We start from the raw sequence: 56,948 nt of genomic DNA on the forward strand, positions 1-56,948 counted from the left end.
GGAGCGGGTGGGTGTCCGGACGTAAAGCGAAGCAGTCCGGACACCCACCCGCGGAGGCCCGTCACCGCACCCCGACAGCCCCGCGCAGCGGACCCGCCCCGCGCAGCGGACCCCGCCCGCCGCCAGGCACAACGGCGAGAAAGCCAAAACGGCGCGGAGGCAAAGCGCAGCGGAACGGCCCGCCGCCAGGCGAAACGGCGAGCAACCCCCACGGCGGGAAAGCCAAAAACGTGGGGCGGAGGCAAAGCGCAGCGGACCGGTTAACTGGCCGTCATCTGGACGGCTGCCGCCTCGACGGTCTGAGTGAGCAGGGTGGCGATGGTCATCGGGCCGACGCCGCCGGGGACGGGGGTGATCAGGGAGGCGCGGGTGCGCGCCGAGTCGAAGTCCACGTCACCGACGTTGCCGGGGTTGGAGCCGGCGTCGATCACGACGGCCCCGGGCTTGAGGTGTTCGCCGCGCAGGAATTGGGGTCGCCCCACGGCGGCGACCAGCACGTCGGCGTCCTGGGTGATCGACGCGAGGTCGGTGGTGCGGGAGTGGCAATAGGTGACCGTGGCGTTGCGGGCGAGCAGCAGCATGCCGACGGGCTTGCCGAGGATCGCACTGCGCCCGACCACGACGGCATGCTTGCCGGCCAGGTCGACGTCGTAGTGGTCCAGGAGGCGGAGGATGCCGCCGGGCGTGCAGGAGACGAAGCCGTCCAGGCCGAAGCTCATCGCGGCGAAGGAGTGGCAGGTGACGCCGTCGACGTCCTTCTCGGGGGCGATGGCCTCGAAGGCGGCGCGCTCGTCGATGTGCGGCCCGGCCGGGTGCTGGAGCAGGATGCCGTGGACATCGGGGTCGTTCGACAGTGCGGTGATCGTCCCGACCAGCTCGGCGGTCGTGGTGGCGGCGGGGAGCGCGACGTGCCGGGAGCGGATCCCGGCCTTCTCGCAACGGGCGCGCTTCATGCGGACGTACGTCACCGAGGCGGGGTCGTCGCCCACCAGTACGGTGGCCAGACACGGGGACGTGCCGGTCTGCCGGGTGAGGTCCGCCGCACGTTCCGCGGCCTGTTCGACGATACGGCGGGCCAGTGCGCTGCCGTCCATGAGGCGGGCGGTGGGGGTCATCGGTACTCCTGAGCGTCGTGTCGGATCGCCCAGGCGCGCGGCACCGGCCAGGAGTGGCCGAGCCGCTCCCCGGTGGTACTCCACCCAAGCGCCAGTCACGGCCCGGCGCCCACTCTAATCGACGCCCGGGCGCCGGACCGCGGGGAGACCGGCCCGTCACACACCTCCTTGGCCAGGGGCGGACAGCGGCGGCGTGGGGGAGGTGGTGGCTTCCCACTGGCTGAGGATGCCGTCCCAGTCGTGCTGGGCGGCGGTGATGGCGTTGGCGTCCCAGGTGGGAGGGGAGGCCTGTTGATACTGCTGATGCGGTGAGTGTTGCTGTTGCAGATGCGGTGAGTGTTGTTGGTTCTGCTGTAGCTGTTGCTGGTGCTGGTGGTTCGTCAGGTGTTGCGGGTGCTGCTGTACGTGTTGCGGGTGGTGCTGTGGATGCTCCTCGTGCACCCGGTACTCCTGGTAGTCCTGGTACTCCTGCTGGTCCCGGTAGTTCTGGTACGGCTGTTGCTTCCAGGACTCCTGCTCGTAGGGCTCGCGCGGGGATTGCGGTGGTCGCTCGCGCCAGGTCGACGAAGTGCTCTCGTGCTGCTGGGCGGGCGGGAGATGGGCCAGCCGGCGGTGCCGGCCCAAGCGGTCCGGCGGCGGGGTCTGCACCGGACGGCTCTCGGCGGCGAGCTGTTGTGCGCGTGCCACAAGGAGCCGGACATCGAGCCCGAGTTCGGTGGCGAGGGCGGTGAGGTCAACTCCGCTGTGCCAGCTGCTCATCAGGACCGCGTCCAGGGCCGGCGCCCAGGCCGGCTCGTGGGGCTGGGGGGCAGGGGAAGCGTGGGGGGCGGCAGCGGGCGGTGTCGTTGCCGGGCCCACGGGCTGCGCCGCAGGGGGCGTCGCGGACTGTGCCGTGGGGGGTGTCGCGAGAGGCGTGGCAGGAGGCGTGGCGGTCTGCTGGGCGGGGGGCTGCTCGCGTGTGGTCTGGGCGAGCAGGCTCTTGGCGACCGCTCGGGCGTCCTCCTTGCCCACCGTACGGCGGGCCAGGCGTACTTCGCGCTCGTCCAGGCCGAGCAGCTCCGCCACCACCGCGTCGCTGCCCACGGTCACGGCGAAGGCGGCCAGGGTCCGCGACCGGCGGGCCTCGGCCTCGTCGAGGAGTCCCTGCGTACGGCGGACCTCGTCATCGCTGCTGCAAAACGCCTGTGCGAGTACGGCATGGCGCTCCCACAACTCCCTCGGTTCCATGACTGCGACAACGTTTCCTCGCCCGGATTGGACTGCTTCCCGGCTATAGATCACTGCATAAGGTGATATTCGAGAGAGATACGCCCTTGTCGTCACGCCCGACGCACGGGCCGCGGTAAAAATACGCAGTGACCCCAGGGCGGAAGAATCGTTTCTACGGCCATGAGCGACCCCTCTTCCGGCACCGTCGCAGGCGGCACCGTCGCAGGCCATGGACGAACCCCCCTCCCCCGCACCGGGCAGATGCCGCGGTGGATCACCGCGGACATCCTCCGGCAGACACCGGTGTACGCAGGGCTGGTGAAGCAGTGGACGGACCGCGCCGCCACCGTGCCCGGGGTTGCCGATCCGGAGTGGCAGCGGCTGGTCTCCTACCGCGCGCTGATGGAGGAGACCGAGACCGCCCTCACGGCGCTGCGGCCCCATCGCGCGCCCGATGTGCTGCCGTCGCGGAAGCAGGTCCCCGCGGCCCGTTCCGCCCGCCTCGACGCCTGAATCAGGCGTCCGCCGGCGGCCCCGGCAGTGCGGCCGCGAGCGCCGCCCCGGCCGGAGTACCGTTGAGTTGTCGAGGATTTCCCGCTGCCGGGATGTTCCCCCGGCAGCGGCTTTGACCAGCGACGGAGCCCGGGTGAGCGCAACGGATGACACGGACTTCAGCCCGATCGGTGTGATCGGGCGGGTGACCGTATCCATCCCGGCCGACGGCCCCGGCGAGGTGCTGCTGCCCGTACGCGGCGGAACCGAGGCCTTCGCCGCCTGGTCCCGCGAGCCCATCGCCCGTCATACCCAGGTCATCGTGGTGGACCACACCTCGGCGCGGTCGGTGATCGTCGCGCCGCTGCCCGGGTGACCGGGCCGTCCCGAAGGGCGCGGCCGGCCGCACGAGCACTCCCTTCCCGTGGCCGCCCCCGCACACCGGCCGGGGCCGGTCGCAACGGACCAGGAGCCTTCCGATGTTGTTCTGGCATGTTCCTGCGCCGAACGAGGCGCTGTTGATCTCCGGCTCGAAGCGCCGGACCGGGGACGCCCAATTCCGTATCGTCACGGGCCACGGCTGCTGGGTCATGCCCGTCAAGCAGAAGGCGAGCGTGCTGGCGCTGTCGCTGCGGGAGGCGGAGATCTCCGAGGACTGCGTCACCCAGCAGGGCATCCGGATCGGGGTCCGGGCGGTCGCCGTCTTCAAGGTCGGTGACGACCAGACGTCGATCGCCAACGCCGCGCGCCGCTTCCTGGACGAGCAGGCCACCATGGAAGAGCTGGTGGGCCGGATCTTCGCCGGTCACCTGCGCTCGATCGTCGGCGGGCTGACCGTCGAACAGATCATCCGGGAACGGGACCGGGTCGCCCAGGAGGTCAAGGACGGCAGCCATTCCGAGATGGAGAAGCTGGGCATCGTCGTCGACGCCCTGCAGATCCAGGAGATCGCCGACACCTCCGGCTACATCACCAATCTCGCCGCCCCGCACGCCGCGGCGGTCGCCAGCGCGGCCAGGATCGCGCAGGCCAAGGCCGACCAGGAAGCCACCGAGCGGGAGCAGCAGGCGGCGGCCCTGAAGGCGGAGTACGAGCGGGACACCGCGATCAAGCGGGCCGGCTTCCTCGCCGAGACCGAGCAGTCCAACGCCCGCGCCGCACAGGCGGGCCCGCTCTCGCAGGCCAGGGCCTCGCAGGAGGTCATCGAGGAGCAGACCGCGCTGGCCCAGCGGGAGGCCTCGCTCGCCGCCCAGCGGCTGGAGGCCCAGGTGCGCCGCCCGGCGGACGCCGAGGCCTACCGGCTGCGCACCCTGGCCGAGGCGCAGCGTGACCAGGTCCGCTTCGAGGCGGACGCCCGCGCCTACAGCGAGCGGGCGGTCGCCCAGGCCCGGGCCGACGCGAACACGGCCCTCGCCGGATCGCTGCGGGACGGCAACCAGGAGCTGATCGCCGCCAATCGCACCATCGAGAACCTTCCCGCCCTCGCCAAGGCGGCGGCCGAGGGCCTGTCCGGTTCCCGGCTCACCGTCCTCAACGGCACCGACGGGATCAATGAGATCGCCTCCGGCATCGTCGGCGAGGGGCTGGCCATTCTCGACAGCCTGAAGAACGGGACCACCGCGCCAGGCACGGCTCCCCCGCTCGCCCACGGTGCGGGGCGGCTGCCGCAGAAGGTGACGAATCTGAAGCGGGACGGTGCCGGGCCCGGCTCCGGTTCCGGCTCTGGCTCCAGTTCCAGTTCCAGTTCCGGCTCCGGTTCCGGTTCCGGTTCCGGTTCCGGTTCCGGCTGAGCTTCCCGTAATCCCGTCTGCCGTACGGCGGATGGGGCCGGGCCCGCGGGCGGTGCGGGCTGCCGGATACGGAGGGTGTCCGGCGGCCCGTCGGCTCCCGTCGGCCTTGCCGCGCCCGTCGGCCTTGCCGCGCCCGGGCGGCGCGGCGCCGGGCGTCGGTGAACGGCGGCTCGGGTCAGGCCCCGGACTTCTCGGACGTACCGCGCCACCGGGTCAGGACGAGGTGGGCGATGACCCCGAAGAGCAGTCCCCAGAAGGCGGAGCCGATGCCGAAGAGGGTGACGCCGGAGGCGGTGGCGAGGAAGGTGATCAGGGCCGCTTCGCGGTCCTTCTCCTCCTTCACCGCACCGGTCAGGCCGCCGGCCAGGGCGCCGAGCAGCGCGACTCCGGCGACCGCCGCGACCAGTTCCTTGGGCAGTCCCGCGAAGAGCACCACCAGCGTCGAGCCGAACGCCCCGATGAGGAGGTAGAACGCTCCGCAGGAGACTCCGGCCACGTAGCGGCGCCGGGGGTCGCGGTGGGACTCGGGGCCGGTGCAGATCGCGGCCGTGATCGCCGCGAGGTTGATGGCGTGCGAGCCGAAGGGTGCCAGCAGCGTGGAGACCAGGCCCGTCGAACCGATCAGGAGACGGTCCTTGGGCCGGTAGCCGGACGCGGTGAGTACCGCCATGCCCGGTGCGTTCTGCGAGGCGAGCGTCGCCAGGATCATCGGCACCGCGATGCCGATGAGGGAGGCGAGCGAGAAGTCCGGGGTCGTCAAAACCGGCTTGGCCAGCTCGATCCGGTCCAGGTGGATGTCCAGCCGGGAGCTTGCCGCACTGGCGAGGACACCCGCCGCCAGGGCGACGAGTACGGCGTACCGGGGCAGCCACCGCTTCGCCAGGAGATAGGCGAGCAGGACGGAACCGGCTATGAGGGGCGCGGTCTTGAGGGAGGTGAAGACGCCGGTGCCGAACGAGAACAGGATGCCGGCGAGCATGGCGGAGACGACGGCGGTGGGCACCTGCCGCATCAGCCACCCGAACACGCCGGTCAGGCCGACCAGGGTGATCACCAGGCCGGTGACCAGGAAGGCCCCGATGGCTTCCGCGTAGGAGTAGGCCCCCAGGCTGGTGACCAGCAGGGCCGCGCCCGGTGTCGACCATGCGGTGATCACCGGCATCTTGGTGCGCAGGCTCAGCGCGATGCAGGTCAGGCCGCTGCCGATGGAGATGGCCCATACCCAGGAGCTGGTCTGGGCGGTGTCGAGATGCCCGGCGGAGGCCGCCGCGAGCACGATGACGAGCGGGCCCGAGTACGACACGACGACGGCGACGAAGCCTGCCAGTACGGCGGACAGCGAGGCGTCACGCAAGAAGCCGGGGCGGCGGTCCGGCGCGGCGGCCGTGGGTGCGTCGGTACCTTCCGGTCCCGGGGCGCCGGTCTGTGAGGAGGAGTCCGGCGGTGCGGCCTCGGGGTGGGGGGTGGGCGTCCTGGAACTCAACGATTGTCCTTAGCGGCCTTTTCACGGGCCTGTTCGAGGTCGGCAACGAGGTCTGCGGGGCTCTCCAGGTCGTTCAACGACGTTTCCCGGCAGAGGAGTTACGGATCTCGCCCGGGAATGCGGGCAGGGCAATGATCCGGGAGTCCGGTTTTTTTGCGGGAAGTCGGGGATGCGGCTGTCGGGAATGATGAAACCTTTGGATTCCTGTGCCTGACCTGGTAGGCGCCGCGCACCTTTCCGGGAACGCCTCCCCCGTCGGCACAGAGACCTGACGGGCCGTTTCTCCGGCGACCGTCCCGAAGTTGAGCATAAGACAGACTCCCCCCTCTCAGACAGGTTCCTGAGATGCCTTGTGCCGGGGCGTTCCGGCCCGGCTTCAGTCCCCGTGCATCCCGATGGACCAGAATCCAAACCATGGAAAATGGGCAGCACAAAGCAAGCGCACTCGCAGTGGCGAGTTACCCATGGGCTTGTTGGCCTGCGCACGGTGCAGGTGCGCTCTCCGCAGAAGGGGCCGTTCCTCCCCCGTCCGCGCTGGTCGCAAATCCCCCATTCGCGATGTGACAGCGCAATCCTGCCACTCCGCACGCCCGGTGACAACGATTCACCGAAATCCGAAAACGTTGAACGCTGAAATGTGGCGGTGCGGCCGGACGGAATGCATTCCTCCCCATTGACCGGGCGCTCCCGCCGGGTCATATACCCGCCGCACCCGACGACGCCTCAGTCCCGCCCACGCCACGGAGACCGGCGGAAAACGGCATGTGACGCGGCATGTGAGACGGCATGCGGAGGGCCCGGGATCACGATCCCGGGCCCTCCGCTCGATCAGCCGGTGACTTCTAGAGGAGGCCGAGCAGGCCGAGGCCGAGCAGCCCGCCCTTGCCCAGACCGTCCCTGCCCGCGCCCGATCCGTCACGCCCGTTGTCGTCACGTCCGACTCCGTCGCGCTCATAGCCGCTGTCACGGCCGAAGCCGTCGTCACGGGCGCCGACCTGGCCGTAGCCGTCGTAGCCGTCATGGCCACCGTGACCGAAGCGGCCGTGGCCGCGACCGTGGCCGTGGTGACGGTTGTGGTGCCGGTTGTGGTGCCGGTCGCCGTAGTGGCCCCTGTCGCAGTGGTGCGAGAAGCACTTGGCGCTCTGTGAGCTGCTGGGGACCGGGGTTGCGGCGGTGGCAGCGCCTGCCGTCGGCACCACCAGGGCAGCCGCGGCCAGGCCGGCCACGGCGAGGCCGCGAGGGATCGAAGGGTGCATCTTTCCACCTTCACTCGACTCTGCAGAAAAAGAATATTCTCTGCAAAAGTGACAATAAGGGTAGCCCTGCCCTTCGACCCGCGACCCGCCGCAGCATCACTGGAACGCAGCACGCACCGGAACGCGGCACGCACCCCAACAGCCCACGCCGCGGCCCTCTTGATTCACTCCGGAATCCGGCCGCTCTCCCCGGCCACCGCTCCGTCGGTCTGCGGCAGGCTCTCCAACAGGCCGCCCAGGGCGCCCACCACGAGCCGGCACACCGTGTCGGGATCGGCGCTCGCCAGCGGCTCCTTGCCGACCACCACACGCATCAGGCCAATTCCCAGCAGCCAGGACAGCGCCAGATCGCCCCGCAAGGTCCCGGTATCGGACTCGGAGAGCGTGGCGAGCACCGCCGCGTACTCCTCACCCAGCCCCCGCAACGCCTCCGCGATCTCGTCGCTGCCGCCGATGGAGCGCAGACACACCTCCAGCGAGCGGTCGGCGCCCTCCTCTCGGCCGCCGGCCAGCATGCCGCGCAGGGCGACCTCGAACAGCCGCTCGGCGGGGGTGGTGCGCAGCTGCTCATGGCCGCCACGTGCCATGACTTCGCCGAACAGAGCCCGCTTCGAGCCGAAGTAGCGGAACAGCAGGGCCTGATTGGCCCCGGCGCGGGACGCGATGTCGCGCACCGTCGCCCGTTCGTAGCCGCGCTCGGCGAACAGCTCCGACGCGGCGTCGAGCAACCGCAGCCGGGTGCCCTCTGCGCTACGGCGGTATGCGCTCTCCGCGCCGTGCTGCGGGGACTTGGCCATCGCCACGCTCCTCTCCGTTGGCCCGTCAGAATGACGGCCACAATCGATCGTTGACCGGCCCGAGGGGGGCGTCCTACCTTATGTAAGCAGGTGCTTACACAAGGGAGGTCACCTTGACCACAGCCGACACAGCACCCCTCTCCTACCCCTTCAATGTCTCCGAGAGCCTTGAGCTTTCCGAGGAGTACGAGCACGCCCGCAACCGTCCGGGGCTGCTGAAAGTCCGGATGACGTACGGCGAGCCGGCCTGGCTCGTGACGCGGTACGCCGAGGCCCGGTTCGTCCTCGGCGATCAGCGTTTCAGCCGTGCCGAGGCCGTTCGGCACGACGAGCCCCGGCAGTCCGAAGGGCGCCGCGACAGCGGCATCCTGGGCATGGACCCGCCCGACCACACCCGGCTGCGCACCCTGGTGGCCAAGGCCTTCACCGTCCGGCAGGTCGAAAAGCTCAGGCCGCAGGTCAAGCAGCTGGCGCACGAACTGCTCGACGAGCTCGCGGCGGCCGGGCCGCCCGCCGACCTGGTGGACCGTTACGCGCTGCCCATCCCCGTCGCGGTGATCTGCCGCCTGCTCGGTGTCCCGGCCGAGGACCGGCCGCGGTTCCGGGTCTGGAGTGACGCCGCCCCGTCGACAAGTTCCCTCACCTCGGCGGAATTCGACGCCAATCAAGAAGAACTCCGCGCCTACATGCGGCAGTTGATCGAGCAGCACCGGCGCGCGCCGCAGGACGATCTGATGACGGCGCTCATCGACGCCCGGGACGTCAACGACCGGCTGTCCGAACTCGAACTCGTCGACCTCTGCGTCGGCATCCTGGTCGCCGGGCACGAGACCACCGCCACTCAGATTCCCAACTTCGTGCTGGCACTGCTGGACCACCCGGGCCAGCTCGCCCTGCTGCGCGAAAAGCCGGAGCTGATCGGCCGGGCCGTGGAGGAACTCCTGCGTTTCGTACCGCTCGGCAGCGGTGCGAGCCAGCCCCGTTACGCGACGGAGGACGTCGAGGTCGGCGGGACGCTGGTGCGGGCCGGTACCCCGGTCCTGGTGGCGGTGGGCGCGGCCAACCGGGATGCCCTGCGTTTCGACTCACCGGGGACGCTGGACATCTCGCGGGCCGGGACCCAGCACCTCGGGTTCGGTCACGGGGTCCATCACTGTCTGGGCGCGCCGCTGGCCCGGCTGGAGCTCCAGGAGGCGCTGATCGCGCTGATCACCCGCTTCCCTGATCTGCGGCTGGCGGGCGATGTGGTGTGGAAGAGCGAAATGCTGGTGCGCGGCCCGCGGGTCATGCCGGTGGGGTGGTGAAACGAATGACCTGGAAGCTGGAGATCGACCCCGGGCAGTGCATGGCCTCGGGGTCGTGCGCCGCCATCGCGCCGGACCTCTTCGCCCTGGACGGCGAGCATGCCCGTCCGCTCAAGGAGCGCATCGACGAGGACGAACGTGCGCTGGACGCCGCCGATGTCTGTCCGGCCGTCGCGATCACCGTACGGGACGGGGAAAGGGTCGTCGGGCCCCGGCCGTAGGGAGAGGTAAGTGCCGTCCACCTCCTGGGGCCGGCGACCGGGCTCCTCCGGGATGCGGGTGCGCTGCATCCCGGAGCGGCCCACTGCCGGCGGGCGCATGGGGGCGCTGTCGGCGACCGCCCCCGTCTCCCGTCGGCCTAAAGCCGGTCCCCGCCGCTGATCCAGTCCCGGTAGCGGGTGGGAGCGATATGGGCGTCGTCCTTGGCGAGGAGGGCGCCGCCGGGGACGGCCGCGAACATTCCGGCGCTGTTGTCCGTGGTGACGGTACGCCGGTCGCCACGGACGGCGAGGGTGAGCCTGCCGAGTTCGTCCAGCGAGAAGACGTCGGCACCGGCGACGCTGTGGATACCGCGGAGGGGGCCGCCGACGGCCACGTCGGCTACGGCACGGGCGACGTCCGCCGAGGCGATCGGCTGCACGGGGGTGGCGGGCAGCCGGACCGTCTCCTCGTCGGCGGTCCAGGTCAGGACCGCGTCCATGAACTCGAAGAACTGGGTGGCGCGGACGATCGAGTACGGGACGGGCCCGGCCTTGAGGATGTTCTCCTGGAGCACCTTGGCGCGGTAGTAGTCGAGGTCGGGCACCTGGTCCACGCCGACGATGGACAGGATGACGACGTGGCCGACATCTGCCTGCTCGGCGGCCGTGAGGAGATGGTCCATCGTCTTCTGGAAGAAGGCGAGTGAGGCGTGGTCAAAGGTGGGTGAGTTCGTCAGGTTGACGACCACGTCGGCCCCCGTCAGCGCCTGGGGCAGCCCCTCGCCCGTGAGCAAGTCGACTCCGGTGGACTGCGAGTGCGGTACCGCCTCGTGCCCGGCCGTCGTCAGGATCTTCACGACCTGCGAGCCGATGAGCCCGGTTCCACCGATCACTGCGATCTTCATGTCGTACCTTTCGTGTCTGCCGTGTCTGCCGTGTCTGCCGTGTCTGCCGTGTCCGCCGCGCCTGTGCTGCCTGTCCTGTCTGATGGGAACGGGGTGTGCTTTGCCAGGTTTACCCCGACTTCCTCGCCCGGACTTCGTGATTGCCGGGGACACGGACACGAATTCCTCGGCCGGCAGGCAGGTGCACGTCGGGGCCCCTCTCGCTCCGCCGCGGGGCAGGGGTGCGACGATGGGCCTGTCATGGATGCGGGGCAGGTTCTCAGGGGGCTACGCGCCGCGGTGTTCGCGGTGGTGTGTGTGCTGCTCGCCGCGCTGGGGCACATGGTGATGTCGGATGCCGTGGTACCCGCGTGGATGCTGCTCGTCGCCGGGGTGGGGACCGCGGCCGGCGCCTGGTGCTGCGCGGGCCGGGAACGCGGGCCGCTGCTCGTGGCGTTGCTGACCGTCGGCACCCAGGCGGCCTTGCACAGCGCCTTCTCGTTGGGCCAGGCGGTCGCCCGTTCCGGTGGGGGTGAGAGCTCACTCGCGCGCCGGTGGACGGAGACCTGGCTGTGCGGGGCGGAGGGGACGCGACTCTCCGGGCACGGCAGCGCCCGGTTGATCCAGCTGATGCAGCAGCAGATGGCGGCCCTGCCCTCGACGGACCGCGCGAGCCGGCTGCGGGACATGGCCGGCATGGGGCATACGGAGCACATGGGCCACATGGGCTCCATGAGCGACGGCATGGACGCCATGAGCGGCATGAGCGGCATGGCTCACGCGGATCAGATGCCGGGGATGCACGGCAGTGCCACCGGCATGCTGGCGGCCCACCTGCTGGTCGCCCTGCTCAGCGCGGGGTGGCTGTGGGGTGGCGAGCGGGCGGCGTTCCAGCTCGTACGGAGCCTGTCGGCCTGGTTGTTCGCGCCGTTGGTGCTCGTCCTGCGGATCCTGCTGCCCGATCCGCGGCCCGCTGTCCGCGCCGCCTGCCAGGAACCGCGGCGTGCGGTGCGGCAGTTGCTGCTGGCGTATACGAGGTCGTTGCGGGGTCCCCCGCAGGAGCCGGCTGTCGGCTGACAGCACGGACGAACTCCAGAGCCGGCGGACGGCCGGGTGCCGAGCGCACCCCGACGACGTCCCGGCTCCGACTTCACCGGTCCCTGCCGCGCGCGGTGACCGGATCATGCGAAGGACTCCAGATGATGATTCCTGTCCGGATGCCGGTGGCACTGCCGCCCGCGTCCCTTCCCGGCGCGCCGGCCGACGAAGGCGGGTGCCCGCCGGTCACCGCGTCAACCGGCGGGTGTACCGCCGGCGTCCGCCGTCCCGGTACCCGCCGTACCAGCGTCTCCCCTCCCGGTGTCCGCCATGCCGGAGATCTCCGGTCCCGCGGAGACCACACGCAGCCGGGCGAGCAGCGACGCGGCGGCCGCCGGGTCGTCCGCCGGGTGCGTGGCGGCGCGGTCGAGGCCGGCCGTCAGAGCCCTTGCCCGTGCGTCCCACCGTCGGCAGTCCCCGCAGCCGGCCAGATGGTCGTCGAGCCGGCCGGGGGTGAGCCCGGGAGGCAGTTCCTCGCCGTCGAGGCGGGCGGAGAGTGCCGTACGGATGCGCGAGCAGAGCATGCGTCCATCCTCCCCGAAGCACGGCGGCGCGGCGAGGGGCGGTCGCGGCATGCGGGATGACGAGGCGGTGACGGGCTGGGCGCTGGCCGCGCGTACCGGGAACGAGAGGGCCGTCGAGCAGTTCGTGCGGGCCACGCAGCTCGATGTCCGGCGCTATGTGACGCATCTGAGCGGGGATCCGCAGGCGACCGACGACCTGATGCAGGACACCTACGTCCGGGCGCTGCGCAGTCTGCCGCGGTTCGAGGGCCGGTCGTCGGCGCGTACCTGGCTGCTGACCATTGCCCGGCGGGTCGTGGCGGACCGCATCCGGTCCGTCGCGGTGCGGCCCCGGCTGGCCGCGACGGACGACTGGCAGACGGCCGCGGAGCGGGTGCAGCCGCGGGGTGTGCCGGGATTCGACGAGGGCATCGCGCTGGCCGAGCTGCTGGCGGCGCTGGCGCCCCAGCGGCGGGAGGCTTTTGTGCTCACGCAGTTGCTGGGGCTGCCGTACGCGGCGGCGGCCGGGGTGATGGGCTGCCCCGTGGGGACCGTACGGTCCCGGGTGGCGCGCGCCCGGGAGACGCTGGTCGGGTTGCTGACGGATGCGGAGCGCCCGGAAGGGGAACTCCTGGAAGGCGAACGTCCGGAAGGGAAGCGCCCTGAGCGGGCCCACGGGCCGCGGGTTTACGCGGACGCCGTGGCCTGACACCTGGCACGGGGCGCGGAGCACACTGTTGAGCGACGGGGCTCATGGACGGGCGAAGGGCCGGTCCATGAGCCCCGTGACGTGTGGGCCCCGTGACGTGTGGGGCCGTGACGTGTCGGCCCCGTGCAGCAGCCCCTGGCGGTGCGGCCCATGGCGTGCGGCCCATGGCGTAGGGCCCGCCGTCCGGTTCAACTGCCGGGACGTACCGCCCGTGCCCGTACCCGCTGTGGCGGGCTGTGGCGGAAGTGCAGCGTGAAGGTGAGCCGGTCGCCGGGCGCGAGCCGTGGCGGCGGGCTGACCATGACGTCCAGGGTGGTCGGCGTCATGGTCAGCGCGCCGCCCGCCGGGACGGTGGCGCCGCTGACCATCGCCATGCTCCGGGCGTTGTGCCCGATGTCGACGGTGCGGCTGAGCATCGCGCGATGGCCGGTGGGGCCGGTGACGCCGGTCAGGACGTCATCGGCGCCGCCGGTGTTGCGGAGGGTGAAGAACGCCGCGGTCGCCTCGGCCCCCGAGGGGATCAGCACCCGGCCCTCGGGGATCGTCAGCTGCGCGGGCCTGCCCGCGTTGCCGCCGGCGGTCCACGCGGTGAGCGCGCCGAGGGTCACCAGACAGGTGAGCAGCGGCACGGCGACGGCCGAGAGCGGCGGGAGGGAGGCGAAGGAGGGGAGGGACGGCCGTTTCATGAGGTCTCCGCACGGGGTTGGGGCCGTCGTCCGTGGGGGCGGCGGGCCGGCCTGCCGGGCCGCCAGGCGCGCAGCCGGAGGCTGTTGCCCACGACGAGCAGTGAACTGGCGGACATGGCGGCGGCCGCCGGCATCGGACTGAGCAGGCCGACGGCGGCGAGCGGCAGGGTGACGAGGTTGTAGCCGAAGGCCCAGACGAGATTGGCGCGGATGGTACCCAGGGTGCGCCGGGCCAGGCGTACCGCGTCGGGGATGGCCTGCAGGTCCTCGCGTACGAGGGTGACATCCGCGGCACCGATCGCCGCATCGGTGCCACTGCCCATCGCGATGCCGAGGTCGGCGAGGGCGAGGGCCGCCGCGTCGTTGACGCCGTCGCCGACGACGGCGACCCGGCCGCCCTGCTCCTTGAGGGTGGTGACGAGGGCGGCCTTGTCCTCGGGGCGGGCCCCGGCGTGGATTTCGGTGATGGCGAGATGACCTGCCACGGCTCGGGCGGTGGCGTCCCGGTCGCCGGTGGCCAGGACCGGCCGCAGCCCCAGACGGCGCAGATGGTCGACGGCGCGGTAGCTGTCGGGGCGGAGGGCGTCGCCGACCGCGATGACGGCCTCCGGGGTGCCGTCGACGGTGACCAGGACGGCGGTGTGGCCGGCCGCCTCCGCGGAGTGCACCGCGTCCGGCAGCGGTGCGGGCAGGCCGGTGAGGTCGCCGGGCCGGGTGACCTCCACCCGGCGCCGGCCGGCCGTGCCGTGGACGCCGTATCCGGGGGTGGCACCGAAGTCCTTCACCGGCGGCAGAGGTTGTCCCGGGGGCGGTAGGTGTCCCGGGGGCAGTGGTGGTGCCGACGACAGCGGGTGTCCCGACGGCAGCGGTTCTCCCTGCAGCCGGGCGTCGGCGGCCGCGCCGATCGCGCGGGCCAGCGGATGTTCGGAGCCCTGCTCGACGATGGCGGCCAGCCGAAGCGCCTCCGGGGCGTCCAAACCGCCGGTGCGCGCGGTGAGGGCGGTGACGCTCATCCGGCCCGTGGTGAGGGTGCCGGTCTTGTCGAGGACGACGGTGTCGATGCGGCGCAGTCGCTCCAGCGCCTCCGGGCCGCGGACCAGGATCCCGAGCTGGGCACCGCGGCCGGTGGCGGCCAGCAGCGCGGTCGGGGTGGCCAGCCCCAGCGCACAGGGGCAGGCGACGACGAGGACGGCCACCGCCGCGGTGATCGCGGACTGCGGGTCGGCTCCGGCACCGAGCCAGAAGCCCAGGACGGTGACCGAAACGGACAGGACGGCGGGGACGAAAACGGCCGCCACCGCGTCGGCGAGCCGCTGGACCTTGGTCTTGCCGGTCTGGGCGTCCTCCACGAGGCGGGTGATCCGGGCGAGTTGGGTATCGGCGCCCACCGCGTCGGCCCGTACCTCCAGCAGACCGCCGGAGTTGACCGCGCCGCCCACGACCGCCGCTCCCGGACCGACCTCGACGGGGCGGCTCTCCCCGCTGATCAGGGACAGGTCCAGGGCGGAGTTGCCGTCGACGACGGTGCCGTCGGTGGCGACCCGTTCCCCGGGCCGGACCAGGAAATGGTCACCGGCCCGCAGCCGGTCCACGGGGATGCGCCTCCCCCACTCCCGGTGCTGTCCGCCCGGGGGAAGCTCCCCGTCGTCGGCCGTGCGTACCTCGACGTCCTTGGCGGCGAGTTCGGCCAGCGCGCGCAACGCGGCTCCGGTGCCGCGCCGGGCCCTGGCCTCCATCCGCCGGCCGGCGAGCACGAACAGCGGTACGCCGACGGCGGCTTCCAGGTAGAGGTGCGCGGCCCCGTCACCGGCCGCGGGCAGCAGGCTGAACGGCATCGTCATGCCGGGCACACCGGCCCCGCCGAGGAACAGCGCATACGCGGACCAGCTGAAGGAGGCGGCAACGCCCAGCGAGACCAGGGTGTCCATGGTGGCGGCACCGTGCCGCAGACCGCGCAGCGCACGGGCGTGGAAGGGAGCGGCGCCCCACACGGCGACGGGCGCGGCGAGCACGAAGCACAGCCACTGCCAGTTCCGGAACTGCCAGCCGGGCACCATCGACAGCACCAGGACGGGGAGCGAGAGCGCCGCGGTCAGCAGCAGCCGGTGCCGCTCGGCGCGGCCGCCGTCGTCCCCGCCGTCCGGGCGGACCTCGGACGACGGCGACTCGCCCGGACGGACGTCGGACGACGGCGGGTCGTCCGCGTCCGGTGCCGGGGCGGGCTCGTGGGGCCGGGCTGTGAATCCGGCCGCCTCGACGGTGGTGACGAGGTCGGTGACGGACACCGCCGCCGGGTGGCTGACCGTGGCCCGGCCGGTGGCGAGGTTCACCGAGGCGGCGACGCCGTCGAGCCGGCCGAGCTTCCGCTCGACCCGGCCCACACAGGCGGCACAGGTCATCCCGCCGATGGTGAGGGTGGTGGTGTGGGGCGGGTCCGATGCCGCGTCGGGCGGCGACGAAGGGCCGGGCGCGGGCTGCGGCGTCATTGCGGTACTCCCCCCGGCACGGGGCGGGAGGCCGTGCCGCCCATGCCCTGCATTCCGCCCATACCGCGCATCCCGCCCATGTCCCCGTCACCGGCGGGCGTGCCGCCTCCCGTACGGGTGCCGCCGGCCGGCTGCAGATCCGGGGCCACCGGACCGGCGGCGGCACCGGCCGCGTACGACAGGGTGCCGAGCAGCGCCAGCAGCAGGAGGAAACCGAGGACCGGTCGGGCGGGCAGCAACCGTGCGACGGCCTGGCGGAGAGGGGGCCGACTGCGGTCGGCCGAAGAGCGTGGCATCGCGTCATGGTGGCAGGTGGAGACGGTGCCGAGCGGCGGATCGGGGGCTCGTCGGGGGGTGAGGTTCATCCCGTTCCCGCGCCGGAACTCACCGGCGTCCGGGCCCGACTAACTGGGTTTGGACGGCGCGTCCTCCGGCCTCGGCAGGCCGCCTCTCTGCCGAAATCCGCAGCGCCCGGCGGGAACTCGGCGTACCCCGCGCACGACCTCCTCAACGCCGCGCCGTGCAGGCGCGGTTCGTCATGACCCGACGCCTCATCAGGAGGACGCCCATGTCCACATCGCCCGATCCCGTCCGCCCCACCGCCCCCCTTGCTCCCCTCGACCCCGTAGAGCTGTACGGACCGGAGTACACCCGCGATCCCTATCCCCTGTACGCCGAGCTGCGCGCCCGCGGCCCGGTCCACCGCGTGCGCTTCCCCAGCGGCGTGTGCGCCTGGCTCGTCACCGGCTACGAAGCCGCCCACCAGGCGCTGACCGACGTCCGGCTGGGCAAACACCATTCACGGGGCAACGCGGCCTGGCGGGCCCGCGCCTCGATCATGCCCGAGCCCCAGCACTCCCAGCTCCAGGTGCATCTGCTCCACCAGGACCCGCCGCGGCACACCGAGCTGCGCCGGCTGATCACCGACGCCTTCGCTCCGCAGCGCGTCGAAGGGCTCCGCCCCCGGTTCCAGGAGATGGCCGATGCCCTGCTCGACGGCCTCCCGGACGCCGGCGAGGCCGATCTGGTCGAGGTGTTCGCCGGGCGCTTCCCGTTCCGGGTGCTTGCCGAAGTCATCGGACTGCCACCGGAGTTCGAGGAGCGCTTCGACCGGGACTGGGGCAAGGTGGTCCAGCCCGTCGGCCCGTCGGATCCGGGCCGTCCGGCGTACGAGGCACGGCTGCGTGCGCTGCAGCAGTACATCGCCGATCTGGTCGTCCACAAGCGAGCCGAGCAGGGCGAGGATCTGCTCTCCCGGCTGGTGGCCGCCCGCGACGACGGCCGGCTCGGGCAGGAGGAGCTGGATTCGATGATTTTCCAACTGCTGGTCGCCGGGCAGGAACCGGTGACGAACCAGATCACCACCGCCCTGGTGACCCTGCTGCGCCACCCCGCCCACCTGGCGGAGCTGGCCGGCCGGCCGGAGCTGCTGCCGCGCGCCGTCGAAGAACTCCTCCGTTATGACAGCGCCTTCGAGCTGACCACCTGGCGGTTCTTCACGGAGGACGCCGACCTGCACGGGACCCGGATTCCGGCGGGCGACTCCGTCATCGTGTCGCTGTGTGCGGCGAACCGCGACGGTCGCCGGTTTCCCGACGCGGACGCCCTGCACTTCGACCGCACCCCCAACCCGCATCTCGCCTTCGGCCACGGCATCCACTTCTGCCCCGGCGCCACACTCGCCCGTATCGAACTCCAGATCGCCCTGGGCACCCTGCTGAGACGGCTGCCCGAGCTGCGGCTCGCCGTCCCGGACGGCGAGCTGGGCTGGATCCCGGCGGTACTGGCGCGCGGGGTCGACCGGCTGCCGGTGACTTACGGCGCGCAAGCCACCTGTCCGGTCACGGGCGGGCCGGATACGCCCCGTCCGGTCGCCGCTGGACCGAACGCCACCTGTCCGGTCACGAACGGGCCGGATGCCGCGTGCTGACCAGCCCGCCCCGACCGCTTCCCGGTATGCCCGCCGGCCACCCGGCAGGCTGCGCGGCGGTGCTCGCCGAGCTGCTGCCCTACCGCCGCACCCTCGACTCCGGCCACGGGGACGGGGACGGAGACGGAGACGGGAACGGGAACGGGAACAGGAACGGGGACATGGAAACCCCCGACGCCTACCCCGCCCAACTGCAACAGCTCGCCGGTCCGGTGGCGGCGGGCGCGCCCCTCGTCTTCACCCTTCCGGGATTCCCCTGTAAGTCACCCCATCCGGCCAAGGTGCTCGGCCCCCTCCCCGACGAGGGCGAACGGCTGGCGCTGCGCTTCCTGGACACCCTGTGCGCCCGGATCGAGGCCGTCCACCCGCCCGGGGCGCGGGTGGTCATCTGCTCGGACGGGCATGTCTTCAGCGATCTCATCCACGTGCCGGACCGGGACATCGATGCCTATGCCGACGCCCTGCGTGCACTGATCCACGACGAGGGCCTGACCCGGCTGGACGTCTTCGACCTGCGCCAGGTCTACGGGCGGCGGCTGTCACACGACGCCAAACGGGCCCTGGTCCACGACCGCTACGCCCCGGCCCTGGAGGACCTGCGGTCCCTGACACGCAGCGACGAACCCACGCGCCGCCTGTACCAGGGCATCACCCGCTTCCTCGCCGAGGACTCGGTCTCGTTCACCGGTACCCGTTCGGCGTGGCAGCGCGACTGCCGCCGCCGTGCCTACGGCGTGATGCAGCGCAGCCGCGCCTGGGGCGAGCTGATCGGCGAGCACCACCCGGGCGCCATCCGGCTCTCCATTCATCCGCAGCCGCGGGGTTCGGCCAAGTTCGGGATACGGCTGCTCGACGCGCCCGATGTGTGGATGACGCCCTGGCACTCCTGTGTGCTCGAACACCGCGACGGGCGACGGGAGTTGCTGCACCGGGCGGATGCCGAGCGGCTTGGCCGACTGGTGTTCCGCCACGGCCGGCCGAGCCACTTCGTGGCCGGGTGAGGGACGGGGGGCGACCGCCGGTCGCCCGCCCCCGGGGCCCCGCCGCACGGTGGCCGAAGCCGCCCGCCGGGCGACGAGCCCGCTCTGGCGCCCGAGCGAGGGGTGCGCCGGGGGGCGGGCAGTCGCCGGCCAGGAAGGCGTAGGCGTCGTTGTCCCAGACGACCCGGCCGTCCGCGTCCCTGACCACACAGGGGTCGAGACGGGCGAGGAAGCCGCGGTCGGCGTCGGCGAGGTCCTGTGCGTCGTCCCAGGCGAGCGGCTGGTCGGTCCGGTCGGTCGGCTCGCTGTTGTCCGCAGTGCTCATGGGGGCCGATTGTGGTGCGGCCCGGGACGCGGGGGCATGGTGAGGGGGCACAGTGTCGGCAGTCATCCGTCACAAGCCGGTGGCCTCACAAGCCGGTGACCTCGCGTCGGTCGGCGGTCGTGCCGGTCACCGGTCGCGGCCGTCAGGGGTCGCTTCGGTAAGCGGTCGCGCCGTCACGCATCCAGGCCGCTGCCCTGGGGCCCGTACAGGTCCAGCAGCCGGACCCGGGTGCCGCGCAGCCGGTCGGCCACCGTTTCGGCAACGTAGCGGTACACCGCCCGGCCGAGGACGGGGTCGGATTCGCACAGGGCGCGGACCACCTTGGCGTCGAACTCCACGGCCTCGACCGGGCCCACGGTCTGGGCTCCGAAGTGCCACAGGTAGGGCGGGAACAGCCAGGACCAGCCGAGCAGTTCGTCCCGGCCGAGCGTTTCGACGACCGCGGCGCGGCGCCCGGGGACCCGCTGGTCGAGCACCACCTGTCCGCTGCGGATGATCCAGAAGTGGTCCGCCCGCCGGCCCTCCTCGAAGAGGCGGGTGGCGCGCGGCAGCGACACCTCGACGGCGATATCGGTCAGCCGCCGGCGCCGGTCGGGCGGCATCCCGTGGAACAGGTCCCTGCTGCTGGCCATCGCATCCTCCGCTCGCTCCCTGCACGATATGGGGTGCTTTGCCGGTATGCCGGGAAGGCTCGGCCGGGCGGAGCGGCGGCGGGATCCCACCGGGGCGGGTCAGGTCAGCCGGCGCCGGACGGGTCAGGTCAGCTGGCGCCGTACGAGATCGTGCAGTGCACCGCCGGTGTCGGCCAGCAGCTCGGCCGGGGCTCCCTGCTCGACGACCCGGCCGTCGGCCATGACGATCACGCGGTCGGCGTCCATGACCGTGGACAGCCGGTGGGCGATGACCAGACGGCTGGCACTCAGCTTGCGGGTGCTGTCGATGACGATGCGCTGGGTCTCGTTGTCCAGGGCGCTGGTGGCCTCGTCGAAGAACAGGATCCGCGGGCGGCGGACCAGCGCCTGGGCGATCATCAGCCGCTGGCGCTGGCCGCCGGAGATGGCGCCGCCGCCGGAGATCATGGTGTGCAGGCCCATCGGCATCCGCTTGATGTCCTCGGCCAGACCCGCCATCTCGGCGGCCGCCCAGGCCTCTTCCTGGGTGAAGGACTCGGCGCCGCAGATGCAGTCCAGGATCGAGCCGGTGAGGGGCTGGGCGTTCTGCAGGACGACGCCGCACTGGCGGCGCACCGCCGCCTGGTCCAGGGCGGTCAGGTCCTGCCCGTCGTAGAGCACATGGCCCGAGGTCGGCTTGTCGAAGCCGATGAGCAGCCGGAGCAGGGTCGACTTGCCGCAGCCGCTGGGGCCGACGACGGCCACGAACTCGCCGGGCTGGATGCGCAGCGAGACATCGTCGAGGACCAGCGGGCCGTCGTCGCTGTAGCGGAAGGACAGCTTCTTGGCCTCGATGCCGCCGGCCAGGGTGCCGGGCTGGGCGCTGGCGCCGCGTACTTCGGGCTTCTCGTCCAGGACCGGCTTGATCTGCTCGAACATCGGCATCGCGGCGGCGGCCGAGATGAAGGCGCCGGTGATCTGGGTGACCGAGGTCAGCAGCATGGTCACCGAGGTGTTGAAGGTGAGGAACGAGCCGGCCGACATGCTGCCGCGGGCCGGTCCGGCCAGCAGCATGAACATGGTGAGCGAACAGAGCGGCAGGTAGACGGCGTTGAGGACGGTGGTCAGGTTCTTGATCCGGCCGGCCTTCTGCTGGAGTTCGCGGGAGCGGGCGAACTCCCGGGCCCAGGCCGCGTACGCGAAGCTCTCGGCCGCGGCGACGCGCAGCTTGGGCAGGCCGCGCAGGGTCTGGAACGCCTGGTTGTTGAGCTTGTTGCCGAGGGTGACCAGCCGGCGCTGCCAGCGCAGCTCCCACAGGCCCATGGCGAGGAACACGGCACCGATGACGAGCAGCATGGCGAGCGCCGCCAGCGCCAGCGGCACGCTGTACAGGAGCAGCATCACCAGGTTCATCGCGCCGACCGTCGTGGCCTGCACGGCGATCGGGCCGAGTCCGGACAGCACCCGCCGGATGGCGCTGATGCCCATCGCGGCGCTGGCCAGCTCCCCGGTGGAGCGTTCGGTGAAGAACTTCGTCGGCAGCCGCAGCAGCCGGTCCCACACCGCCGGCTGCAGCGCGCTCTCGATCCGGCCCTCCATCCGCAGCACGGTGAGGTTCTGCAGCAGCATGAAGGCGGCGGAGACGACGCTGGTGATGATGACGGCCAGCGAGACCTGGACGATCAGGCTCTTGTCGGCGCTCGGGACGTACTCCCCGAGCACCTTGCCGGTCGCGAGGGGGACCAGGGCGCCGAGACCCACCGTCACCAGCCCGGCGAGGGCCAGGTTCCGCAGGTCCAGCCGGGAGCCGCGCAGGCTGAAGAGCATCAGCCGCCACAGGCTCATGGGCCGCTCCGGCAGCGGGCGGTAGAACATAACGGCGCGCGGCTCGAAGGCGTCGGCGTTGTCCTTGTCGATGCGCATCCGCAGCCCGGAGGCCGGGTTGACCGCCTCGTAGCGGCCCCGGCGCCACAGCAGCGCCACGGGGGCCCCGGACTTGGCGCGGTGGCCCACCAGGGGGCCGGTGTCGGTCCGCCACCAGCGGCCCTGGAGGCGGACCGCGCGGGTGCGGATCCGCGAGCTGACGGCGATGCGTTCGACGGGGGTGATGCGGTCGTTGGCGGCGGCGCCCTTCGGGGGCTCGGTGAGCGTGATCCCGGCCGCCTCGGCGACCGTGCGGCAGACCGCGAAGGTGGCGTCGTCACCGGCCCGGCCCGTCTCGGCGCTGCCCCGTCCGGACCGGTCCTGGCGGCCGATGGACGCGATCAGCGCCTGGTCGGCCCGCTCGCGGACGGCCTCGCCCGCCTTGATGCCGGCTGCCGTGCGGTCCTCGTGGGCGCGCTCCAGCTGCTCGATCCAGCGGTCGACGGCGGACAGCAGCCGGTATTGCTGATTGACCATCTGCTGCCACAGCTCGGGGTCCACCAGCAGATCGCCGGCCGCCTCCGCGCTGTAGGAGGCGCCGTACTGCACGCTGCCGGGCGGGACCGGCATCCACAGGATGTCGTCGTCGGCCACCGCTTCATCGGCGGGCCGGCCGTCGAGCGGTGCCTCGAACAGCACGCCCAGGCTGCGGGCGGTGCCCAGCGCGAAGGCGTGTTCCAGCGCGGAGAGCGCCTCGCCCTGGCCGTCGTGGGCGGTGTCGTAGCCGTAGCCGTCCTGCGTGCCGTACTGCGGGATGGAACCGGTGTCGCCGTACTCGCCGTAGTCGTACCGGGGCAGTTCGCGCAGCTCGATCCGGCGCAGCAGGCAGTCCTGGGAGGGCCGGCCGAGCAGGGTGTGGTGCGGTCCTGCGACCGGTCCGAGCAGGAGGGTGCCCGCTTCGAGACGGCCGAGGAAGTGCCAGTGCCCTTCCTCGACGGCGTCGACCGCGAAGAGGTCGAGCGATCCGCCGGTGACGAGCCACAGCACATGCGGGCCCTCCAGGGGAACGCTGCGCAGACCGGTGCAGTCGACGGGCGTGCCGAGGCCGCCCAGCGCCTGGGTCACCGCGTCGGTGTCGCCCGGTCCCACGACCGCGGGCGGGGGCATGGATGACACGTCAGTGCTCCTTGACCAGCTCGGCGTACGGGCCCCCGGCGGCGACCAGGTTCTCGTGCCGGCCACGTTCGACGACCACGCCGTGGTCGAGGACCACGATCTCGTCGCTGTCGCGGACCGTGCTCAGCCGGTGGGCGATGACGACGCAGGCACAGCCGCGCCGCCGCAGGTTGTCCATGATGGTCTGCTCGGTCTGCGCGTCCAGGGCGCTGGTGACCTCGTCGAGGACCAGGATGCTGGGGCGCCGGACCAGTGCGCGGGCGATCTCCAGCCGCTGGCGCTGGCCGCCGGAGAAGTTGCGGCCGTCCTGTTCGACGCGGCTGTAGATGCCGTCGGGGCGACGGGCGATCACGTCGTCGTAGAGCGCGGCGTCCTGGAGGGCGGTGATGACCGCGTCGTCCGGGATGGACGGGTCCCACAGCGCCACGTTGTCCCTGACTGTGCCCTCGAAGAGGAAGATGTCCTGGTCGACGAAGGACACGGAGGCGGCCAGCGCGCTGCGCGAGAGGTCCTCCAGGCGCTGTCCGTCGATGCGGATGGTGCCTTCCCAGGGGCTGTAGAGGCCGGAGATCAGCCGGGAGACGGTGGACTTGCCGCTGCCGGAGCCGCCGACGAGGGCGACCTGCCGGCCGGGGCCGACGGCCAGGGAGAAGCCGGTGAGCAGCGGTTTGTCCAGCGGGCTGTAGCCGAAGGTGATGTCCTCCAGCGTCACATGGCCCTTGAGGCGGCGGGTGTCGGCGTCCGGCTCGGGGCGCGAGTAGAGGGTGTCGACGGGGAAGCTCTCGACGTCCTTGAGGCGGGCCACGTCGGCGGCGAAGTCCTGGATGCGGCCAGCGACCCCGTTGAGCCGGGTGATGGGCGCGGTGAAGCGGGTCACCAGCGCCTGGAAGGCGACCAGCAGACCGATGGAGATATGGCCCTCGACCGCCCGCAGGCCGCCGATCCACAGGATCAGGGCGCTGTTGAGCGTGGCCAGGGTGGGCGCGACGACAGCCAGCGCGGCGCTCGGCACCCCGAGGCGCTGCTGCACCTCCAGCGTGGTGGCGTGCTGGCCGGCCCAGCGGCGGAAGTAGCCGTTCTCCCCGCCGGTGGCCTTCATCGTCTCGATGAGCTGCAGACCGGTGTAGGAGGTGTTGGTCAGCCGGGCGGTGTCGGCGCGCAGCTTCTGCGTGTGGGTGGCCCGCAGCCGGATCACGATCCGCATGGCGACCACGTTGAGCAGCGCGATGCCCACGCCGATGACCGTCAGCTGGGGGTCGTAGGTCCACAGCAGGAAGGCGTAGAGGATGACCACGATCCCGTCCACGCCCGCGGCGGCGAGGTCGCGCGCCAGGGTTTCGGCGACCGCGTCGTTGGACTGCAGCCGCTGGACCAGGTCGGCCGGGCTGCGCTGGGCGAAGAAGGTGACCGGGAGTCTGAGCAGGTGGCGCAGGAAGCGGGCGCTGGTCAGGGTGGAGGAGATGATGCGGCCGCGCAGCAGGTTCGCCTGTTGCAGGCCGGTCAGGACGGCGGTCAGCGCGACCATCGCGGCCATCGACGCGAAGAGCGGCCCCAGCAGCGAGGTCTGGTTGCCGATCAGGAACATGTCGATGTACGTACGGCTCAGCGCGGGCACCGCCGCGCCGACCGCGACCAGCAGCAGGCTGGCGAGCAGCGCGGCCAGCAGGGTGCCGGTGGTGCCGCGCATCCGGGCGGGCACGGCGCCGAGCACGCCGGGCTTGCGGCCGCCCTTGCGGAAGTCCTCGCCGGGCTCGAAGACCAGGGCGACACCGGTGAAGCTGGTGTCGAAGTCCTCGGTCGGCACGAAGCGGCGGCCCTTGTCGGGGTCGTTGATGCGGACGCCCCGGCGGCCGAAGCGGCGGCTGGTGCCGTCGTAGACGACGTAGTGGTTGAACTCCCAGAACAGGATGGCCGGCGCCTGCACCTCGGCGAGCGCGGACGGTTCCATCTGCATGCCCTTGGCCTGCAGGCCGTAGCTGCGGGCGGCCTTGAGCAGATTGCTGGCGCGCGAGCCGTCGCGGGAGACGCCGCAGGCGATCCGCAGCTCCTCCAGCGGTACGTGCCGCCCGAAGTGGGCGAGCACCATGGCCAGCGAGGCGGCGCCGCACTCCACGGCCTCCATCTGGAGGACGGTGGGAGTGCGTACGGTCTTCGTCTTCCCGGTCTTCGGGGCGGGCGCGGCACGGCGGGTGCGGCGGGCGCCGGGCGCGGGCTCGGGACGGTGCCGGCCGCGCCCGGGAGGCGGCAGCTGCTGCTGCGGGGCAGCGGAGTCTTCGGGGGCGGTCATGGCAGCAGCCAATCGATCGGGTGCTGCGCGGCCAGGTGGACGGCGCCGGTGGCGGGCGTCATCGAGTCGAGGGCGTACGGCGGGCCGCCGGAGGCCGACCAGGCGTAGCCGGACGCGTTGTGCGGGGCGGCGTCGAGCTGTACCAGGACCGCGAGGGGCTGGCCGTGCTGCGAGAACTGCTCGCCGAGCTGGCTGTTGCCCAGGTAGGCGCCGATCCGCTGGCGGGTCTGGGCGGTCCTGCCGACGGCCTTGACCCGCCCGCGCAGGACGCCGTACTGCTGGCTCGGCACGGACTGGACGGTGAGGTCGACGGACGCGCCGACGGGGACGGAGGCGCCGCTCTGGGCCGGGACGTACAGCGTGGCCGTCAGGGGGTCGCGGGCATGGGCGACGCGCTCCACGGAGGCGACATCGGCGCCGGTGGTGACGACGGAGCCGATCGTGGCGACCATCGTGGTCAGCCGGCCGGCGGCGAGCGTGCGGACGACGGTGGTGCCCCGGGCGGTGCGGACCTTCAGCACCGGGGTGTTGGCGGCCACCCGCTTGCCCTCTTGGGCGAGCACGGCGGTGACCTGGCCCGATACGGGGCTCTGCAGGATGTAACTGCCCTGCCCGTGGGTGAGGATGCCGGGCGCGCCGAGGGTGGACGACACGGTTCCGGTCACCGCCCATATGGACGCGGCGATCACGAAGAGGACCGTGACGGTGAGCACGAGCCAGCCCTGGGGGCGGGCGAAGCGCACCGGAAGATCGATTTCCTCGGGCGACTGCAGCTTGGAAAGGGCCTGTTGGCGGAACTGCACGACACTCTTCCCTCAACTGCAATGGTCTGTCAGACGGGTGGCGGCGGCCGTGCGCCCCGGTCCCGGGCACAGCCAGGGATCCGGGGCACGCGGCCCGGCATGTCGGCAAGGAGGGGGCGCCGACCTGCCGTTGTCACCGTTCAAAGGCGACTGTGCCGCTCAGCGGCACAGAAGCGGCTCAGAGACCGGAGACCAGGCCCGTGGCGGTGTTGGCGATGCCCGAGGCGTTGACGCCGGTGGCGCCGTCGACCAGGCCGGTGGCGGTGCCCACGGCGCCCGAGACCGGGGCGATGGAGTCAACGGTGTTGGTGGCGGTGCCGACCACGCCGTTGAGGAGGCCACCGGACACGTTGTCCAGGTCGGCGTCGGAGATTTCCTGGGTCTGAACCTGGGGGATGGAGTTCATGGTGTTTCCCTTCGATGAATATCTCGAAAAATGCTGCGCCCGAACCGTCCGGTGGGGTGGTCCGGCCGCGGCTGCGGCAGTCGGGTACCCGAAATCGGGAACCGATGGTGTGACTCCCGCGGTGCGAAGGATCAAAGCACGCGGGCGCGTTGCGCTGCTAATCGGAGAACCGCTGATCCGGACCCCAACGCCCCACTGAATTACCGGAAGTGCACGCGCATCCATGACTTGGTGGCAGCTTCTTCACAGGTTCTCCAGTTTCACTTTCAACTCATCGGTAACTGATCGTTCGGCGAACTGGACATTCCCGCACCAAACCATTGATCCGCAGGTCAGCGTGGGGATTGGCCACCGGAGACCATGTGCCGACTGCGCTTTCGGTGTGCAGATTCCTTGAAGGCCGACAATTTTTACGGCACCTGAGCACAGCACGGTCACGAAACTCGGGAGCACACCCCGGGCGGGCCGCTCCGAATGTTGCAGAGGCATGAAATGTGCCCGATTCGCCCGGAACTCATGGGCGGCATCGGGTGAGTTGCACGCATGGAACGGAATCATCGGAACTATACCTGCCCCATTCCCTGGAAACGGATCGAGTGACCAGAGAACGGACATACCCGCATATCGCCGCGCCTTCGGAACCGTCGGTAATGGGCGATTTTGAAGGGCGCCGCCGACAGCCCGGTGGCAGCCGCCCGCCTCGTACGGCACCGTGAAAGGACACCGCGGGGCCGGCGCCCCGGGAAGGAGCCGTGCGTGGACCCCGTCGAGGCGCTGGAGCGGATCGCGTTCCTGCTGGAGCGGCAGGGGGCGGTGAGTTACCGCGTCCAGGCGTTCCGCACGGCCGCGACGGCGGTCGGCGCGCTGTCCCCCGACGAGGCGCGGCAGCGCGCCCTGGACGGTTCGCTGGGGCAGGTCAAGGGGCTGGGCCCGAAGACCACCCGGGTGGTCGAGGAAGCGTTCGCCGGGGTACGGCCCGTCTACCTGTCACAGCTGGAGGAGGAAGCGGGCGGACCGCTGGTCGAGGGCGAGCTGGGGCAGCGGCTCCGGCGGGCGCTGCGCGGTGACTGCCATCTGCACTCGGACTGGTCGGACGGCGGCAGCCCGGTCGAGGCCATGGCCCGCGCCGCCCGCGACCTCGGGCACGCCTGGTGTGTGCTGACCGACCACTCCCCCAGGCTCACCGTGGCCCGGGGACTGACCGCCGACCGGCTGCGCCGGCAGCTGTCGCTGGTGGCGGAGGTCAACCAGCGGCTGGCGCCGTTCCGGCTGCTGACCGGCATCGAGTGCGACATCCTCGACGACGGCACCCTCGACCAGGAGCCGGAGCTGCTGGACCGGTTGGACGTGGTGGTCGCCTCGGTGCACTCCAAGCTGCGGATGGACAAGGCGCCGATGACCCGTCGGCTGCTGGCCGCGGTCCGCAACCCGCTGGTGGACGTGCTCGGCCACTGCACCGGACGGCAGATCACCGGCAAGCTGCGTCCGGAGTCGCAGTTCGACGCCGCCGAGGTGTTCGCGGCCTGCGCCGAGCACCGTACGGCCGTCGAGATCAACTGCCGTCCCGACCGCCTCGATCCGCCGCGCCGGCTGCTTGGCCAGGCGCTCGCGGCGGGCACGCTCTTCGCCATCGACAGCGACGCCCATGCGCCGGGCCAGCTGGACTGGCAGATCTACGGCTGCGCCCGCGCCGAGGAGTGCGGCGTACCTGCCGACCGGGTCATCAACACCTGGACGCAGCGCCAGTTGGCCACCTGGACCCGGACCGGCCGGACGCCGCGACGTGCCTCCGGGCCGGCCTGAGCGGGCCGTCAGGCGGTGTGCGGCGCGGGGGCAGGAGCGCCGGTGGCCGGAGCGCCGCCGGCCTGTGCGCCGGTGGCGGGGGTGAGCCGCAGCGCCACGACATAGGCGACGACCACGGCGACGATCACCAGCGGCATCACCGTGAGCCCGCTCTTCCCCAGCAGCAGGGTGGCCAGCAGCACCGACGTCATCGGCAGCCGGAGCATCGCCACACACATGGCGCCCACGCCCATTGCGAAGGCCGGGGTGAGCGAGAGGCCGGGCAGGTGGGCCAGCACGACGCCGCCGGCCGCGCCGAGGAACAGCGCGGGGAAGATGGGCCCGCCCCGGAAGGCGCTCAGCGAGGCGCAGTACGCCAGGCCCTTGCACACGATGAGCAGCAGCAGCGCCGCCACCGAGTAGCCCGCGCTGTCCCGGAACAGCGACCCCAGCGCCGACTGGCCCGAGTAGAGCAGCTCGGTGGCGGGCTTGCCGGTGACCGCGGCGAACACCACCGCCAACACGCCCACCACCAGGCCCATCACCATCGTGGCCGGGACCCGGTGGCGGACCACCCGCCCCTTGAGGAACAGCGAGAGCCGCCGTACGCCGGCCGCGGCCAAGGCCGCGGCCACGCCGATGACCAGGGCCCAGCCGAACTCCGGCACCGTTGGCTGGGCGGCCCGGGGGACATCGTGCAGCGCGAGGGAGTACGTACCGAGTCCGGTCCAGTCCCCCAGCCCGGTGAAGACCAGCGCACCGATCCCCGACGCCAGCAGGCCGGGCACCAGCAGCATCCCCAGCATCGGGCCGCCCAGCCCCACCACCTCCATCAGGAGGAACGCGCCCAGCAGCGGGGAGCCGAGCAGTGCGCTCACCGCCGCGAAGCTGCCCGCGGCGCCCACCGCGGCGACGCTCTGGGCGTTCAGGCCCCGGCCCAGCAGCCGCGCGGCGCCCACGGCCAGCCCGCCGCCGAGCGCGATGAGCGGCGCCTCGGGGCCGAGCACCGCACCGAAGCTGAGGGAGGCCAGCGCAGCGAACACGATGCCGGGGAGCGCGGAGAGCGGGGGCGCACCGCTGAGCGCCAGCCCGTCGGCCGGTTCATGGCCGCCGCTGCCCGGCAGGTGACGGATGGCCAGGCCGACCAGCAGGCCGGCGACCACGAGCATCGGGACCGGCCACCACAGGGGTGTCCCGGCCAGGCCCAGCGCCCGCGGCAGGTCCGTGTAGATCAGTGGTTCCAGCTCGTGCACCAGCGCGAGGAAGCCGAACGCGACGGCGCAGACCGGGAAGCCGACCACCGCCGCCACCAGCAGGAGCTTCAGATAGCCGCGGGTGCGCACCAGGGCGTAGGGATCCCGGGACACGGTGGCGGGCGTCTCGCCCGCCGGGCCGGTGGAGCCGGCTGACATCGCCTCGCCTCCCTCGCCGCCGCCGTGCCGAGCCTGTCACGGCCGGTCCGCCACGGCATGCCGGGCGCGTCCTCGCGGGCATGGCCATCCGGGTGAACGGGCCGCGCAGTGGCCTCACCCCTGCGGCGCCGCGGTCTCCTTGAGGGCGGCCAGCACCGGGCGGAGCAACGGGTGTTCCTCGGCACCGCGGCGTACGGCGGCGAAGACCCGGCGGGTCGGGGCGACATCGTCGACGGGGCGGACCACCACGCCCGTGAGGTCCATGTCGCGCAGGGCCGAGCGGGGGACGAGGGCCACCCCCGCGGCGGCCGAGGCGAGGGCGACGACGGCCCGGAAGTCGTCGGAGGAATGCTCCAGCCGGGGCTCGAAACCGGCGTATTCGCAGGCCAGGACGACCACATCATGGCAGGGGTTGCCGAGGTAGGGGCCGATCCAGGGGTCCTCGGCGAGATCGGCCAGGGCCACCTGCGGCAGGCCGGCCAGGCGGTGGCCGGGCGGCAGCACGGCGTCGAACGGCTCGGCGTAGAGCGGGACCCGGGTCAGCCGCGGGTCGTCGGCGCGGGGCGCGCCCCGGTATTCGACGGCGACCGCCACATCCACCTGCCGGTCCAGGACCATCAGCAGGCTGGCGTCGCCCTCGGCGTCCTGGACGCGGACCCGGATGCCGGGGGCGGTGCGGGTGAGCGCGGTGAGCGCGGGCGCGACGACCAGGCCGATGCCGGTGGCGAAGGCCGCGACGGTGACCGTGCCGGCCTCACCCGAGCCGTAGGCGGCGAGCTCGGACTCGGCGCGCTCCAGCTGGGCGAGGACGGCATTGGCGTGGGCGAGCAGGATGTCGCCCGCGGCGGTCAGCCGGACGCCGCGGGCGCTGCGTTCCACCAGTCGGTGGCCGGTCTCCGTTTCCAGGGCGGCGAGCTGCTGGGAGACCGCCGAGGGCGTGAGGTAGAGCGCGGCGGCCGCGGCGGTGACCGTTCGGTGGTCGGCCACCGCACGGAGGATGTGCAGCCGTCGTGCTTCGATCATGCTCCCAGTTTCGCAGGCCCCGCCGGTGCGGGGCGTCAGGCGCCCAGCGCGGACCGCGCGTCGACGAAGGCGTCGACCGCGCGGTGGACGTCCGCGGTGGAGTGGGCGGCGGACAGCTGTACGCGGATCCGTGCCTGGCCCTGCGGGACCACCGGGTAGGAGAAGCCGATGACGTAGACGCCCCGCTCCAGCAGCAGCTCCGCCATCCGGGCCGCCTCGGCCGCGTCGCCGATCATGACGGGGGCGATGGCGTGGTCGCCCGGGAGAACGTCGAAGCCCTCCTCGGTCATCCGCGAGCGGAACAGGGCGGTGTTGGCGTGCAGCTGCTCGCGCAGGTCGCCGGCCGACTCCAGCAGGTCGAGCACCTTCAGCGAGGCGGCGGCGATCACCGGGGCGAGCGAGTTGGAGAAGAGGTACGGGCGCGAGCGCTGGCGCAGCAGGGCGACGATCTCGGCGCGGGCCGCGACATAGCCGCCGGAGGCGCCGCCGAGGGCCTTGCCGAGGGTGCCGGTGATGATGTCGACCCGGTCCATGACGTCATGGAGCTCGGGGGTGCCGCGGCCGCCGGGGCCGACGAAGCCGACCGCGTGCGAGTCGTCGACCATCACCATGGCGCCGTAGCGGTCGGCCAGGTCGCAGATCTCGCGCAGCGGCGCCACGTAGCCGTCCATGGAGAACACGCCGTCGGTGACGACAAGCTTGCGGCCGTCGCTGCCGGCCTCCTTCAGCTGGCGTTCCAGATCGGCCATGTCGCGGTTGGCGTAGCGGAAGCGGCGGGCCTTGGACAGGCGGATGCCGTCGATGATGGAGGCGTGGTTGAGGGCGTCGGAGATGACCGCGTCGTCCGGGCCGAGCAGGGTCTCGAAGACACCGCCGTTGGCGTCGAAGCAGGAGGAGTAGAGGATGGTGTCCTCTTGGCCGAGGAAGCCGGAGATCCGCTGCTCCAGCTCCTTGTGGACCTCCTGGGTGCCGCAGATGAAGCGGACCGAGGCGAGGCCGTAGCCCCAGCGGTCGAGCGCTTCGTGGGCGGCCGCGACGACCTCGGGGTGGTCGGCGAGGCCGAGGTAGTTGTTGGCGCAGAAGTTGAGGACCTCGCCGGGGTTGCCCCCCGCGGTGACCGCGACGGTGGCGGACTGCGGGGTACCGATGACCCGCTCGGGCTTGTGCAGGCCGGCGGCGCGGATCTCGTCGAGGGTGCCGCGCAGTTCATCGCGTACGGAGTCGAACATCAGGGGTGTCTCCAAGAGTCGGGGAAGCGGGCGCGCGGTGCGAAGGGGCGCGCCGGGGCGGAGGCCGGAGGGAAGTGCTCAGGTGGTCCAGTCGAGGATGATCTTGCCGCTCTGGCCGCTGGCGGCGTCGTCGAAGGCGGCGTCGAAGTCCTCGTACGCATAGCGGCCGGTGATCACCGGCGCGAGGTCGAGACCGCCTTCGAGCAGTACGGACATCGCGTACCAGGTCTCGAACATCTCCCGGCCGTAGATGCCCTTGATCGTGATCATGGAGGTGACGATCCGCGACCAGTCCACGGGGAACTGTTCGGCGGGCAGGCCGAGGACGGCGATCCGGCCGCCGTGCGTCATGTTGGCGATCATGTCCTGCATCGCCTCGGGCCGGCCGGACATCTCCAGTCCGATGTCGAAGCCCTCGCGCAGACCGAGTTCGCGCTGCCCGTCGGCGATGGCCGACTCGGCGACATCGAGGGCGAGGCTGACCCCGACCTTGCGGGCCAGTGCGAGGCGCGCCTCGCTGACGTCCGTGATCATGACATTGCGGGCGCCGGCATGCCGGGCGACGGCGGCGGCCATGATGCCGATCGGCCCGGCGCCGGTGATCAGTACGTCCTCGCCGACCAGCGGGAACGACAGCGCGGTGTGCACGGCGTTGCCGAAGGGGTCGAAGACGGCGGCGATATCGAGGTCGACGGGGACGCGGTGCACCCACACATTGGTGGCGGGCAGCGCCACGTACTCGGCGAACGCGCCGTCCCGGCCGACGCCGAGACCGACGGTGGCGCGGCACAGATGGCGGCGGCCGGCCAGACAGTTGCGGCACTTGCCGCAGACGAGGTGGCCCTCGCCGCTCACCAGATCGCCGGTCTTGACCTCGGCCACATCGCGGCCGGTCGCCACCACCTCACCGACGAATTCATGACCGATCGTCAGCGGGGTGCCGATGGACTGCTGGGCCCAGCCGTCCCATGCGCGGATGTGCAGATCGGTGCCGCAGATGCCGGTACGCAGCACCTTGATCAGGACATCCCCCGGGCCGACGGCCGGCTCCGGCACGTCCATGAGCCAGAGACCCGGCTCCGCTTTCTGCTTGACCAGTGCCTTCACCGCAACGGCTCCCGTACCTGAGTGTGACCCTGCCGGGTGCCGTCCCCGGCCACCCGATCTTCGTCAGGAAATCTTCCCTACGACGGCCGCCCGGTCCATCGAGGATTTCTTAAGCACGGTCACAGTTGCCCTTTACGCCCCATGGGCACCGGGGTGCACAGCCGCGGAGGTGAGGGCGGTCACGCACCGCGCAAGGCCGGCCGCGCCGACGAATGCGCAGCTCGGGGGCGGTGCCGGTGGTCCGGGTGAGGCGATCGGGCAGCTCGCCCGGGAGGGTGCCGAGGGCCGCGCGACCGGTGCGGGAGTGTAAACGTTCGCCACCGCAAGCGTCGGAATTCATCACAGCTTGAGTGGCCGTGAGACCCGGATGCACGGGGCTACGTAGGACTGAGTGGCAGCAACACACGGGTGCTGACGCGACGCACCGCGGTCGCCCGTGTGCCTCGTTCCTGTGCGTCCCTGGAGGTCAGTGAATTGAGCCACCGACATGTGAACAAGCGGACCGGCGTGGTCGTCGGCGCCGCCGCGGCCGCCATTGCGGCCGCGGCGATCCTGCTCCCCAACGCCAACGCGAGCACGGACCAGCCGGCGGCCCCGAAGACACTCAGCGCCCACTCCGCCACGCAGCTGGCGGCGTCCCTGAAGGCGGACCTGGGCGACAAGGGCGCCGGCTGGTACCTGGACAGCGCGAACGGCCACCTGGTCATGAACGTGCTGTCGGAGGACGACGCCAAGAGCGTCACGGCCAAGGGAGCCGTCGCCAAGGTCGTGCACAACAGCATGACCGCGCTGAAGGCCGGCGCGAAGACCCTGCGGGACTCCGCCTCGGTGCCCGGCACCGCGTGGTCGATCGACCCGAAGACCAACAAGATCGTGGTGCTCGCCGACAGAACCGTTACCGGCGCAAAGATGGCCACGCTCAACAAGGCCACGAGTGGCATGGGCGCAGGCATGGTCACCGTCAAGCGGTCTCAGGGCGAGTTCAAGCGGTACGACGGCGGGAACGCGGGGAGCGCGGCCGGCAGCGGGCAGGCAGCGGGCGGTGCCGGTAACGCCGGAGCGGCGGGCGGCGGTAACGCGGGCGCCGCGGGCGGCGGCAATGCCGGAGCGGCAGGCGGCGGCGGTCAGGCCGCGGGCGGTGCCGGAGGTGACGGCGGGGCCGGTGGAGCCGGTGGAGCCGGTGGCGGGCAGGCCGCGGGGCCGGTCGGCGGCAGCGCCATCTTCGGCGGCAACGCACGCTGCTCGCTGGGTTTCAATGTCACGGTCAAGGGCGCACCGGCGTTCCTGACGGCCGGTCACTGCGGCAACGACTCCAAGACCTGGACGGCCGACCAGGGCGGCAGCCAGCCGCTGGGCACGGTGGCCGACTCCAAGTTCCCGAAGACCGACTTCGCACTGGTCAAGTACGACGACGCCGGCGCGAAGCCGGAGAGCGCGGTCGACCTCGGGAACGGCAGCACCAAGGAGATCACCAAGGCCGCGGAGGCCGCCGTCGGGATGAAGGTGCAGCGCTCGGGCAGCACCACCGGCCTGCACGACGGCACGGTCACCGGCCTCGATGCGACGGTGAACTACGGCAACGGCGACATCGTCAACGGCCTCATACAGACCGATGTCTGCGCGGAGCCCGGCGACAGCGGCGGCGCGATGTTCTCCGGCGACTCGGCGGTCGGGCTGACCTCCGGCGGCAGCGGCGACTGCACCGCGGGCGGCGAGACCTTCTTCCAGCCGGTCACCGACGCGCTCAAGGCCACGGGAGCCGAGATCGGCGCCGGGGGCGGCGGCGCGGGCGGCGGTGACGCGGCCGCGGGCGGCGCGGCAGCAGGCGGCGGCGGTGCCGCGGCCGGTGGCGGTGACGCGGCAGCAGGCGGCGGTGACGCAGCGGCCGGTGGCAGCGACGCGGCAGCGGGTGGCGCCGGGGCCGGCGACGCCGGTGCCGGAAGCGCCGGTGCCGGGGACGCCGGAAGCGCGGGCGCGGGAGACGCCGGTGCCGGTGCCCAGGACCCCGGTACGGGCGCCCAGGACCCGGGAGCCGGCGGCAGCGGTGACGGCCTGAACTGACCTCCGGGCCCTTGCGCCCCTTGATCCCCTGAGCCCCGGGATCCCCTCTGTGCCTCGGCCCCGTCCCCTGCAACTGCGCAGGCGGGCGGGGCCGTTGAGCGTGCGAGCCGTAAACCGGACGGGCCTCGGGCCAGAACGGGGCCTCAGGCCTCAGTAAGAGACGACGGTGAAGAGACCGCCGTCCGGGTCACGGATGACGGCCTGTTGGCCCTTGCCGTCCGGGGTCGGCGTCACGGGGGTGACGGTTCCGCCGGCGGCCACCGCGGCGGCCGTCACCTTCTCGATCTCGCGGACCGGAAAGTGGACGTGCCAGCGGGGACGCACCCGCGGGTCCGGGGCGGACTCCACGGCGCCGCCCCGCAGGGTGGCGACGGTGTGCTGACCGTCCCGGACGAGGACCTGGTCGTGTTCGTAGGTCACATCGCAGCCGCCCGGCTCCCCGGAGGCCCAGCCGAAGACCTCCGCGTAGAAGATGGCGGCCGCGAAGCCGTCCCGGGTGCGCAGTTCGAGCAGGGCGGGGGCGGCGCCGCGGCCGACCGACCACGCCAGGGTCTGGCCCTCCCAGAAGCCGAAGGTGGCGCCGTCGGGGTCGGCGGCGAGGGCGGCGCGTCCGGGGCCGAGCTTGAGCGGTCCGACGGCGACGGTCGCCCCGCGCTCGCGGATCCGGTCCGCGGTGTCGTCGGCGTTCTCCACCGCGAAGTAGGAGGTCCAGGCCACGGCGACCTGAAAGCTCTGGGCGAGGGCACCGATGCCGGCGACCGGCTGTCCGTCGGCCACCGCGACGGAGAACTCCTCACCGAGGCTGGCCGGGCGGAACCGCCAGCCCAGGACGGCGGAGTAGAAATCCTGCGCGGATTCCAGATCGCGCGCCATCAGACTGACCCAGCACGGAGCGCCACGTACCGGAGTGGCCGGGCCATGGGCCGACATGACATCTGCCTCCTGTTGCTCAGCGCCCCTTCCCACTCTGCCAGCGACGGGGCAGGGCCGCACCAAGGGCGCGTCCCCCGGCGGGCAGCGCAGTTGTGCCGCTCTTGATCAGGCTCGATGCTGTAAATACTGAACCGGGCTGGGTTGATGCCATGAACGCATGGAACGCGGCGGAGAGCGCCGATTTCCGTGGTCCCCTCGACGTCACCAGGGCGGCCACAGCGGTTCTGGACGCCCAGGACCGCATCATCGGGTGGAGCCCGGCGGCCCAGCGGCTCCTGGGGTACACCCCGGAGGAGATCATCGGGCGCCCCGTGGAGACGCTGGGACCGGCCGGTCCGGCACCGGCCTCCCCCGCGTCCGAAGCCTCCCCGAGCGGCAGCCAGGCGCACACGTTGCGGCACCGTGACGGCCGGATGCTGCGGATGGCCGTCACGAGCTGCCCGCTCGCCGACGTCCGCGGGGTCGCCGAGGTGACCGGGACCGCCGGTACGCAGCCGGCCCGTGTCCTGGTGGCGGCCGGGCTGGACGAGCACCGGATGTGGGAGTCCCGCCAGGCGATGTTGCACGGTCTGGCCACCCAGTCTCCGGTGGGCCTGGGCATCTATGACACCGAACTGCGGCTGATCTGGGCGAACGGCGCGTACACCCGGGAGATCGGCCTGCCGGTGGACGAGTTCCTCGGCGCCCGGGCCGATGAGCTGTACCCGGACGGCGAGTTTGTGACCGAGGGGTATCCGCGCACCCTCGACGCGGTGATGCGGCAGGTCCTCGACACCGGCGAACCGGTCCTCGATCTGCACTTCGTCGGCCAGCAGCCCGCCGCCCCGGGGTCCGATCACGTCTGGTCCTGCTCCTACTACCGGCTGCAGGACGCCCAGGGCCGGGTGCTCGGGGTGTGCGAGGACGCCTTCGACATCAGCGGCCGCTACCAGGCGCAGCGCCGGCTGAACCTGCTGGTGGAGGCCGGCGCCCGGATCGGCACCACGCTCGATATGACCGTCACCGCACGTGAGATCACCAAGGTGGCGGTGCCGGCCTTCGCCTCCACGGTCATCGTCGACCTGATGCGGTCCGTGCTGCACGGCGGGGAGCCGGACGCCGTCGACGGCACCCTGCCGGCCCTGGTGCGGGTGGCCACCCGCACCGCCGATGACGCCCCGGACGGTCCGCTGCAGGGCCCGCACCGCATCGAGTACCCGCCCGGCTCGCTGCAGTACCGCAGCCTGTCCTCCGGCGGCACGGTGCGCGAGGAGGGCACCATGGTCGTGCCCCTGCGGGCCGGCGGCACCCTGATGGGGCTGGTCACCTTCCTGCGTGCCGACCCGTCGGTCTTCGACAAAGGGGAGATCGAACTCGCCGACGAGCTGGTCATCCGGACGGCGGTGTGCCTGGACAACGCCCGCCGCTTCACCCGGGAGCACACCGCCGCGCTGACCCTGCAGCGCAATCTGCTGCCGCAGCACCTCCCGGCCCAGTCCGCCGTCGATCTCGCCTACCGCTACCTGCCGAGCGACGAGCGGGCCGGAGTCGGCGGCGACTGGTTCGACGTCATCGGCCTGTCGGGCACCCGGGTCGGCCTGGTCGTCGGGGACGTGGTCGGCCACGGCCTCCAGGCGGCGGTGACGATGGGGCGGCTGCGGACGACCGTACGCGCCCTGGCCCGGCTGGACCTGTCCCCCGACGAACTGCTGAGCCGGCTGGACGACCTGGTGGGACAGACCGCGGAGGAGCAGGCCGCCACGGTCGGCACGGACGCCGGCCCGGATGATGTGGCCACCGGCGTGACCTGCCTCTACGCGGTCTACGACCCGGTGTCGCGGCGGTGCACCATGGCGCGGGCCGGGCATCTGCCCCCGGCCGTCGTCGATGCGGAGGGCGGCCTGTACTTCCCGGACCTGCCGGCCGGTCCGCCGCTGGGCCTCGGGGGCCTGCCGTTCGAATCCCTGGAGATCGAGCTGCCGGTCGGCAGCCTGATCGCGCTGTTCACCAACGGACTGGTCGAGGGCCGCGACCGGGACGTCGACGAGGGGCTGGCCATCCTGGGCCGGGTGCTGAGCGATCACCGCCGGCCGCTGGACGAGCTGTGCATCCACACACTGGCGGAGCTGCTGCCGGACGGCCCTGCCGTCGATGACTCGGCCCTGCTGCTGGTGCGCACCCGTGAGCTGGACGCCCGGCAGGTGGCGGCCTGGGAACTGCCCGCCGAGCCGGCCGCGGTGGGCAAGGCACGCGAGCGGGCCACCGGACAGCTGCTGGAGTGGGGCCTGGCGGAACTGTCCTACACGACGGAACTTGTGGTCAGCGAGCTGGTCACCAACGCCGTACGGCATGCGTCGGGGCCGCTGCACCTGCGGCTGCTGCGCGACCGGACCCTGCTGACCGAGGTGTCGGACACCGGCCACACCTCGCCCCATCTGCGGCACAGCGCCAGCGACGACGAGGGCGGGCGGGGGCTGTTCATCGTCGCGCAGCTGGTGCAGCGCTGGGGCACGCGCTACACGCCGTACGGCAAGACGATCTGGACGGAACAGGCGTTTCCGCCGGACTATCCCGGTGCCCCGCGCCCGGCCGGCGGACGGCTCTGAGGAGGTCCGGCAGGGATCGGCCGGGCGCATGGCGTGCGGGTGTTCGGAGGCGGTCCCATGATGGAACCAAGCGAGGTCCCGGCGACTCGGCGGGCGCGGACAGAGGAGGACCTGTGACGACCAATGGCAGTGACACGTCGGCCGAGCGGCCCCCGGTCGAGCTGTACACCGGTAGTGAGCGGCCCTACGACCCGGAGGACCTGGTGAAGGCCTCCGGGCGCGAACCCACCCCGTCAAGCCTGGAATGGGCCAGGCGCCTGATCGCCGAGGAGGGGCCCGGCGCCATCGAGCGGTATCTGCCGTGAGGGCTGAGGGCTGCGGCTGACGGCTCACGGCCGGCGACCGGCGGCTGACGGCTGACGGCTGACCGAGCGGGCCGGGCAGGGAGGTGGGCCCGCCCCGCGAGCGGTGCCGCGGCCCTCTGCCACCGCGCCTTCCGGCAAATCGCTTGCGGCGGCCCCCCGCGCTGGGGAAGATCCCCTCGACCGCGGCCCTGGGGGCCGCACAGCCCTGCCGGCCCGCCCACCCGCCGAATCCTCGGGGACTCGGCGCGGAAAGGAACCCCACCGTGCCCACCGAACGCATCTCGCCGCCCGTCCGCGCAGGCGAGCGGGAGACCCTCCGGTCCTACCTCGACTTCCACCGCGCCACGCTCGCCATGAAGACCGACGGCCTCTCCGACGAAGACCTCCGGCGCCGGTCGAGCCCGCCGTCCGCGCTCTCCCTGCTCGGCCTGGTGCGGCACATGGCAGAGGTGGAGCGCACCTGGTTCCGCCGGGTGATCGCCGGTGAGGACATACCGCTCGTCTGGTCGGCCGAGGGTGACTACCAGGTGGCGTACGACGCGACCACGGCCACCCGCGAGGAGGCCTTCGACGCCTGGCAGACCGAGGTGGCACACGCCCGCCGCATCGAGCGCGAGGCGGCATCGCTCGATGTCACGGGCTACCAGCCCCGTTGGGGCGAACACGTCTCCCTGCGCCTGGTGATGCTGCACCTGATCCATGAATACGCCCGCCACAACGGCCATGCGGACTTCCTCCGCGAGGCCATCGACGGCACGGTCGGCCCCTGAGGACAGTCTGAGGGCCCCTGAGGGAGCCCTCCGCGAAAGCCCACCGCCACCGGTGACCGGTGGCGGTGGGCTTCCTGATGTTCCAGGGGTGGGGTCGCCGTCCCTAGGCCAGGCCTTAGATCAGGTCCATCGCGGCAACTTCATCGGGACGGCCGTAGCTCACCGGCCCCTGGAAGCGCCGCCGGGCGGTGGCGAACCACCAGACGGTGGCGATGACCAGGACCACCGCCAGGGCGATGGGCGCGTAGTTGAACGAGGCAGGGGTGATCGGGGACGCCTGGGGCAGCATGAACAGCACGTTGCTGATCAGGATCCAGGCCACGGCGACCGCCGCGACGGGCTTGCCGTAGCGGCCGAGGTTCCACGGTCCGGCCTGGAAGTCGTCGAGCCGCAGCCGCAGGAAGATGGGGACGGCGTAGGCGAGGAACAGGCCGACGACATTGACGCTCACCACGGCGGTGAAGGCGGTGTGGGACCACCAGCCGGGCAGCACCAGCACCAGGGGGCAGGCCGCGGCGAGCCAGACGGCTTTCACGGGCGTACGGGTGCGCGCGGACACCGAATGCCACCAACGGGAGCCGGGCATCGCCCCGTCCCGGGAGAAGGCAAAGATCTGCCGGGTATTGCTGGTCATGTTGGCGAGACCGCAGAAGAGCATGGCGCCGATAACGATCAACAGCAGGAACTGGGCGGTGCTTTGGCCGAGCGCATCGACGAGAATCTGTACCGGCGGCGCCTCGGCACTCGCGGCATGGCCGTAGTCACGGATCGCGTACACCAGGGCGAGCATGAGGATCAGTCCGGTGATCGCGGAGTAACTGATCGCCCGCATGATGCCCCGGGGAGCATTGACGGTGGCCTTCACCGTTTCTTCAGACATGTGGAAACTGCCGTCGAACCCGGTGAAGGTCCAGCTGGTGACGAGCAGACCCAGCATTCCGCCGTACAACGCATGAGTGAAGCCGGTGTTGTTGACGAAGTGCAGGGCGAACGAAGGAGGTTGGTGATGATCGGGGATCAGCGCCAGCGCACCGACGATCACCACCATGCCGATCAGCAGCCACCACACGGAAATACGGTTCACCACGGCAACCAGCCGCACCGTATAGGTGTTGGCCAGCGCCTGGACGAGCAGGATGGCCGCGGTGATACCGACCGTCTGCTGGGGTGTCGGCTCGTAGGACGGCCACTGCATGGAGACGAACGCCTGGATGAAGGTGGCGGCGGCGAAGTTGGTGGCGGCGGTGCCGCCGACCTGGCCCACGAAGTTCAGCCAGCCCGTGTACCAGGACCAGGCGCCCTGATGCCGCTTGGCCAGCTTGCCGGCCGAGAAGTAGAGCGCGCCGCTGGTCGGGTAGGCGGAGGCGATCTCGCCCATCGCGGCACCGACGAACAGCACCATGACCGACACACCGACCCAGCCGAGGATCAGGATCCGCGGGCCGCCGGCGTTCATGCCGAAGCCGAAGGAGGAGAAGATCCCGGAGATGATGTTGATAATGGTGAAGGAAATGGCGAAATTATCGAACGCGCGGAATCGGCGGGTGAGTTTCCGCGGATAGCCCATGGCATGGAGCGTGGCGTCATCGTCGAGGGTGAGGGGATCTGCCGCGTGGGGGGTTTTCGAGCGAGCTGGGGACGTACGCTCGGACACAACCGCAACCTTTCTGAGGGAATGGGGGGAAGGGGCGGAGGGAGAATGGGCCGGTTCGATGTGACCGGACGGGTGAAGCGGAACGGTCCTTTTGCGGTTGCCGCATTCCGTACGGCTCGGGCCTCCTCAGGAATCATCCGTCATGGGGGTACGGGCAGTCCGCAGGAGCGTCTGGCCCTGGTCAATTGCTCTTCGGGATCACCAAATGCACTCCAGGGCATGCGCGAGGCATACGGCCCCATGGCCGTAAAGACTTCCCGTGCCTCGAATTCGCGTTTCGCCATGTACAGCGCGTGGGCCAGATAGGCCAGATCCAGCACCGGCGTGAAGCGGTAACCGGCCACCTGCGGGAACCAGTTCCGGTGGACACCGATGGCCGCCGAGACCCACTGCGGCTGCTCCCAGGTGTGGTCAGCGAGCAGTTCGGACGGGTTGTAGTCCTCGACCAGCGCCACCAGCGGCAGCAGCCGCAGCGGCGAGGCCGCGGGCGCCCGCTGGCTCAGGAACGCGGCAACGTCCCAGCTCGCGCTGGACGAACCGCCGTAGCGGGTGAAGAAGAAGGACAGGAAGCGGTGGTGCGCCTCGCGGTGCCAGGGGTCCAGCCGGAGGATGTGGGCGAAGAGGTACCAGGGCCCGGCCGGAGCGGTCAGCAGCCCCTGCGGCGCCGGGTCCTGCGGGCGGTCGAGGCGCGTCAGCGCCAGTTGCGCCACCCAGGGCGTGGGGTCCTCGGGCAGCAGCTTCGCGGCCCGCTCACACGCCGACCGCGCTATCCGGGCCAGCGCGCCCTGCCGCCGGTCACCGGCGTCGGCCATACGCAGCGCACGGAGCATCGCCACCCGCGCCCAGAGCAGCGCCGCCTCCGGTCCCGGCTCCTCGGCGAGCCAGCGCTCGGCCAGATCCGAGTCGGCCGCCACGGACGCCAGCACCAGGGACCGGTGGGCGCGCACCTCGAAATCCTCGCGGGCTTCCCGCAGAACTTCGTGCGCACTCAAGTACCGTCCGGCCCGCACATCCATACACGCGCCCGCCAGCGCCCGGTCATTGGCAGCCGGACTCCACACGTACTGTCCCTCGAAAGAGCCGGCCGCCATGGTCCCCTCCCGGTCACGAAGGCGTCACCCCCACACCACATTCCGGCCGCGCCGAATTCAGCCGGACCCTGCCACCGGTCAAGTGACAGTGAGCCACACCTTACTCACCCCAACTCCCTGCGAAAACAAGCCGCCTGGAATATCTGGTTCCGCACCTTTTAGTCTCGATGAGATTGAAAAGGAAACAACTTCTCGGCCAACCTTCCGAACCTCCTTGTTTTGCGCCCCTGTTCATCACCGCGCATTTATTTGGCATATTCACATACCCACAGCACCTCCACAACCGGACATCACCGCCGGTTACCCCTCCGTATCCGCCGTTGCCCCGGATGTCGAGCACACCCCCTGACTCTCGGCCAGTTCACGGAGGGCTTCCAGCCATGCCGGCAGGGGTGGCGCGGCGACCGGGACCGACGTCCACGCCCCCGCCCCGGCGGGCGCACCCCTCCCCCTGGGGGGCGTGACCCGCTCCGTACCCACCCGCACCGTCACCACACAGACCACCACCGGGCCCGCACCGCGCGCCACGGACGCCCCGAATCATCAACATTCAATGAACTTCTGACGCGCTTGCGCGACGGAACAGCGGGCACCCGGAAGCCACGGGCCGGCCCGCCGCCCGGGCGGGCGCCGCCCCAACACGAAGTCGGCTCAAGAGCAACCGAATTAGCGGACGCTACTTTCCGGAAGCACGCGATTACATGTAGCGTTCGACTGGACCGGAGGCCGTGACTTCACAGCACGTCACGGCTGGGTACGGGCATGGGCGCGAGCGTTCTTGCGGTACGAACGGAGCGATCGCCCCCGATGGGCGCACCTGCACCACAAGTGTCTGGCCGCCGCCCCGCACGACCACCGGACCGCCTCGCGATCGCTGCGTAGCACCTCAGCATCCCTGAACGTCGAGCACCGCCATGTCTGTCCGTACACGCCTGCTTTGCAAGAGGAATGGGCCCAGATCATGTTTATGAACTCCTCGACGACCCCGCTTGCGTTGCGTCCGGACGCCGACGTCGTCCGGCCGCTCACAGCCGGGCCCGGCGAAGAGCCACCCCTGGCGGTCGACCGGCTACCCGACGGAAAGTGGCAATTGACCCTGCACGACCTGGAACCCGTATCGGTGCACCGGCTGCCGTCCGACGAGGTCCACATCATCCTTGCGCCGCCGGGCGAGGAACCGCCCCAACCCGAGGACCCTCCGGCCGGCCGCACCCGTCCCGACCCGGTCCACATCGACACCGCGGCCCGCACGGTCTTCATCAGAGGGCGCCAACTCGACCTGCCACGGCTGGAGTTCGACCTGCTCGCCCATCTGGTGCTGCACCCCCGGCGCGCCTTCACCCGGGAACAGCTGATGGACGCCGTCTGGCCCAACTGCCAGTCCAGCACCCGCACCGTCGATGTCCACATCGCCCGTCTGCGCCGGCGTCTGGGGCCGGGCCTGCGCGACTCCATCAGCACCGTCTTCGGCATCGGCTACAAGTACCTGCCGGCCGCACGGGCCGACGGCTGCGGCTGACGCACCGGCGCAACCGACACCAGCCCGCCACCATTGCTCCGGGCACGCAGGCAGCGGGCCGGTGACCGGTGAATTTCGGCCATCGGCCCGGCCGTTCCTCCCCACCGGGCCGGGGAGGCCCGATCAGGCCCCGGCCGGTGAGGTGTTCAGGTGCGCGGGGGCTCCGGCCGCGGGTTCCTTGCGTACGAAAGCCCGGCGCAGAGCGTGATACGGCGCGTCCGGGTCGAAGAAGGTGCGGTGCATACGGGCCAGTTCCTCCTCCCGGTAGGCGGCGAGCGGCCGCTCGGCCTCGTCGCGTTCCCGTGACGCCTTCTTCGCGGCGATACGGGCCTGGGTCGCGGGCGCCGAGGCCAGCCGGACGGCGAGGCGGGCGGTCCGTGCGGCGAAATCCTGCGCGGTGCAGTCGAGGATCCGGTCGACCAGGCCGAGCCGTGCGCCGGCCGCCGCGGTCATCGGCAGGGCGCGGGCCATCAGCTGTCCGGCCACCTCGGGGCCCGCCCGGCCGGGCAGCGTATAGGTCCAGTACTCCGAACCGTAGAGTCCCATCAGCCGGTAGTGGGGGTTGAGCACCACGGCCGGCCGGCACCACACCTCGTCGGCGGCGAGGGCCAGCATCGCCCCGCCCGCCGCGGCATTGCCGCCGAGCGCCGCGACCACCAGCCGGTCGGTGGTGGTCAGGACGGCGTGCACCAGGTCGTCCATGGCGTTGATATTGGCCCAGGACTCCTCGGCGGGGTCGGCGGCGGCCTCGATGACATGGAGATGGATGCCGTTGGAGAAGAAGTCCCGGCGGCCACCGAGGACCAGCACGGAGGTCGGCCGGGCGCAGGCGTGGCGGTAGGCGGCGAGCAGGCGCCGGCAGTGGCCGGTGCTCATCGCGCCACCGGGAAAGGAGAACTCCAGGAAGCCGGCCGGACCGTCCTCGCGGTAGCGGATGTCGCTCCAGGTACGGGGGCCCTCGCCGGGGCCGAGCGGGGCCGGGAGCTCCGGGAGCCGCGGGAGGCGGTCGCCCAGCGCCAGCGTGGCGGGCAGCTTGGGGGTGCGGGGCTGCCCCGGCGCACGGGGCGCCCGCAGTTCCGGGATCCATACCGCGCCGTCGGCCGTCGCCCGGCAGATCGCGCCGCCCCGGGTGGCGAGCAGTTCACCGGGGCGGCCGGTCAGGGTGCCCTCGGGGTGGCCACCGTGCAAGTACCAGCTCTCGCCGAGGAGTTCATCGCGGACGCCGGGCTGCGAATCGGCGGCACGCAGCGTGCGTACGACGCTGTCGGTGGGGTCGGACCGCCAGTCGATACGGCGCAGCTCCTGACGGAAGGGCGGCCGGGGGCGACCGGGCCGCGCGGCGTCGGGCAGCGCGGCCTGCGGCTGCGGCCGGTGGGTCCCGGATGCCACACGGGCCACGGCCGTCAGGACCGCCTCGACCGCGCCATCGGCGATCTCGTTGCGGTACAGGTCGCTCTTGCCCGCCTCGGGTACGGGGAAGTCGGCCGCGGCCCAGATGTCGCCGGCGTCCATCTCGTCATTGGCCTGCAGCACCGTGACTCCCCACCTGGTGGCGCCCAGGTGTACCGCCCAGTCCACCGATGACGGGCCGCGGTCGCCGACGGGACCGGGGTGCACGATCAGGCAGGTGTACGCCGACCACACCTCGCGGGGCACGGCCGTCTTGAGCATCGGTGCCACGATCAGCTCGGGGGCGTGCCGGCGTACGGCCGCGAGGAGCGGCGCCTCACGCGTCACCAGCTCCACGCCCACGTGGTGCCCCCGCTCGCCGAGTTCCGCGTAGACGCGCTGCGTCAGGCTGTTGAACGCGCCGGCGATGAGCAGAATGCGCACAGCGGACTCCCCTGCAGCTGGAACCGGTCAGCGGGTGATTGACCGTGATCGTTCCCCACGGGCGGCCGTCCGCCGCCCGAGCCGCGCCGGGGTCACCCGATCGACGGCCGCCGTGCGGCCCAATGTCCGCCCGGGAGACCACCTGACGAGTCGTCAGCTAGTTCCGTCGATAGATCATCTGGACGGAATCCCGCCAAAGTTGGCGCACTCCACGCGCTTCCACGGGCCGCGACATTGCTGTTAATTGACATTCACTTGGTCATACTTTTACCTTCGGTGGTGCGGCATCGGTGCAGGTCAGGGCCGTATGCCCGGTTCGTCTTCCGCATTCTCACCGGAGGTTCCCATGGAGCAGCTCATCAAGAAGATGGCCCAGGACCACGTCTGGCAGAGCTGGCTGGCCGCCAACTCCGCACAGCAGGCGGCGAAGAACGGCTGCATCAGCGCGGCGCCGAAGGCGGGCTGCATCAGCGCCGCGCCCAAGGCCGGCTGCATCTCCTGACCCTCGCGCCTCAGGTGCCCGGAGCGGGCCGGCGACCACCGGGAGCGGGCCCTTCCGCGCCTTCCCGGCCACCGGTCCGCTCCGGGCACCGCCCCCTGCCTTCCCGTGTGGGCACCGCCTCCCGACCAAGGACGAGGAATCCATGGATGGTCAGCCGACCGCCGAGGTCATCGAGCAGATCCGCGACATACCGATCTACCGTGCGTCGCTGGCGAAAGGCCACTTCCCCCTGCTCGACAAGCCGGAGATCGCGCGCGGCTTCCCCGACAACTGGATGACCCCCCGGCTGGCCGCGGCCCTGGAGTCCGGAGAGGCGGAGTTCGTCCTCTCCACCGGCACCCACCACCCCCGGATGCAGATCATCCGGCCCCCGTACTTCCTGCTGCACTCCTACTACCGGCTGTGGAGCGAACACCCCGACATCGCCCACACCTGGGAATCGGGCTGCCGACGGGTCTCCCTGACCACGGTGCTGGCCACGGAGCATGTGGCGCGGGTCAATGCCGCACGGCGCGGTACTCCGCCGGACCCGGTGCCCGCCCTCGCCGACCGGCAGCTCGACGCGCGTACCTGCTACCTCAATCTGCGGCTCGATCCGGCGTTGTGGGAGCGCGACGACGTGGTGCGGATGCTGCGGGAAATCCGAGCCGCCGCGCGAGCGCATCCGCGCGGCTGGTACCACCTCGACTGCTCCGGATATCACCTGGCGCATCTGCTGCGAAAGGTCGCCGAATGGGGGCTGTGGGACGATTTCCCGCCGCCCGCAAGCATCATTCACGCCTACGAATACACCCCGGTGAACGTGCGGCGTTTTCTGCACCAGCACTTCGCCTGCCCGGTCATCGACCTGTTCGGCAGCACCGAGCTCGGGTATCTCTACTTCAGCGACCGCCGCGGCACCTACCGGCCGCATCTCGACAAAATGAGCGTCGAACTCCATCCGGTCGCCGAGGGCAGCACGATCCACCAGCTCATCGTCACCAGTGTGCGCAACCCCTTCATGCCGCTGGTCCGGTACCGCTCGGGCGACTGTGTACGCACCGTGGACGGCACACCGGACCCGGAGAAGATCTCCCAATTCTGCGGGCGCGAAAAGGAATTGCTCGACACTTCGCACGGCCCCGTCGCACAGGGCGACCTCGACCGGTGCATCGGCGAGGCGTCCCCACGGGTCTTCGTGTACCGGTTGCAGCTGACCGGCGAGGGGACGGCGCAGCTGGTGTACACGACGTTCGACGGCGCACCCGTCGATCCCGAACGGGCCGCGGCGCTGGAGGAAGCCATCGGTGAACTGACCGGGCGGCGCTGCCGGCTCGACCACCGCCCGCACCTCCCCATCGGAAAGTCGGGAAAGTACGCCTGGCTCACGACCGGCCACTGACCCACCCGGCACCTTCCGTTCCCGGACGTCTTCCTCACCCGGACAGGAGAAGCATGACCACCCCGCCGCGGATATCCCCCGACGCTCTCGCAGACCTGCTCGGCGAGGCGCTGCACACCGAAGTGGTGACGTATTTCGACGGCAGGAGCGCCGCCCCGCGAGAGTTCGTGGAGCGCCAGGTCACCGAATGCCTGCGCTACCTCTATCTCGTCTCCCGGCACCATGACCGGCTCGGCGGTCTGTTCCTGCCCGTCGAGCAGGACATCGACGAAATCTGGCACTACCTCATCCTGCAGACCCGCGAATACCGGGCGTGGTGCGAGGAGCGGCTGCCGGGACGCTTCTTCATCGAGCACCGCAGCATCGCCTACGAGGACTACCAGCAGGAGCCGGGCCGCGAGCAGGCCCTCGAAGAGGCGCTGCGCTGGATTCCGCTGTACTGCCGGGAATTCGGGCCGTTCGACGAGGGGGCACTGCCGCACTGGACCATGGTGCGCTTCCTCCACGAGCACATGGGGCTGTCGCTCGCCGACATCGCGGCGCTGGAACCGGTGGAGCCGGCAACGGCAACGGCGTGAAGCGCCGTCAAGCCTGTCTGCACCTCCCCCGTCCGCCGCGAACCGAAGGGAATCATGAGGGCTCGCCACGCTGACCCCGCCGAGGCCGAAGTACCGCAACAGCGGCGGATTCTGGCTGTCCTGGTCTTCTCCCAGATCCTCAGCGGTGCAGGTCTCGCCGCGGGGATCACCGTAGGCGCGCTGCTCGCCGAGGAGATGCTCGGCTCGACCGGTCTGGCGGGCGTGCCCAGCGCGCTGTTCACCGCCGGAGCGGCGCTCGGCGCCGTCGGCATCGGCCAGGTCTGCCGGGGCCACGGCCGGCGTCCCGGTCTCGCGCTCGGGTACGCCGTCGGGGCACTGGGCAGCCTCGGGGTCGTGGCGGCGGCCGCCCTCGGCAATGCGGTGCTGTTGTTCACGTCCCTGTTCGTCTACGGAGCCGGCACCGCGACAAATCTGATGGCGCGCTACGCGGGTGCGGATCTGGCCTCGCCCGCCCGGCGCGGACGGGCCGTGAGCACCGTGCTCTTCGCCACCACGCTCGGTGCGGTGATCGGCCCCAACCTGGTGACGGTGACGGGGCAGGTCGCACACTCCTGGGGCATCCCCCGGCTCGCCGGACCGTTCTTGCTGGCCGTCGCGGCGTTCGGGGCGGCCTCGGTGGTCCTGGCCGTTCTGCTGCGGCCCGATCCGCTGCGGCTGGCCGAGAAACTGGCCGCGGCGCAGGCCGGGATCGCGGCCGAGAGCCCCGCGGACGAGGCCGGGAGCGGGCCGGATGCCCGGCCGGAGCGGCGCGGGGTGGTCACCGGCACCGGGATCATGATCCTCACCCAGCTCGTGATGATCGCCGTCATGACGATGACGCCGGTACACATGCAGGCACACGGCCACGGCACGCAGGCGGCCGGCTGGGTCATCGCCCTTCATGTCGGAGCGATGTTCCTGCCCTCCCCGCTCACCGGCCTGCTGGTCGACCGGTTCGGCCGGCGGTGGATCGCCGGCGCGGCCGGCCCGGTCCTGCTGGCCGCCGGTGTGGTGGCCGCCGCGGCACCGGACTCCGTGCCCGCGCTCGCCACGGCACTGGTCCTGCTCGGCCTCGGCTGGAACTTCGGGCTGGTCAGCGGCACCGCCCTGGTCACCGACGCGCTGCCGCCCGCCCGTCGTGCGTCGGCACAAGGGCTGGTGGACGTCGGCATCGCCCTCGCGGGTGCGACCGGGGGGATGCTCTCGGGCCCGGTCGTCGTGCTGGGCGGCTACCCGACGCTGGCACTGGCCGGCGGCATCCTCGCGATGGCGCTCGTGCCCGTCCTCGCGTGGGCGGCCGGCCGGCCGCCGCGCACCGTCACCGCGCCCGCGGCTCCCCTTACGGAAACGGAACAGGGATGAACATCCTTTCGCCGGACGGATGTTCCCGGCTGTTCTCCGGGGGATTCTGGAAACTTGGCGTCATTTCTCGTTATCACGGCCGAAACCTGGATGCTGCACTGTGACGGCAGAGTGGAACCGTGCGGACGAACCACGGGGGGCGATGATGCGGAAGGACGCCTGCGTAGCGGGCATACCCGTGCTGCGCCTGTGCCGTATGTCGCTGACCGCCCTGCTGGTGGTCGCGGCCTTCCTGCTCGGTGGTGGTGCGGCGGCGCCCGGTGCGGCGAAGACCGCGTTCTCCGCCAAGCCCGCCGCGAAGTCCGCGAGCACGTCGGCCGTCAAGCCCGGCTACGAGAACGAAGAGGAAAAGGCGAAGCGCGAGGCCGAGCGCGGCCAGCCCCGGCGCACCGCCCGGACCTCCATCGGCGTTCCCCAGCACACCGGACGGCCGCTGCCACCGTTCAGCGCGGGCGCCAAGGCTCCCGTCGCCGCGACGGCCTCCGGTGCCCCGGCAGCCGGCAGCTCCACCAAGGCCACGTCCCGAGGAGCCGGATTCACCGTTCTGCACTGCGTCTTCCGCTGCTGAGAGCGGCGTGGTGGCCTGCCCCACCCCCGCACCATGCACCGTTCCGCCACCACCCCACAGTGGCACCACTCATCAGCAGGAGACCTCCTCGTGGAGACCTTCATTCAGCATGCCCGGGGCCTGACGGCCCGTATCGCCGACCGGCGGGAGGAACAGGAGACCTACGGCCGGCTCGCGGCCGGACAGTCCCCCCTCGCCCTGTTCATCACCTGTTCCGACTCGCGGGTCGTCCCGGCCCTGATCACCGGGGCGCGGCCCGGTGAACTCTTCGAACTGCGGACCGCCGGCAACGCCGTGCCCGCCTACCGCGAGGACATGGCGGCCTGCGCGGAAGCGGCCACCATCGAGTACGCGATGCGCGTCCTGGGCGTCGCCGACATCGTGGTGTGCGGTCATTCGCACTGCGGCGCGGTCGGCGCCAAGGCCCGCGGTGAGGACCTGACCGGTGCGCCCGCCGTACGGGACTGGCTGGCGCAGCAGCTGTCCGACCACCTGCCCGCCGACGAGGAGCCGACGGTCGCCGCCGCGGTCCAGCACCATGTGCGCGAACAGCTCGACCGGCTGCGCGGCTACCCCTGTGTCCAGGAGCGGCTGGACGCCGGCGAGGTGACTCTGCACGGGTGGTTCTACGAAGTGCACACCGGCCTGGTGGCCGCGCATCACCCGTCCACCGACCTGTTCCTCCCGCTGTGAAGGCGGGTGGGCACCTCATGAAGCGCTTCACCTCCTTCCGGGCGGACTTCACCGCCTCCCTCGTCGTCTTCCTCGTGGCCGTCCCGCTGTGTGTCGGGGTGGCCGTCGCCTCCGGGGTACCGGCCGAGCTGGGGCTCGTCACCGGCGTGGTCGGCGGGCTGCTCACCGGTCTGCTCCCGGGCAGCAGCCTTCAGGTCAGCGGTCCCGCCGCCGGTCTGACGGTGCTGGTCTTCGAAGCCGTCAAGGAGTACGGCCTCGGGACGCTCGGCGCCCTGGTACTGGCGGCCGGTGTACTGCAACTGGCGATGGGCGCACTGAAGTTGGGCCGCTGGTTCCGGGCGATCTCGGTCGCCGTGGTCCAGGGCATGCTGGCCGGCATCGGCCTGGTCCTGATCGCCGGACAGCTCTACGCCCTCGCGGACGCCAAGGCGCCGGGCAGCGGACTCGCCAATATCGGCGGCATGCCCGGCCTGGTCACCGCCACCGCGGGGTCGGCCACGGCCCTGTCCGCGCTCGCCATCGGCGCCGGCACCATCGCCGTCCTGGTGCTGTGGCCGCGCTGGCGGCGCGCCGCGCGGATCCTGCCCGCACCGCTGGCCGCGGTGGCGCTCGCCACCACCGCCGTGTGGGCGCTGGATCTGCCCGTCGCACGCGTCGAGGTCAGCGGGCTGCTGGACGCGATCCAGCCGCCCGGCCTCACCGACCTCGGCCGGCTCACCGATATCGGGGTGCTGGGCACGGTCCTCGCCTTCGCGCTGATCGCGTCCGCCGAGTCCCTGTTCAGCGCCGCCGCGGTCGACCGGCTGCACGACGGGCCGCGCACCGAGTACGACAAGGAGCTGATGGCCCAGGGCGCGGGCAACACCGTCTGCGGGCTGCTCGGTGCGCTGCCGATGACCGCCGTCATCGTCCGCAGCGCGGCCAATGTCCAGGCGGGCGCGAAGACCAAGGCCTCGCGGGTGCTGCACGGTGTCTGGCTGCTGGTGTTCGCCGCGGCGTTCCCGGCCGCGCTGGGTGTGGTGCCGGTGGCCGCGCTGGCGGGTGTGCTGGTCCATGCGGGCTGCAAGCTCATACCGCTGCGCGAGCTGCGGCCGCTGTGGCGCGAACACCGCGGTGAGGCGGTGGTGCTCCTGGTCACGGCCCTCGCGATCGTGACGGTCAACATGTTCGAGGGTGTTCTCATCGGTCTGCTGCTGGCGGTCGCGAAGACGGCGTGGGAGACCTCCCATGTGCACCTCGAGGTCGACACCCCCGAGGACGAGGACGAGCCGGTGCGGGTCCGCGCCGTCGGCAACGCCACGTTCCTGCGGCTGCCCAAGATCCTCGATCAGCTCGACGCGCTGCCTGCCGAGCGGGGGGTGGAGCTCGATCTGAGCGGGCTGCGGCATCTCGACCACGCCTGCGGTGCCGCGCTGACGAACTGGGCCGAGCAGCACCGGCGTACCCGACGGGCTGTGGAGCTGGTGTCCTGACGACCGGCCGCCCGGCGGTACGGTCACCTCTCCGTACGGCCGGGCGGCGGGGTCGGGAAGATCTCCCTCGTTACGGTTGTTGACCAAAGGTCAGGCCGGTCGCGGTGGTCAACGGCGGTCGGCGCCACGCTTGTTGTCGTCGAGGGGATGGACGGTTTGCCTCTTCAGGGTGAGTACGAGCCGAGCCCGGAGCAGTGGGTGCGCGATCAGGTCGAGGAGTACGAGGGCTCCGGCGGCACGAAAGGCACCACGATCCATGGGCTGCCCGTCGTGGTCCTGACCACCCGGGGCGCGAAGAGCGGAAAGATCCGCAAGAGCCCGCTGATGCGGGTGGAGCACGACGGGGCGTATGCGGTGGTGGCCTCCATGGGCGGCGCGCCGCGGCACCCGGTCTGGTACCACAACGTCGTCGCGGACCCCCGGGTGGAGCTGCAGGACGGCCCGGTGCGGCAGGACATGACGGCCCGTGAGGTCACCGGCGAGGAGAAGGCCCTGTGGTGGGGCCGCGCGGTCGAGGCGTACCCCGACTACGCCGACTACCAGAAGAAAACGGACCGGCAGATCCCGGTGTTCGTCCTGGAGCCGGCGGCCACGGCGCACTGATTCCGGGTCCCTCGTGACGCTCAGAGCGTCACGAGGGAGACCTCGGTTGCCTTGACGCTGGTCCACACGGACACGCCGTCCGCGAGGCCGAGTTCGAGGGCGGCCGAGGGGGTGATTTCGGCCACCAGGTCGGGGGCCTCGTGCGAGGTGACGAGGACCCGCAGGCGGCTGCCCGCCGAGGTGATCTCCCGGACGGTGCCCGGCCAGACGTTGCGGGGACTGCCCGTGGGCTTGTCGAGGTGCAGGGACACGGCCTCGGGGGCGATGATCGCCAGTGCCCGGGCGCCGTCGGGGAGCGGGTCGGCGGCGACGAGGCGGCCGCCGCCGGTGAGCGCCAGGCCGTCGCCGGTGGCGGTTCCGGGCCAGGCATTGCGGCCGAGCATCCGGGCGACCCAGGGCGAGCGCGGGTGCCGGGTGACCTCGGCGGGCGGGGCGTCCTGGAGGGCGCGGCCGTCCTCCAGGACGAGGACGCGGTCGGCGAGCGAGACCGCCTCGACGGGGTCATGGGTGACCAGCAGGCAGACGCCGCCGAAGCCCGCGAGATGGCCGCGCAGGGTGTGCCGGACGTGGGCGCGGGTGGTCTGGTCGAGCGCGGCGAGCGGTTCGTCGAGCAGCAGCAGACGGGGCCGGGCGGCCAACGCCCTGGCGAGGGCGACGCGTTGCGCCTGCCCGCCGGAGAGCTGGGCGGGCTTGCGGTGCGCGAGCGGGCCGACGCCGAGCCGGTCCAGCCAGCGCTGTGCCGTACGGCGGGCCTCGGCGCGCGGGATGCCACGGGCGCGCAGCCCGTAGGCGGTGTTGCTCAGGGCCGTCAGGTGCGGGAAGAGGGCGCCGTCCTGCGGGACCCAGGCGACGCCGCGGCGGTGCGGGGGCAGCGTGGTGACGTCGGTGCCGCCGAGGCGCAGCGTGGCGCGGGCACGCGGGGTGAGCCCGAGCAAGGCGCGCAACAGGGTGGTCTTGCCGGCGCCGTTGGGGCCGACGACGGCGAGGGTGGTGCCCGGTTCCGCGTCCAGGGTCAGCTGGTTGAAGCCGGTGACCTCGGCGTGCAGCGGCCAGTTCTCCGGGGGCGCCGCCGGCGTCGTCGCGGGCTCCTCGGCGCGGGGCACGGGCGGCGCCGCGAGGCCGGGGTCGTCGCTGGTGGGGACGGTGCGGGCGGTGCGGACGGTGGTGGCGCCGGTCCAGCGGCCGCGCAGCGCGACCAGCACGCCCATGGCGATGACGAGCAGCAGCAGCGAGACCGAGGTGGCGGCCTCAGGGGACCCCTGGAGCAGCAGGTAGACCTGGAGCGGCAGGGTCTGCGTGGTGCCGGGCAGATTGCCCGCGAAGGTGATCGTGGCGCCGAATTCACCGAGCGCGCGGGCCCAGGCCAGTGCGGCGCCGGCGGCGAGGCCGGGCGCGACCATGGGGAGGGTGACGGTACGGAAGACCCGTACGGGTGAGGCGCCGAGGGAGGCCGCGGTCTCCTCGTAGCTGGTGCGCAGTCCGGCGAGCGTGCCCTCCAGGCTGATGACGAGGAACGGCATCGCGACGAAGGTGGCGGCGACCACGGCGCCGGAGGTGTGGAACGGCAGCACGATGCCGAAGGTGTCCTCCAGCCAGGGGCCGAGGAGTCCGCGGCGGCCGAAGCCCATGAGCAGGGCGACACCGCCGACGGTCGGCGGCAGCACCATCGGCAGCAGCACCAGCGAGCGGACCAGCGCCTTGCCGCGGAAGCTGACCCGGGCCAGCAGCCAGGCCAGGGGCACCCCGAGCAACAGGGCGAGCCCCAGCGCGCAGAAGGACACCAGCAGCGACAGCCGGAGCGCTTCGAGGACGTCCGGGCCGGTCAGATGGGTGCCGAGGTCGCTCCAGGTGGTGCGGGCAAGGATGCCGGCCAGGGGCATCAGCAGGAACGCGATGGCGACCAGCGCGGGCACGGCCAGCGCGACGGGGGCACGGCTGCCGGGCACGCGGAGCCTGCCTGCCGGGGGCCGGGCGAGGGTGCGGGGGCGTCTCATCGAGGTCCCTGGGATTCGGGGCGGGCCGGGCCGGTTACTGCGGCGCGCACGGGCCGGCCGGGGTACGGCGGCGCGCACGGGCCCGGTCCGCTTCCCCGGTCCGGCGGTCCGTGCGCGCCGCTCCGGATCACGGCTTCTGGAAGCCGGCCTGCTGCAGGAGCTTCTGCACCTCGGGCGTGCTCAGCCACTTGACGAACGCGGCTGCGGCGGCCGCGTGCTGAGAGGCCTTCACCGTCGCGGCCGGGTAGGAGGCGACGGCGTTCTGCGCATCGGGGATGTCGACGGCGTCGACCTTCTCGGGTGCGGTGGCGGCGTCGGTCTTGTAGACGAGGCCGGCATCGGCCTCGCCGAGCTCGACCTTGCTGAGCACCGCGCGGACGTTGGGCTCCTGCGAGACCGGCTTGACCTTCAGCTTCTGGGCGTCCAGGACCTGCTTGCCGTAGCGGCCGACCGGCACCTCGGAGGCGGCGAGCACGACCTTCAGCTTGCTGTCGGTGAGTGCCTTGAGGTTGCCGACCTTCTTCGGGTTGCCCTCGCCGGTCACGATGACCAGGCGGTTCTTGGCGATGACGGTCGGCGCGGCGACATCGGCCTTGAGCCCGTCCATCGTCTTGGTGTCGGCGGTGACCACGGCGTCGGCGGGGGCGCCCTCCCTGACCTGGGCGGCCAGTTCCTGGGAGCCGGCGAAGGAGAAGTGCACCTTGGTGCCGGGGTGTTCCTTCTCGTACACCGCACCGGCCTTCTTGAAGACATCGGTCAGCGAGGAGGCGGCGAGCACCGTGAGGTCCGCCTTCGGGGCGGCGCCGCCGCCGGACTTCTCGGCGCCCTCGTCCTTCTTGCCGTCGTTGCCACCGCAGGCGGAGAGCGGAACGAGGAGGGCGGCGGTCACGAGCGCGGCGGCGGCGCGGCGTCCGGTGAAGAGCTGGGACATGGGGCGGGACTCCTTGGAACGCGGGACGACGGGTGTCGTCCGAGCGGATGGGAAAAGCCGCGCCGGGATGGGGCGACGCCGCTGGGGTGCGCAGCCGGCCGGTGGGGGACGGTGGTTGCGGATCGGCTGGATTACCGCGGTGGGTCAGGTGCGGTCGATGTGCACGCTGGTGGACTTCACGCGGGCGGTGGCCTGCATGCCGACCTCCAGGCCCAGTTCCTCCACCGCTTCCCGGGTCAGCAGGGACACCAGGCGGTGCGGACCGGCCTGGATCTCGACCTGGGCGGCGACATCGCCGAGCTTGACGGCGGTGACGATGCCCGGGAAGGCGTTGCGCGCGGAGGTGTACGAGGCCTCGTCCTCGCCGGTGCCGGTCTGCGCCACCTCGACGGAGAAGGCGGCCAGATCGCGGCCTTCGATGAGACGGCGGCCGCTGTCGTCACGATGGGTCGCGACCTTGCCGGCGTCCGCCCAGCGGCGGGTGGTGTCCGGGCTGACGCCCAGCAGCCGCGCCGCCTGGCCGATCGTGTAGGACTGCATGTGCGACAAGATATGCAGTACCGGATGGCATTTACAATCCCTTGGGGAAAGCTCTATGGCAGATGCCAGGCCGGCTGGAGGAAGGAACGAAGGCGGCCCGCCGGCTGGGTGCGCGCCCCGGACGACCGGCGCGATTCTCCGCGCGTTCCGCTGTTCCGCCAGGCGCCTGCGGACATTTGCCAGGCACATGCGGATATCTGCCCGGCATCTGCCATGTATGCCCGAACCGCGGCGCGTTGTGTGGTTAGGGTGCAGATGTCAGAGCAGGAAAACGCGACATTCCACCTTTCGCTTTCCACTCCCCTGGTGAGGCATCCATGAGCCTGAGCATCCGTAACCAGATTTCCGGCACCGTTCTCTCCGTCACCCCCGGCGAGGTCATGGCGACCGTCAAGGTGCGTCTGGACGGTGGCCAGCAGATCACCGCGGCGATCACCCTGGAGGCGGTGAAGGAGCTGGGCATCGAGGAGGGCTCCACGGTGCGCACACTGATCAAGTCCACCGAGGTCGCGCTCGCGACCGGCACGGTGGACGGTCTGAGCATCCGTAACCGGATCCCCGGCACCGTCACCGATGTCGCCACCGGCGGCGCGATGGCGGGCGTCAAGGTCGCCGTCGCGGGCGGGG

At 71.8% G+C, this 56,948-nt stretch carries 50 protein-coding genes and 1 riboswitch (1 of these 51 running past the window's edge); of the genes, 24 read left to right on the plus strand and 26 right to left on the minus strand.

The annotated features are described in order from the left end of the window. Nucleotides 1-260: 260 nt before the first annotated feature. Nucleotides 261-1,115, minus strand: a complete 855-nt coding sequence (locus ABZ851_RS27610) for a bifunctional 5,10-methylenetetrahydrofolate dehydrogenase/5,10-methenyltetrahydrofolate cyclohydrolase (RefSeq protein WP_361132825.1) — start codon at nt 1,113-1,115, stop codon at nt 261-263. A gap of 20 nt (nt 1,116-1,135) precedes the next feature. Continuing rightward, a riboswitch (ZMP/ZTP riboswitch) is annotated at nt 1,136-1,224 on the minus strand. Between the two features lie 47 nt (nt 1,225-1,271). Further along, nucleotides 1,272-2,342: a hypothetical protein gene (locus ABZ851_RS27615; protein ID WP_361132828.1), complete on the minus strand. Its 1,071-nt coding sequence runs from the start codon at nt 2,340-2,342 to the stop codon at nt 1,272-1,274. Nucleotides 2,343-2,504: 162 nt separating this feature from the next. Here ABZ851_RS27615 and ABZ851_RS27620 point away from each other — a divergent pair, with 162 nt between their 5' ends. From ABZ851_RS27620 to ABZ851_RS27630, 3 genes are all read left to right on the plus strand, one after another. After that, a complete protein-coding gene (locus tag ABZ851_RS27620; RefSeq protein ID WP_088796263.1) occupies nt 2,505-2,837 on the plus strand; it encodes a hypothetical protein in 333 nt (110 codons plus the stop codon). A 133-nt stretch (nt 2,838-2,970) separates the two neighbouring features. Beyond that, complete coding sequence (locus ABZ851_RS27625; RefSeq protein WP_088796264.1) at nt 2,971-3,192, plus strand: hypothetical protein; 222 nt, start codon at nt 2,971-2,973, stop codon at nt 3,190-3,192. 103 nt (nt 3,193-3,295) lie between these two features. Next, nucleotides 3,296-4,606: an SPFH domain-containing protein gene (locus tag ABZ851_RS27630; RefSeq protein ID WP_361132832.1), complete on the plus strand. Its 1,311-nt coding sequence runs from the start codon at nt 3,296-3,298 to the stop codon at nt 4,604-4,606. 175 nt (nt 4,607-4,781) lie between these two features. Here the strand turns inward: ABZ851_RS27630 and ABZ851_RS27635 are convergent, their stop codons facing one another. The 3 genes from ABZ851_RS27635 to ABZ851_RS27645 form a co-directional block, all read right to left on the minus strand. Then, nucleotides 4,782-6,089, minus strand: coding sequence for a benzoate/H(+) symporter BenE family transporter (locus ABZ851_RS27635; RefSeq protein ID WP_361132835.1), 1,308 nt, complete (start codon nt 6,087-6,089; stop codon nt 4,782-4,784). 842 nt (nt 6,090-6,931) lie between these two features. After that, nucleotides 6,932-7,345 (minus strand): hypothetical protein, encoded by a 414-nt coding sequence (locus tag ABZ851_RS27640; RefSeq protein WP_361132838.1) that lies wholly within the window; start codon nt 7,343-7,345, stop codon nt 6,932-6,934. Nucleotides 7,346-7,509: 164 nt separating this feature from the next. Then, nucleotides 7,510-8,142 carry a TetR family transcriptional regulator gene (locus tag ABZ851_RS27645; protein WP_361132841.1) on the minus strand — a complete coding sequence of 211 codons (633 nt, stop codon included), beginning with the start codon at nt 8,140-8,142 and terminating at the stop codon, nt 7,510-7,512. Between the two features lie 113 nt (nt 8,143-8,255). On the opposite strand from ABZ851_RS27645, the gene ABZ851_RS27650 reads away from it, so the two are divergent. Both ABZ851_RS27650 and ABZ851_RS27655 read left to right on the plus strand, forming a co-directional pair. After that, nucleotides 8,256-9,446, plus strand: a complete 1,191-nt coding sequence (locus ABZ851_RS27650) for a cytochrome P450 (RefSeq protein WP_361132844.1) — start codon at nt 8,256-8,258, stop codon at nt 9,444-9,446. A gap of 5 nt (nt 9,447-9,451) precedes the next feature. Next, complete coding sequence (locus ABZ851_RS27655) at nt 9,452-9,667, plus strand: ferredoxin (RefSeq protein ID WP_336051032.1); 216 nt, start codon at nt 9,452-9,454, stop codon at nt 9,665-9,667. Nucleotides 9,668-9,804: 137 nt separating this feature from the next. Here ABZ851_RS27655 and ABZ851_RS27660 read toward each other — a convergent pair whose 3' ends face one another. Continuing rightward, the gene (locus ABZ851_RS27660) at nt 9,805-10,551 is read right to left on the minus strand and encodes an NAD(P)H-binding protein (protein WP_361132847.1); all 747 of its coding nucleotides are present in this window, start codon (nt 10,549-10,551) and stop codon (nt 9,805-9,807) included. Nucleotides 10,552-10,791: 240 nt separating this feature from the next. On the opposite strand from ABZ851_RS27660, the gene ABZ851_RS27665 reads away from it, so the two are divergent. Further along, nucleotides 10,792-11,607, plus strand: a complete 816-nt coding sequence (locus ABZ851_RS27665) for a PE-PGRS family protein (protein ID WP_361132850.1) — start codon at nt 10,792-10,794, stop codon at nt 11,605-11,607. Nucleotides 11,608-11,822: 215 nt separating this feature from the next. On the opposite strand, the gene ABZ851_RS27670 is transcribed toward ABZ851_RS27665, so the two are convergent. Next, the gene (locus ABZ851_RS27670; protein WP_361132853.1) at nt 11,823-12,152 is read right to left on the minus strand and encodes a zf-HC2 domain-containing protein; all 330 of its coding nucleotides are present in this window, start codon (nt 12,150-12,152) and stop codon (nt 11,823-11,825) included. A 49-nt stretch (nt 12,153-12,201) separates the two neighbouring features. Between ABZ851_RS27670 and ABZ851_RS27675 the strand changes: the two genes are divergently transcribed. After that, entirely contained in the window at nt 12,202-12,840 is a 639-nt protein-coding gene (locus ABZ851_RS27675) for a sigma-70 family RNA polymerase sigma factor (RefSeq protein WP_361132856.1), read from the plus strand. Nucleotides 12,841-13,028: 188 nt separating this feature from the next. On the opposite strand, the gene ABZ851_RS27680 is transcribed toward ABZ851_RS27675, so the two are convergent. Genes ABZ851_RS27680 through ABZ851_RS27690 form a run of 3 tightly spaced genes read right to left on the minus strand, consistent with a single transcriptional unit; the run spans nt 13,029 to nt 16,308 of the window. After that, nucleotides 13,029-13,526 (minus strand): copper chaperone PCu(A)C, encoded by a 498-nt coding sequence (locus ABZ851_RS27680; protein ID WP_361132859.1) that lies wholly within the window; start codon nt 13,524-13,526, stop codon nt 13,029-13,031. Beyond that, complete coding sequence (locus ABZ851_RS27685) at nt 13,523-16,012, minus strand: cation-translocating P-type ATPase (protein WP_361132862.1); 2,490 nt, start codon at nt 16,010-16,012, stop codon at nt 13,523-13,525. The genes ABZ851_RS27680 and ABZ851_RS27685 overlap by 4 nt, the downstream gene beginning before the upstream one ends. Then, nucleotides 16,009-16,308, minus strand: coding sequence for a hypothetical protein (locus tag ABZ851_RS27690; RefSeq protein ID WP_361132865.1), 300 nt, complete (start codon nt 16,306-16,308; stop codon nt 16,009-16,011). The genes ABZ851_RS27685 and ABZ851_RS27690 overlap by 4 nt, the downstream gene beginning before the upstream one ends. A gap of 272 nt (nt 16,309-16,580) precedes the next feature. Between ABZ851_RS27690 and ABZ851_RS27695 the strand changes: the two genes are divergently transcribed. Beyond that, a complete protein-coding gene (locus ABZ851_RS27695; RefSeq protein ID WP_361132868.1) occupies nt 16,581-17,942 on the plus strand; it encodes a cytochrome P450 in 1,362 nt (453 codons plus the stop codon). Between the two features lie 26 nt (nt 17,943-17,968). Further along, nucleotides 17,969-18,943 (plus strand): isocyanide synthase family protein, encoded by a 975-nt coding sequence (locus ABZ851_RS27700; RefSeq protein WP_361132871.1) that lies wholly within the window; start codon nt 17,969-17,971, stop codon nt 18,941-18,943. Nucleotides 18,944-19,420: 477 nt separating this feature from the next. On the opposite strand, the gene ABZ851_RS27705 is transcribed toward ABZ851_RS27700, so the two are convergent. From ABZ851_RS27705 to ABZ851_RS27725, 5 genes are all read right to left on the minus strand, one after another. Further along, entirely contained in the window at nt 19,421-19,879 is a 459-nt protein-coding gene (locus tag ABZ851_RS27705) for a cyclic nucleotide-binding domain-containing protein (protein ID WP_361132874.1), read from the minus strand. 123 nt (nt 19,880-20,002) lie between these two features. Further along, a complete protein-coding gene (locus tag ABZ851_RS27710) occupies nt 20,003-22,888 on the minus strand; it encodes an NHLP bacteriocin export ABC transporter permease/ATPase subunit (protein ID WP_361133219.1) in 2,886 nt (961 codons plus the stop codon). Between the two features lie 10 nt (nt 22,889-22,898). Continuing rightward, nucleotides 22,899-25,184 carry an NHLP family bacteriocin export ABC transporter peptidase/permease/ATPase subunit gene (locus ABZ851_RS27715; RefSeq protein WP_361132877.1) on the minus strand — a complete coding sequence of 762 codons (2,286 nt, stop codon included), beginning with the start codon at nt 25,182-25,184 and terminating at the stop codon, nt 22,899-22,901. Beyond that, nucleotides 25,181-25,987 carry an HlyD family efflux transporter periplasmic adaptor subunit gene (locus ABZ851_RS27720; RefSeq protein WP_336051019.1) on the minus strand — a complete coding sequence of 269 codons (807 nt, stop codon included), beginning with the start codon at nt 25,985-25,987 and terminating at the stop codon, nt 25,181-25,183. Before ABZ851_RS27720 ends, ABZ851_RS27715 begins: the two co-directional genes overlap by 4 nt. Nucleotides 25,988-26,165: 178 nt before the next feature. Beyond that, complete coding sequence (locus tag ABZ851_RS27725; protein WP_088796277.1) at nt 26,166-26,393, minus strand: type A2 lantipeptide; 228 nt, start codon at nt 26,391-26,393, stop codon at nt 26,166-26,168. Nucleotides 26,394-27,149: 756 nt separating this feature from the next. Between ABZ851_RS27725 and ABZ851_RS27730 the strand changes: the two genes are divergently transcribed. Further along, nucleotides 27,150-28,196, plus strand: coding sequence for a PHP domain-containing protein (locus ABZ851_RS27730; RefSeq protein WP_361132881.1), 1,047 nt, complete (start codon nt 27,150-27,152; stop codon nt 28,194-28,196). 8 nt (nt 28,197-28,204) lie between these two features. On the opposite strand, the gene ABZ851_RS27735 is transcribed toward ABZ851_RS27730, so the two are convergent. The 4 genes from ABZ851_RS27735 to tdh form a co-directional block, all read right to left on the minus strand. Beyond that, a complete protein-coding gene (locus ABZ851_RS27735; protein ID WP_361132884.1) occupies nt 28,205-29,587 on the minus strand; it encodes a chloride channel protein in 1,383 nt (460 codons plus the stop codon). 114 nt (nt 29,588-29,701) lie between these two features. After that, nucleotides 29,702-30,610: a LysR family transcriptional regulator gene (locus ABZ851_RS27740; RefSeq protein ID WP_361132887.1), complete on the minus strand. Its 909-nt coding sequence runs from the start codon at nt 30,608-30,610 to the stop codon at nt 29,702-29,704. A 35-nt stretch (nt 30,611-30,645) separates the two neighbouring features. Continuing rightward, nucleotides 30,646-31,839, minus strand: coding sequence for a glycine C-acetyltransferase (locus ABZ851_RS27745; protein WP_176963706.1), 1,194 nt, complete (start codon nt 31,837-31,839; stop codon nt 30,646-30,648). A 78-nt stretch (nt 31,840-31,917) separates the two neighbouring features. After that, the gene (tdh, locus tag ABZ851_RS27750; protein WP_361132891.1) at nt 31,918-32,946 is read right to left on the minus strand and encodes an L-threonine 3-dehydrogenase; all 1,029 of its coding nucleotides are present in this window, start codon (nt 32,944-32,946) and stop codon (nt 31,918-31,920) included. Between the two features lie 474 nt (nt 32,947-33,420). Between tdh and ABZ851_RS27755 the strand changes: the two genes are divergently transcribed. Next, a complete protein-coding gene (locus tag ABZ851_RS27755) occupies nt 33,421-35,007 on the plus strand; it encodes a S1 family peptidase (protein ID WP_361132894.1) in 1,587 nt (528 codons plus the stop codon). 150 nt (nt 35,008-35,157) lie between these two features. Here ABZ851_RS27755 and ABZ851_RS27760 read toward each other — a convergent pair whose 3' ends face one another. Beyond that, entirely contained in the window at nt 35,158-35,937 is a 780-nt protein-coding gene (locus tag ABZ851_RS27760) for a VOC family protein (protein ID WP_361132897.1), read from the minus strand. 152 nt (nt 35,938-36,089) lie between these two features. Here ABZ851_RS27760 and ABZ851_RS27765 point away from each other — a divergent pair, with 152 nt between their 5' ends. The 3 genes from ABZ851_RS27765 to ABZ851_RS27775 all read left to right on the plus strand — a co-directional run bounded on the left by ABZ851_RS27765 (nt 36,090) and on the right by ABZ851_RS27775 (nt 39,600). Beyond that, nucleotides 36,090-38,525: a SpoIIE family protein phosphatase gene (locus ABZ851_RS27765; RefSeq protein ID WP_361132900.1), complete on the plus strand. Its 2,436-nt coding sequence runs from the start codon at nt 36,090-36,092 to the stop codon at nt 38,523-38,525. Between the two features lie 113 nt (nt 38,526-38,638). Further along, nucleotides 38,639-38,830, plus strand: a complete 192-nt coding sequence (locus ABZ851_RS27770) for a hypothetical protein (RefSeq protein ID WP_361132903.1) — start codon at nt 38,639-38,641, stop codon at nt 38,828-38,830. 263 nt (nt 38,831-39,093) lie between these two features. Then, the gene (locus ABZ851_RS27775) at nt 39,094-39,600 is read left to right on the plus strand and encodes a DinB family protein (protein ID WP_361132907.1); all 507 of its coding nucleotides are present in this window, start codon (nt 39,094-39,096) and stop codon (nt 39,598-39,600) included. Between the two features lie 115 nt (nt 39,601-39,715). Here ABZ851_RS27775 and ABZ851_RS27780 read toward each other — a convergent pair whose 3' ends face one another. Together ABZ851_RS27780 and ABZ851_RS27785 are read right to left on the minus strand one after the other, a co-directional pair. Next, nucleotides 39,716-41,167, minus strand: a complete 1,452-nt coding sequence (locus tag ABZ851_RS27780) for an amino acid permease (protein WP_311625095.1) — start codon at nt 41,165-41,167, stop codon at nt 39,716-39,718. A 227-nt stretch (nt 41,168-41,394) separates the two neighbouring features. Further along, entirely contained in the window at nt 41,395-42,345 is a 951-nt protein-coding gene (locus ABZ851_RS27785) for a hypothetical protein (protein WP_361132910.1), read from the minus strand. A 961-nt stretch (nt 42,346-43,306) separates the two neighbouring features. On the opposite strand from ABZ851_RS27785, the gene ABZ851_RS27790 reads away from it, so the two are divergent. Next, nucleotides 43,307-43,864, plus strand: coding sequence for a winged helix-turn-helix domain-containing protein (locus ABZ851_RS27790; RefSeq protein ID WP_361132913.1), 558 nt, complete (start codon nt 43,307-43,309; stop codon nt 43,862-43,864). A gap of 123 nt (nt 43,865-43,987) precedes the next feature. On the opposite strand, the gene ABZ851_RS27795 is transcribed toward ABZ851_RS27790, so the two are convergent. Further along, nucleotides 43,988-45,697, minus strand: coding sequence for an enoyl-CoA hydratase-related protein (locus ABZ851_RS27795; RefSeq protein ID WP_361132916.1), 1,710 nt, complete (start codon nt 45,695-45,697; stop codon nt 43,988-43,990). 346 nt (nt 45,698-46,043) lie between these two features. Here ABZ851_RS27795 and ABZ851_RS27800 point away from each other — a divergent pair, with 346 nt between their 5' ends. From ABZ851_RS27800 to ABZ851_RS27835, 8 genes are all read left to right on the plus strand, one after another. Next, nucleotides 46,044-46,199 carry a hypothetical protein gene (locus ABZ851_RS27800; protein ID WP_176956589.1) on the plus strand — a complete coding sequence of 52 codons (156 nt, stop codon included), beginning with the start codon at nt 46,044-46,046 and terminating at the stop codon, nt 46,197-46,199. A gap of 142 nt (nt 46,200-46,341) precedes the next feature. Next, nucleotides 46,342-47,580 carry a hypothetical protein gene (locus ABZ851_RS27805; protein WP_361132919.1) on the plus strand — a complete coding sequence of 413 codons (1,239 nt, stop codon included), beginning with the start codon at nt 46,342-46,344 and terminating at the stop codon, nt 47,578-47,580. Nucleotides 47,581-47,633: 53 nt separating this feature from the next. Then, entirely contained in the window at nt 47,634-48,158 is a 525-nt protein-coding gene (locus tag ABZ851_RS27810; protein WP_361132922.1) for a hypothetical protein, read from the plus strand. A gap of 54 nt (nt 48,159-48,212) precedes the next feature. Next, a complete protein-coding gene (locus tag ABZ851_RS27815; protein ID WP_361132925.1) occupies nt 48,213-49,520 on the plus strand; it encodes an MFS transporter in 1,308 nt (435 codons plus the stop codon). A gap of 100 nt (nt 49,521-49,620) precedes the next feature. Further along, entirely contained in the window at nt 49,621-50,088 is a 468-nt protein-coding gene (locus tag ABZ851_RS27820; RefSeq protein WP_361132928.1) for a hypothetical protein, read from the plus strand. A 90-nt stretch (nt 50,089-50,178) separates the two neighbouring features. Further along, nucleotides 50,179-50,781 (plus strand): carbonic anhydrase, encoded by a 603-nt coding sequence (locus tag ABZ851_RS27825; RefSeq protein WP_361132931.1) that lies wholly within the window; start codon nt 50,179-50,181, stop codon nt 50,779-50,781. A 17-nt stretch (nt 50,782-50,798) separates the two neighbouring features. Next, entirely contained in the window at nt 50,799-52,253 is a 1,455-nt protein-coding gene (locus tag ABZ851_RS27830) for a SulP family inorganic anion transporter (protein ID WP_361132933.1), read from the plus strand. Between the two features lie 156 nt (nt 52,254-52,409). Next, entirely contained in the window at nt 52,410-52,856 is a 447-nt protein-coding gene (locus tag ABZ851_RS27835) for a nitroreductase family deazaflavin-dependent oxidoreductase (protein ID WP_361133222.1), read from the plus strand. A 20-nt stretch (nt 52,857-52,876) separates the two neighbouring features. Here ABZ851_RS27835 and ABZ851_RS27840 read toward each other — a convergent pair whose 3' ends face one another. From ABZ851_RS27840 to ABZ851_RS27850, 3 genes are all read right to left on the minus strand, one after another. Beyond that, nucleotides 52,877-54,850 carry an ABC transporter permease gene (locus tag ABZ851_RS27840; RefSeq protein WP_361132936.1) on the minus strand — a complete coding sequence of 658 codons (1,974 nt, stop codon included), beginning with the start codon at nt 54,848-54,850 and terminating at the stop codon, nt 52,877-52,879. 127 nt (nt 54,851-54,977) lie between these two features. Continuing rightward, nucleotides 54,978-55,781 (minus strand): molybdate ABC transporter substrate-binding protein, encoded by an 804-nt coding sequence (modA, locus tag ABZ851_RS27845; protein ID WP_361132939.1) that lies wholly within the window; start codon nt 55,779-55,781, stop codon nt 54,978-54,980. Between the two features lie 144 nt (nt 55,782-55,925). After that, the gene (locus tag ABZ851_RS27850; RefSeq protein WP_336050988.1) at nt 55,926-56,321 is read right to left on the minus strand and encodes a helix-turn-helix transcriptional regulator; all 396 of its coding nucleotides are present in this window, start codon (nt 56,319-56,321) and stop codon (nt 55,926-55,928) included. 317 nt (nt 56,322-56,638) lie between these two features. On the opposite strand from ABZ851_RS27850, the gene ABZ851_RS27855 reads away from it, so the two are divergent. Then, nucleotides 56,639-56,948: the 5' portion of a TOBE domain-containing protein gene (locus ABZ851_RS27855; protein WP_361132943.1), read on the plus strand. 110 nt of this gene lie beyond the right edge of the window; the window shows 310 of its 420 coding nt (coding positions 1-310); the start codon lies at nt 56,639-56,641; its stop codon lies beyond the right edge, outside the window.

The sequence above is a fragment of the Streptomyces sp. NPDC047049 genome, assembly GCF_040643995.1.
Classification (GTDB): Bacteria; Actinomycetota; Actinomycetes; order Streptomycetales; family Streptomycetaceae; genus Streptomyces; species Streptomyces mooreae.

Bases quoted from the DNA above. Each gene is read 5' to 3' on its own strand.
- ABZ851_RS27610 (WP_361132825.1), bottom strand. From the start codon at position 1,115: ATGACCCCCACCGCCCGCCTCATGGACGGCAGCGCACTGGCCCGCCGT.
- ABZ851_RS27615 (WP_361132828.1), bottom strand. From the start codon at position 2,342: ATGGAACCGAGGGAGTTGTGGGAGCGCCATGCCGTACTCGCACAGGCG.
- ABZ851_RS27620 (WP_088796263.1), top strand. From the start codon at position 2,505: ATGAGCGACCCCTCTTCCGGCACCGTCGCAGGCGGCACCGTCGCAGGC.
- ABZ851_RS27630 (WP_361132832.1), top strand. From the start codon at position 3,296: ATGTTGTTCTGGCATGTTCCTGCGCCGAACGAGGCGCTGTTGATCTCC.
- ABZ851_RS27640 (WP_361132838.1), bottom strand. From the start codon at position 7,345: ATGCACCCTTCGATCCCTCGCGGCCTCGCCGTGGCCGGCCTGGCCGCG.
- ABZ851_RS27645 (WP_361132841.1), bottom strand. From the start codon at position 8,142: ATGGCCAAGTCCCCGCAGCACGGCGCGGAGAGCGCATACCGCCGTAGC.
- ABZ851_RS27655 (WP_336051032.1), top strand. From the start codon at position 9,452: ATGACCTGGAAGCTGGAGATCGACCCCGGGCAGTGCATGGCCTCGGGG.
- ABZ851_RS27660 (WP_361132847.1), bottom strand. From the start codon at position 10,551: ATGAAGATCGCAGTGATCGGTGGAACCGGGCTCATCGGCTCGCAGGTC.
- ABZ851_RS27665 (WP_361132850.1), top strand. From the start codon at position 10,792: ATGGATGCGGGGCAGGTTCTCAGGGGGCTACGCGCCGCGGTGTTCGCG.
- ABZ851_RS27670 (WP_361132853.1), bottom strand. From the start codon at position 12,152: ATGCTCTGCTCGCGCATCCGTACGGCACTCTCCGCCCGCCTCGACGGC.
- ABZ851_RS27675 (WP_361132856.1), top strand. From the start codon at position 12,202: ATGCGGGATGACGAGGCGGTGACGGGCTGGGCGCTGGCCGCGCGTACC.
- ABZ851_RS27680 (WP_361132859.1), bottom strand. From the start codon at position 13,526: ATGAAACGGCCGTCCCTCCCCTCCTTCGCCTCCCTCCCGCCGCTCTCG.
- ABZ851_RS27685 (WP_361132862.1), bottom strand. From the start codon at position 16,012: ATGACGCCGCAGCCCGCGCCCGGCCCTTCGTCGCCGCCCGACGCGGCA.
- ABZ851_RS27690 (WP_361132865.1), bottom strand. From the start codon at position 16,308: ATGCCACGCTCTTCGGCCGACCGCAGTCGGCCCCCTCTCCGCCAGGCC.
- ABZ851_RS27695 (WP_361132868.1), top strand. From the start codon at position 16,581: ATGTCCACATCGCCCGATCCCGTCCGCCCCACCGCCCCCCTTGCTCCC.
- ABZ851_RS27700 (WP_361132871.1), top strand. From the start codon at position 17,969: ATGCCCGCCGGCCACCCGGCAGGCTGCGCGGCGGTGCTCGCCGAGCTG.
- ABZ851_RS27705 (WP_361132874.1), bottom strand. From the start codon at position 19,879: ATGGCCAGCAGCAGGGACCTGTTCCACGGGATGCCGCCCGACCGGCGC.
- ABZ851_RS27710 (WP_361133219.1), bottom strand. From the start codon at position 22,888: ATGCCCCCGCCCGCGGTCGTGGGACCGGGCGACACCGACGCGGTGACC.
- ABZ851_RS27715 (WP_361132877.1), bottom strand. From the start codon at position 25,184: ATGACCGCCCCCGAAGACTCCGCTGCCCCGCAGCAGCAGCTGCCGCCT.
- ABZ851_RS27725 (WP_088796277.1), bottom strand. From the start codon at position 26,393: ATGAACTCCATCCCCCAGGTTCAGACCCAGGAAATCTCCGACGCCGAC.
- ABZ851_RS27735 (WP_361132884.1), bottom strand. From the start codon at position 29,587: ATGTCAGCCGGCTCCACCGGCCCGGCGGGCGAGACGCCCGCCACCGTG.
- ABZ851_RS27740 (WP_361132887.1), bottom strand. From the start codon at position 30,610: ATGATCGAAGCACGACGGCTGCACATCCTCCGTGCGGTGGCCGACCAC.
- ABZ851_RS27745 (WP_176963706.1), bottom strand. From the start codon at position 31,839: ATGTTCGACTCCGTACGCGATGAACTGCGCGGCACCCTCGACGAGATC.
- ABZ851_RS27760 (WP_361132897.1), bottom strand. From the start codon at position 35,937: ATGTCGGCCCATGGCCCGGCCACTCCGGTACGTGGCGCTCCGTGCTGG.
- ABZ851_RS27765 (WP_361132900.1), top strand. From the start codon at position 36,090: ATGAACGCATGGAACGCGGCGGAGAGCGCCGATTTCCGTGGTCCCCTC.
- ABZ851_RS27780 (WP_311625095.1), bottom strand. From the start codon at position 41,167: ATGGGCTATCCGCGGAAACTCACCCGCCGATTCCGCGCGTTCGATAAT.
- ABZ851_RS27785 (WP_361132910.1), bottom strand. From the start codon at position 42,345: ATGGCGGCCGGCTCTTTCGAGGGACAGTACGTGTGGAGTCCGGCTGCC.
- ABZ851_RS27790 (WP_361132913.1), top strand. From the start codon at position 43,307: ATGTTTATGAACTCCTCGACGACCCCGCTTGCGTTGCGTCCGGACGCC.
- ABZ851_RS27800 (WP_176956589.1), top strand. From the start codon at position 46,044: ATGGAGCAGCTCATCAAGAAGATGGCCCAGGACCACGTCTGGCAGAGC.
- ABZ851_RS27805 (WP_361132919.1), top strand. From the start codon at position 46,342: ATGGATGGTCAGCCGACCGCCGAGGTCATCGAGCAGATCCGCGACATA.
- ABZ851_RS27810 (WP_361132922.1), top strand. From the start codon at position 47,634: ATGACCACCCCGCCGCGGATATCCCCCGACGCTCTCGCAGACCTGCTC.
- ABZ851_RS27815 (WP_361132925.1), top strand. From the start codon at position 48,213: ATGAGGGCTCGCCACGCTGACCCCGCCGAGGCCGAAGTACCGCAACAG.
- ABZ851_RS27830 (WP_361132933.1), top strand. From the start codon at position 50,799: ATGAAGCGCTTCACCTCCTTCCGGGCGGACTTCACCGCCTCCCTCGTC.
- ABZ851_RS27840 (WP_361132936.1), bottom strand. From the start codon at position 54,850: ATGAGACGCCCCCGCACCCTCGCCCGGCCCCCGGCAGGCAGGCTCCGC.
- modA (WP_361132939.1), bottom strand. From the start codon at position 55,781: ATGTCCCAGCTCTTCACCGGACGCCGCGCCGCCGCCGCGCTCGTGACC.
- ABZ851_RS27850 (WP_336050988.1), bottom strand. From the start codon at position 56,321: ATGCAGTCCTACACGATCGGCCAGGCGGCGCGGCTGCTGGGCGTCAGC.